We start from the raw sequence: 57,671 nt of genomic DNA, 5'->3' as shown, positions 1-57,671 counted from the left end.
CTGGGCGGCTTTGCCGATATACATAAAGATCCGTCTCGATGAACAAACAGGGCGTAGCACGACCAGGCCTCATGCCTGATCGGAGCGAATAATATAATGAATAACATTCTAAGGTTGCAGCGGCGTGTAAATGACGCGCACAACCGACGAACGACCGTTTGAAGGGAACGTGGGGAGGGGCTGACGGCGAGGGCGTACCGTCAGCAAACAGCGGGGCGTGTCAGCGGCTGGCGGTGACCCGGGCCTGTTCCAGCCAGGCGTCGCGCTGGCTCGACTTGGAACCCAGGATCGGCCCGAAAGTCAGGGTCTTCAACGGCTTGATGCCGCAGAACTCAAGGGTCGTCTTGCGCATCTGGTGCAGGCCGGGCATGCGATAGACCCATTTGTAATACCAGGGCGGCGTGTCCATGGTCACCAGCAAATGGGCGGTCCGGCCCTTGAGCAGTTTGTCGGGGAAGGCCTTGCCCTCACGGTATTTGAAGGCAAAGCCGGGCAGGAAAATGCGGTCGACAAAGCCCTTCATCAAGGCCGGTATCCCGCCCCACCAGATCGGATAAACGAACGTCAGGTGTTCGGCCCAGGTGATATCGGCCTGGGCTTGCAAAAGGTCCGGCTCCAGCGGCTGGATCGTGTGATAGCCCTCGTGCAGGACCGGGTCGAAGTCCAACGCATCCAGACGCAGCAGGCGCACGTCATGACCGGCATCCTTGGCGGCCTGGACGTAAGTTTCGCTCAGCGCCCCGCAGAAACTGTCGGTGGAGGGGTGACCCAGAATCACGAGCATTCGTTTGCTCATCGCGTGTACTCCTGAAATGAAGCTCGCAGCATAGAGTCTGCCCCTAACGGTAGAGTCAAGGCGTTCCCGGTGTCAGCGCCTCGAGCAAGGCCCGGGCGTAACCGGGCAGGCTGTCGACGTCGCGGGTACAGATTTTCAGTGTGCGGTTGGCCCAGTCTTCGGGCAGAGAACGGGACGTGACCGCGTGACCCTGCGGCCAGCGCTCGATGGCCACCCGCGGCACGATGGCCAGCCCCGCACCGCGAGCGACCATGCGAATGACCCCGTCGAAGCCGTCGGCGCGAATTCGGATCGGCATGCGCTGGCCAATGTGCAAGGCCTGTTCTTCCAGGTGGATGGCCAAGGCACTGCTGGCGCCCAGGGCCACGTAGTCGTGGCTCAAGGTGTCGGCGAAGGTCAGTGACGGTTGATCGGCGATGGGATGCTCCGGGGGCAGGATCAACACCAGCGGATCATCGCGAAACGGCCGGGTGTGCAGGTCATCGGTGTCCACCGCGTCGGACACGATGCCGAGCTCTGCCGCCCCTTGGCGCAGCGCATGGGTGATGCGGGCGCTGGGCAATTCTTGAAGGTCGATGTCGAGATTCGGATGCTCGCGCAGAAAGTCGGCGAGCAACTCCGGCAGGTATTCGGTGATCGCGGTGGTATTGCACAGCAACCGCACCTGACCTTTGACGCCNTTGGCGTATTCCGCCAGTTCCTGTTGCAGGTGCTCGGCTTGTTGCAGCAGCAAGCGCGCGTGTTTCGCCAGGGCTTTGCCGGCCGGGGTCGGTGTGACACCGCGACGACCACGGTCCAGGAAGTCGATGCCGATTGACGATTCCATCGAACGGATGCGCGCGCTCGCTGCTGCCAGGGATAAATGGCTGCGGCTGGCGCCTGCGGTGATGTTGCCGGTGTCGAGGGTGTGCAGGTAGAGGCGCAGGTCGGTCAGGTCGAAGTGCATCGGTGCAGCCTCGGGAGGTGTGTTGTCTGGACGGGCGCCTTCGCGGGCAAGCCCGCTCCCACAGGGTTTTTGTCGCAATACCTGTGGGAGCGGGCTTGCCCGCGAAGGCGTCAGTTGCATCGATATAGCGTTCAGCCTCTGCCAAAACAAGAGGCAGCCTCAGTATATGGCAGATTTTCAACCCGCCAGTCCAGGCTCACCATAGCCCCATGAATACTCTCTCCACGTTCTATCAAAACCTCGGCCTGACCCTTTCTCTGCTGGTGATCGCCACATTCCTGCTGGCCGGCATGATCAAAGGCGTGATCGGCCTCGGATTACCCACCATCGCCATGGGCCTGCTCGGCCTGGCTATGGCGCCGTCGCAGGCTGCGGCGTTGTTGATCATCCCGGCAACCCTCACGAATGTCTGGCAACTGGCATTCGGTGGGTATTTGCTCGGCTTGATCAAACGATTGTGGCCGATGCTCCTGGCGATCTTCATTGGCACCGGGGCGGGCACGGTGTGGATCGGCATGGCCGGTGGTCATTGGGTGGTGCGGGCGTTGGGCGGGGCGCTGATGCTCTACGCACTGAGCGGTCTATTCCTGCCAACCCTGCGCGTGGGTGGTCAGAGCGAACGCTGGCTCGGTCCGCTGTGCGGTGTGGTGACGGGCGTCATCACCTCGGCCACCGGCGTCTTCGTGATTCCGGCGGTGCCGTATCTGCAAGCACTGGGTTTGAGCAAGGATGAACTGGTGCAGGCCTTGGGCCTGTCGTTCACCGTCTCGACCCTCGCCCTGGCCGCCGGCCTGTTATGGCGCGGCGCCCTCGGCGGTGGCGAGTTAAGTGCGTCGTTGCTGGCGTTGATCCCGGCAGTGCTCGGCATGTTGCTTGGCCAATGGCTTCGTCAGCGGATCAGCGCCGTGCTGTTCAAGCGCGTGTTCTTCATCGGCCTCGGCCTGCTCGGCGGCCATTTGCTGATCAGCGGGTAGCGGAAGACGGGCTAAGCATCTCGATGGCGCGGATATCAAAATCCCGCTCCAGGTATTCCAAGCGCATGCTGCGGAATTGCTGCATGTGCGGCAGGTTCGAGTGCACGTCGAGGTGCGCCTGGGACTGCCAGATCTCGTAGAAGATGAACAGGGTCGGGTCCTGTTTGTCGCGCAGCATGTGGTACTCGATGCAGCCGGGCTCGGCGCGACTCGCTTGCACATGGCCGCTGAAAAACGCTTCGAAGGCATCTGATTTTTCCGGGCGGGTCTTGGCGTGCAGGATGAAGCCTTGCATTTCACTCATCAGAAATCTCCTCAAGTTCAGAATCGGCGCAAGTTTATGGCAACAATCACCCGCCTATTCGTGCTTATTGGTCAAATGTATTTTGTGAATTCAGCGCTTATTCCGCGCGAGGCAGCTCGTTACTCTGCTGCCATCGAATTCCTGACCTTCCGAGATTTCTCATGAAAAAAGTCCTGTTGCTCAATGGCGGCAAAAAGTTCGCCCACTCCGATGGCCGCTACAACACCACCCTGCATGAAGCCGCGTTGAGCGTGCTGGATCGCGGCGGCGTTGATGTGAAAGCCACCTTCATCGACGAGGGTTACGACGTCGCTGAAGAGGTCGCCAAATTCCTTTGGGCCGACGTGATCATCTACCAGATGCCCGGCTGGTGGATGGGCGCGCCGTGGATCGTCAAGAAGTACCTCGACGAAGTCTTCACCGAAGGCCACGGCAGCTTGTACGCCAGCGACGGCCGGACTCGTTCCGATGCCTCGCAGAAATACGGCAGCGGCGGCCTGATCCAGGGCAAACAGTACATGCTGTCGCTGACCTGGAACGCGCCGCAGCAAGCCTTCGACGACCCGACTGACTTCTTCGAAGCCAAGGGCGTGGACGCGGTGTACTTCCCGTTTCACAAGGCCAACGAATTCCTTGGCATGAGCGGTTTGCCGACCTTCCTGGCGGTCGATGTGATGAAACGCCCGAATATCGAGGCTGATGTGGCGCGCTATGAACAGCATTTGACTGAGGTGTTTGGCCTCAAAGCGTGAGGCTCGGCTACTATCGATACCCTTGAACCCGAACCTGTAGGAGCCGCCCGCAGCAATGAACCCGAACCTGTAGGAGCCGCCCGCAGCAAGCCGGCTCCTACAAAAAGCGATCGGCGCTGAATTATCGATAAGGGACACACGTGAAAGCCAGATCCGATGAGTTGCAGATTTTCGTCTGCGTGATTGAGTGCGGGTCGATTTCCGCGGCGGCCGAACAGGTCGGGCAGACGCCNTCGGCGGTCAGCCGCACCTTGTCGCGCCTGGAAGCCAAGCTCGACACCACGCTGATCAACCGCACCACGCGGCGCATGGACCTGACCGAGGAGGGCAAGTACTTCTTCGAGCACGCCAAGCTGATTCTCGATCAGATGGATGAGCTCGAAGAACGCCTGACCTCACGCCAGCAAACCCCGTCGGGGCGTCTGCGGATCAACGCCGCGTCGCCGTTCATGCTGCACGCCATCGTGCCGTACATCGACGAGTTCCGCCGTCTCTACCCCGACATCCAGCTCGAACTCAACAGCAATGACCTGATCATCGATTTGCTCGAACAAAGCACCGACATCGCCATCCGCATCGGCACGCTGGCCGACTCGACGTTGCACGCCCGCTCGCTGGGTTGCAGCCCGCTGCACATCGTCGCCAGCCCGGCCTACCTTGAGCAACACGGCACGCCAACGGCGGTTGCGGACCTGGCCGGGCATGCGTTGCTGGGTTTTACCCAGAACGAAGGCCTCAACCAGTGGCCGTTGCGCTATGTGCACGGTGATCGCTGGCCGATTCAGGCGTCGATCAGCGCCTCCAGCGGCGAGACGATCCGGCACCTGGCGCTGGAAGGCCAGGGCATTGCCTGTCTGTCGCACTTCATGACGATCGACGACATTCGCGCCGGGCGTTTGCAGGTGCTGCTGGCGGATTTCAACAGCGGCTATCGCCAGCCGATCAACGCGGTGTACTACCGCAACTCGCAACTGGCCCTGCGCATTCAATGCTTCCTGGACTTCATTCAGGGCAAATTGGCGGCTTATGCGAATTCGGACTTCACCGGCTGATTCGTGACTCCTGCGCAAGAGTGATTTGGGTCAGCGGGTCTGTTTCACCACAGGACGGTCCTCGATACTCAATGCATCACTTATTCACGCAGGGAGTTTCTCCATGAACGTATTCGTTACCGGCGCCGCTGGATTCATCGGCGGCTCCATCGCCACCGGTCTCGTCCGGGCGGGCCACCAGGTTACCGGCCTGGTTCGCAACGCCGAACAAGCCTCTGAACTGAGCGCACTGGGCATCACTCCGGTGGTCGGCACTCTTGACGACAGCGCACTACTGGCCGAACAGGCCCGTGCGGCCGATGCCGTGATCAACGCCGCCAGCAGCGACCATCGCGGCGCGGTGGAAGCCTTGCTCAATGCCTTGCGCGGCTCCCACAAAGTGTTCTTGCACACCAGCGGTTCGAGCATCGTCGGTGATGCGTCGGGCGGCAAAGCCAGCGATGTCATCTACGTTGAAGACAACCTGCCGGAGCCGACCGTCGACAAGGCCGCCCGTGTGGCCATCGACAACCTGATCCTCGCGGCGGCCAAAGACGGCGTGAATTCGGCNGTGATCTGTAACACCCTGATCTATGGCCACAGCCTGGGTGTGAAACGTGACAGCGTGCAATTGCCGCGACTGCTCAAGCAGGCGCGCAAGAGCGGCGTGGTGCGCCATGTGGGTACCGGGCAGAACATCTGGTCCAACGTCCACATCGAAGACGTGGTGTCCCTGTATCTGCTGGCACTGACCAAAAACGTACCGGGCACGTTCTACTTCGTCGAAAGCGGGGAGGCGTCCTTCATCGACATGACCACGGCCATGGCTGAAGCCCTGAAACTGGGCAAGGCGCAAGACTGGCCGTTGAAAGACGCCGAAGCCGAATGGGGTTATGAAATGGCCAACTATGGCCTGGGCTCCAACAGCCGGGTTCGCGGCAAGCATGCGCGTGAACTGCTGGGCTGGGTGCCGAAGCGCACGTCGGTGGTTGAATGGATTCGTGACGAGATGGTTTGAGTTCGCTTTAGACCGCGTCATCGTTCATCGCGGGCAAGCCCGCTCCCACAGATCTTTGTCGTTCGCCAATTTCGTGAGCGACATAATACCTGTGGGAGCGGGCTTGCCCGCGATTGCATTTCTGAAGCCCCGACAGCTGGCCGGGCCGTGCTCAATTCCGTAACATCCGCCCCCCTCTTTCCCTGTTGTGTTCGATCCTCCATGAAACCAAAACGTCTGCGCGCCGATGTCCTGGCCGGACTCACCACTTCTTTCGCTCTGCTCCCCGAATGCATTGCCTTCGCGCTGGTGGCCCACCTCAATCCGCTGATGGGGCTTTATGGTGCGTTCATCATTTGCACCCTGACCGCGCTCTTCGGCGGGCGACCGGGGATGGTGTCNGGCGCGGCAGGTTCGATGGCAGTGGTGATCGTCGCGCTGGTGGTGCAGCACGGTGTGGAGTATTTGCTNGCGACCGTGTTGCTCGGCGGCCTGATCATGCTGGCGTTCGGNCTGTTGAGNCTGGGCAANCTGGTGCGCATGGTGCCGCACTCGGTGATGCTTGGGTTCGTCAACGGCCTGGCAATCATCATTGCGCTGGCGCAACTCGAACACTTCAAGGAGGGCGAAACCTGGCTCAGTGGCACGTCGTTGTACCTGATGACCGGGTTGGTGGTGTTGACGATGGCGATCGTTTACCTGCTGCCGCGCCTGACGCGTGCCGTGCCGCCGGCGCTGGTGGCGATCCTGAGTGTGGGGCTGGCGGTGTATTTGCTTGGCCTGCCGACGCGCACCTTGGGCGACATGGCGCACATCGCCGGCGGCTTGCCGACGTTCGCGCTGCCAGACATTCCCTGGAGCCTGGAAACCCTCACGATCATCGCGCCCTACGCGTTCCTGATGGCCATGGTGGGCCTGCTGGAAACCCTGCTCACCTTGAACCTCACCGACGAGATCACCGAGACTCGTGGCTACCCCGACCGCGAAAGTGTGGCCCTGGGCGCGGCCAATATGGTCTCGGGGGTTTTTGGTGGCATGGGGGGCTGCGCGATGATTGGTCAGACCGTCATCAATCTCAGCTCCGGCGGGCGCGGGCGCTTCTCCGGGGTATTTGCCGGGGTGATGATCCTGTTGTTCATTCTGTTTCTGTCGCCGCTGATCGAGCGAATCCCGCTGGCNGCCCTGGTCGGCGTGATGTTTGTGGTGTCGCAGCAGACGTTCGCCTGGGCCTCGTTGCGGGTGGTGAACAAAGTGCCGCTGAACGATGTAGTGGTGATCGTCGCGGTCACGGTCATCACCGTGTTCACCGACCTGGCCACCGCCGTGCTGTGCGGGATCATCATCGCGGCGCTCAACTTTGCCTGGCAGCAGGCGCGCGAGTTGTATGCCGATGCTCATCTCGAAGCCGACGGCAGCAAGTTGTACCACCTGCATGGAACGCTGTTTTTTGCCTCGACCACGCCGTTTCTCAATCAATTCGATCCCGCCAACGATCCGCCTGTCGTGACGATCGATTGTCGCCATCTGAGCTTTGTCGACTATTCGGCCATCGCCGCGCTGAAGACGTTGCGTGAGCGCTACGCCAAGGCCGGCAAGCATGTGCGCGTGCTGCATTTGTCCGAGCGCTGCAAGAAACTGCTCAAGCGTGCGCGCGTGAATCACGACTGAGGCCCTAACCCCGNGGATGTAAATCCGCCTGCCTGATTTTCATATCCACCGACCTCGCATACCTCTGCGCGACATCCCTTACCTCTGCACGAAAATAACTTTCACCTCGTTTGAAAATCACGCCTCGAAATGATTTAAGAGTTTCACAATCCATTCGACGTGACCCTTTCGAGGAGTACCGCATGACCCTGTCCTTCGGCTATTGGCTGCTGGTGTATGCCGCCATCGCCATCATTGCCCTGATCGTTCTGATCGCCCGTTACCGACTCAATCCGTTCATTGTCATCACCCTGGTGTCCATCGGCCTCGCGCTGTTGGCGGGCATGCCGGCGTCCGGGGTGGTCGGGGCTTATGAGGCCGGGGTTGGCAAAACCCTGGGGCACATTGCGCTGGTGGTGGCGCTGGGTACGATGCTCGGCAAGATGATGGCCGAGTCCGGCGGCGCGGAGCAGGTGGCGCGGACCTTGATCGACCGGTTCGGCGAGAAGAACGCCCATTGGGCGATGGTCTGCATCGCCTTCCTGGTCGGGCTGCCGCTGTTCTTCGAGGTCGGTTTTGTGTTGCTGGTGCCGATTGCCTTTACCGTGGCCCGCCGCGTCGGCGTGTCGATTTTGATGGTCGGTTTGCCGATGGTCGCCGGGCTGTCGGTGGTGCATGCGCTGGTGCCGCCGCACCCGGCAGCGATGCTCGCAGTGCAGGTGTATGGGGCGTCGGTCGGGCAGACCTTGATGTACGCGATCCTGATCGGCATTCCGACCGCGATCATCGCAGGTCCGTTGTACGCCAAGTTCATCGTGCCGCGCATTCAACTGCCGGCGGAGAACCCGCTGGAACGCCAGTTCCTCGACCGCGAACCGCGCGACAGCCTGCCGGGGTTCGGCATCACCATGGCGACCATTCTGTTGCCGGTGGTGCTGATGCTGATCGGTGGCTGGGCCAACCTGATTTCCACGCCGGGCAGCGGTTTCAACCAGTTCCTGCTGTTCATCGGCAACTCGGTGATCGCCTTGCTGCTGGCGACCTTGCTGAGTTTCTGGACCCTGGGCATCGCCCAAGGCTTCAGCCGCGAATCGATCCTCAGGTTCACCAACGAATGCCTGGCGCCAACCGCCAGCATCACTTTGCTGGTCGGCGCCGGCGGCGGTTTGAACCGGATTCTGGTGGATGCTGGGGTCACCGATCAGATCGTCAGCCTGGCCCACGAATTTCACCTGTCGCCACTGGTGATGGGTTGGTTGTTCGCCGCGCTGATGCGGATCGCCACGGGCTCGGCCACCGTGGCCATGACGACGGCGTCCGGTGTGGTCGCGCCCGTTGCCATGGGCCTGGGTTATCCACACCCCGAATTGCTGGTGCTGGCCACTGGGGCGGGTTCGGTGATCTTTTCCCACGTCAACGACGGCGGCTTCTGGCTGATCAAGGAATACTTCAATATGACAGTGATCCAGACCTTCAAGACCTGGACCGTGCTCGAGACCATTATTTCGGTGGTGGCTTTCGCGCTGACGGTGGGTCTTTCTTACCTGATTTAACCGGAGCCGCCTGCCATGGACATCCTCTACCAGATCCGCGCCCGCCAGGATTCCTTCAGCGCCGGCGAAGGGCGCATCGCGCGGTTGATGCTCGACGACGTCGGCTTTGCTTCCGCCGCCAGCCTCGATGAGCTGGCGCAGAGGGCGGAGGTCAGCACCGCCACGTTGTCGCGGTTTGCCCGCACGGTGGGCTGTCGTGACTTGCGCGATCTGCGCCTGCAACTGGCCCAGGCCAGCGGCGTCGGCAGCCGTTTCCTCGACCCGGCGGGCACGCCCGACCAGTCGGCGTTTTACGGGCAGATCGTCGGCGATATCGAGTCGACCTTGCGTCAGCATCTGTCGGCGTTCGACGAATCGCGGTTCGCCGATGCGGTGAAACTGCTGGGCAAGGCGCGGATGATTCATGCGTTCGGCATGGGCGGTTGCTCGACCTTGTGCAGCGATGAACTGCAAGTGCGCCTGGTGCGCTTCGGCTACCCGATTGCGGCGTGCCACGACCCGGTGATGATGCGCGTCACCGCGGCCAGCCTCGATGCCGAACGCGCCGTCATCGCCTGCTCGCTGACCGGCATCACCCCCGAACTGATCGAAGCCGTCGAACTGGCGCGAAACTATGGCGCACGGATTATCGCCATCACCCGCGCCGATTCACCGCTGGCGCAATTGGCCGATGTGCTGCTGCCGTTGCAAGGCGTCGAGACCTCGTTCATCTACAAACCCACGGCGGCGCGCTACGGCATGCTGTTGGCCATCGACTTGCTTGCCACCGAGCTCGCGCTGGCCAATCCTGAAAACAATCAAGAACGTCTGCGGCGGATCAAACTCGCCCTCGACGATTACCGCGGCGGCGACGATCACTTGCCGCTGGGAGACTGACATGATGTACGACACGCTGATCCGTAACGCCCTGATCATCGACGGCAGCAACAGCCCCGGTTACCCCGCCGATGTGGCGATTCTGAACGGCCGCATCGCGCGCATCGGTGACTTGCACGAGGCCAGCGCCCACGAAGAAATCGACGCCGCCGGCCGCGTGCTGGCGCCCGGTTTTATCGACGTACACACCCACGACGACACGGTGGTGATCCGCCAACCGCAGATGTTGCCCAAGCTCAGCCAGGGTGTGACCACGGTGATTGTCGGCAACTGCGGGATCAGCGCGTCACCGGTGAGCCTGCGCGGCGATCCGCCGGACCCGATGAACCTGCTCGGCACCTCGGCAGCTTTTGTGTATCCGACGTTCAGCGATTACCGCGCAGCGGTCGAAGCGGCGAACACCACGCTGAACGTCGCCGCATTGGTGGGCCACACCGCGCTGCGCAGCAACCATCTCGACGACCTGTTTCGCACCGCTACGGCGGATGAAATCAGCGCGATGCGCAAGCAGTTGCGTGAAAGTCTTGAGGCCGGCGCCTTGGGGTTATCCACTGGCCTGGCCTATGCCAGTGCGTTCTCGGCGTCCACCGACGAAGTGATGCAATTCAGTGAAGAACTGACGGCCTTCGGTGCGGTGTACACCACCCATTTGCGCAGCGAATTCGAACCGGTGCTGGAGGCGATGGACGAGGCGTTTCTCATCGGCCGACATGCCAAGGTGCCGGTGATTATTTCCCACCTCAAATGTGCGGGGGCGGGTAACTGGGGGCGTAGTCCGCAGTTGTTGGCGTCGCTNGAGGAAGCGGCGAAAACTCATCCGGTGGGCTGCGATTGTTATCCCTACGCGGCGAGTTCTTCGACCCTGGACCTCAAGCAAGTCACCGACGCCCATCGCATCACCATCACCTGGTCCACGCCGCACCCTGAAGTGGGTGGGCGCGACTTGCAGGCTATCGCCGCCGAATGGGACGTTTCGCTGATGGACGCAGCACGCCGTCTGCAACCGGCGGGGGCGGTGTACTACGGCATGGACGAGGCCGATGTGCGAAGAATCCTCGCCCATCCCTTGTCGATGGTCGGGTCTGACGGATTGCCGGAAGACCCATTCCCGCATCCGCGCTTGTGGGGCGCTTTCCCACGGGTGCTAGGACATTTCAGTCGCGACGTTGGCTTGTTTCCGCTGCACACCGCCGTACACAAAATGACCGGGCTGTCGGCGGCGCGTTTTGGCTTGAAGGAAAGGGGGGAGATTCGTGAAGGGCATTGGGCGGACCTGGTGTTGTTCAATCCAGTGACCATTCGCGACGTGGCGGACTTCAACGATCCGCAACGGGCGGCCGAGGGGATTGAAGGTGTATGGGTCAACGGCGTATTGAGTTACAGCGACGGCCAGGCGAACGGGAAACGGGAAGGGCGGTTTCTGGCGCGGGAAGGGGATTTGCGTGACGGGTTTCAGTAAAGATTCCGAGGAGTCCGTCACAGTGGTGGCATATTGCAATTAAAGAAAGCCATCACCAAGCCGAAGCGCTGACATCCAGCCCAACTTCAATGGGTGTCTTTTCAGTCAGGGAGCAACCCAATGAGCTTCGGCAAAACCACCCCGATCCTGCGGATTTTCGACGAGGCCAAGGCGTTGGAATTCTACGTCGAGTTCCTCGGGTTCAAGGTCGACTGGCAGCATCGTTTTGAGGCGAATTTCCCGCTGTACCTGCAAGTCTCCCGTGGCGAATGCGTGCTGCACCTGTCCGAACACCATGGCGATAGCACGCCGGGCTCGGCCCTGCGGATCGAGACCGACGAACTCGAGGTGTTCCAGCAGCAACTGCTGGCCAAGCAATACCCGTTTTCGCACCCACAGATCCAGGCCATGCCCTGGGGAAGCCAGGACATGACCATCAGTGATCCGTTCGGCAACCGGTTGGTGTTTACCAACGCGATCTGCCTGTAAAACAGCACGGCTTACGGGTTGGCGGCGCGTTGGTAGGGAAATGCAGCAATTGTCCTCGTAAAAAATGACGAAGCCCTTTATTTAAAGGGCTTCTGAGGGGGGATGGATAGCTGCGGTGCTTTAGACCCTGAAATGACTCACCATCATCTGCAACTGATTCCCCAACCGCGCCAGTTCAACACTGGATGCCGCGGTTTCGTCGCTGGCGGNGGCGGTCTGTTCNGACACGTCGCGCACGTTGANGATGCTGCGGCTGATCTCTTCGGCCACGGCGCTTTGTTGCTCGGCNGCGGCNGCAATCTGCTGGTTCATCGACTGGATGTTCGACACCGTACGGGTGATGTTTTCCAGCGATACGCCGGCCTTACGGGTCAGCTCGACGCTGCTGTCGGTGAGGCTGCGGCTGTTGTTCATCACAGTGGCCACTTGCTGGGTGCCGTTCTGCAAGCCGGCGACCAGGCCTTCGATTTCTTCGGTGGATTTTTGGGTACGCTGGGCCAGGCCGCGTACTTCGTCGGCAACCACGGCAAACCCACGACCGGCTTCACCGGCACGCGCCGCTTCAATCGCTGCGTTGAGCGCCAGCAGGTTGGTCTGCTCGGCTACGGCCTTGATCACGTCCATCACGCTGCCGATCTTGTTGCTCTCTTGTTGCAGGTGCGTCATGGCGTCGGTAGAGCGCGCCACTTCGGCGGCCAGGCGCTCGATCTGGGCGATGGCCTCGTTGACCACTTTATCGCCTTCGCGAGCCTCGCCGTCAGCGGCGGCTGCGGCCTGGGAGGCTTCCTCGGCGTTGCGCGCAACTTCTTGCACGGTAGCAGTCATTTCATGCATCGCTGTGGCGACTTGATCCGTCTCGATCTTCTGGCTGTTGACGCCGGCACTGGTCTGCTCGGTNACGGCGGACAGTTCTTCGGCGGCGCTGGCGATCTGGGTGACGCCGTCGCGGATGCCGCTGATCAATTCACGCAGGGTCACTCCCATGCGCGCGATGCCTTGCTGCAACACGCCGAGTTCGTCGCGGCGCGTCACTTTGACGTCCTGGGACAGGTCGCCGCTGGCGATGCGTTCGACCACGGCCAGGGTGTCGCGCAACGGGCGGGTGATCTGACGGGTGATGATGACCGCAGCAATGATGCCCACCAGCAANGCGAGCAACGTGCTGATCAACTGCAGACTGCGGGCCTGGGCGCTTTCGGCGTCGCGGCGATCAAGCTGAATGTCATACAGCTTGTCGCTCAGGGTCACGATCGCGGCGCCCTGGTCAGTCATTTCCTTGCGAGCCTGCACGGCATCGGTGTTGGCGGCTTTATAGGCGATCAACGCGTTGCGGTAGTTGCCAAGTGCGGTTTCCAGCTGACGCAGGGCGTCTTGCTGGGTCTCGGCGAAATGCACGTTCAGCGGTTTCAGGCTGGCAATCGCCGCATCCAGTTGGACGACGGCTTTTTGCTCGGTCTCGGCATTGGTGGTGGCGGTGTAGCCGCGCACTTCGTAGCGCGCCAGGATGAACGCTTCCTTGGCGGCGGTGACGGCCTGGAACTGTTCGAAACGCTGATCGCTCAAAGGCATTTGTTGTACGCGGGTGCTGATGACATCGATCAGCGTGCTGGCTGTTTCAGCATTGGCGCCCATGGTGTCGCGAGCGCTGTTGCCGGTGCGGTAGGCGCTGCGCATTTTGTTCAGCGACGTCTTGTAGGCGTCGATGTAAGTGCCTTGCTCTTTGAGCAGCTTGAGGTTTTCCGGGCTCTTGAACTTCGACAGCAGCGATTGTTGCTGAGCGGAAAAGGCGTCAAGGGTGGTCTGGACGTTCTGAGCGGCGGCTTCATCGCCGTTTGCCAGCATGTATTGCAGGCGCACGATACGCAGCTTGGTCAGGGAGGCGTTGAGCTGGGTGATGTCGCTCATCCAGTTGCTACGGTCGATCAGGCTGCCCAGGCTGGTCCAGCCGGTCAGNGCCAGTACCGAGGTCAGTGCCAGGACCAGGCCGAACCCCAGGCCCAGTTTCATGTTCACGCTGATGTTGCCGAACCAGCTATTCATCAAATTCCTCCAGGAACGTTGCGCTTTCGATCGTCGGTTGGCTGGAAGATTGTTGTTTTTTTAGGTGCCAGCAAGGGTGTGTAGCAGGTCTGTATCGGCAGCAATCGCGAGAGCTGAAAGGATTTTGTCGGACAGATCTGTAACAAGATTTCTGGGGCGCCTTAAGCTTTTTTTCACATGGGTTTCACCCGCTGCTGACGCGCGCGACTCTACCCTCGCGGCACCTAATGACAGTGATGCATGCCGGCGAGGCGGCTTGATGTGGAATTGAGACTGAGTCTGTTCGGGATAAAACGCTCAATTAAACTGGGCCGGTTGACCCGCTACCGAAACACGGCCGTGGTGCTGGCATCGGCGCTGCTGGTGATTCCATTGACAATCTGGCTGTTGCAGCCAGCCGCCATACCGGACTTGGCGCATGGCAATGTGGCGGGCGCACGAGCGTTGGCCGCCGACTGGGCCAAAGGCGATGTGATTGTGCTGGTGCGCCATGTCGAGCGCTGTGATCACTCGAAAGCCGCGTGCCTGAGCGGCAACGATGGCATTACCGATCGTTCGCGCAGCGTCGCGGTGAGCGTCGGTGCACGGTTTGAACAGATGGGGCTGGACAAGGCCGATATCTACAACAGTCCGATGATTCGTACGTCGCAGACGGCCAGTTACATGTTCAACAAAGTCGCGCTTGGCGAGGATTGGTTGGTCAGTTGCAAAGGCACGATGCTGCGTGATGCCTTGGCGCATAAAGTGGCGGGTCGCAACCTGATCTTGGTAACCCACAGCGAATGCATGGCGCAACTCGAGAAGGATCTCAATTTGTCCACTTCTACACTCGGCTACGGCGCTTCTCTGTTCATCTCCACCCAAACACCTCAAGCACCGCGTATGCTCGGTTTCATTGAAGCTTCCGACTGGCGCTCGGTGACCACCGAATGAGTTTTCCCTCTGGATCAGGACACACGATGCTGACTTCTTCCCGCAACCGCTTTTACTGGGCGAACTTCGGTATCCCGTTGGCCTGCGCGGCCGTGGTTTTCCTGATGTTCGACATGACCCGGATCGACATCGCCTTCAGTAATCTTCTGTTTGATCCGGTCGCCCAGATCTTCCCGCTCGACAAGGTTCACTTTTTTGAAAAGCTCACCCACAAGTGGGCGCGCATCATTCCGAACTGGACCGCCGAGATTGCCCTGATCGGCGCGGTGCTGTCGTTTGTCTGGCCGCTGATCGACATTTCAAAGCATCCGCGTCTCGGTGGTTTTCTGGAGCGGAGCAAAGCGGCGCCGGTGCTGCGATTTGCCTACGGACATCGTCGGGATTTCCTGTTCGTCGTCTTCGCGTTTGCCATTTGCACCGGTGTGATCCATTTCCTCAAGTCGCACACCAGCGTGTACTGCCCGATTGAAACGACCCTCTACGGTGGGAAGTTGCCTCATGTGGAGTGGTACAACAACTTCCAGTTGTTCAGGGAAGCCGGTGATGGCCGTTGCTGGCCGGGTGGCCATGCTTCCGGCGGCTTCACCATGCTCGCGCTGTACTTCGTGGCTCGCCGCTACCGCTGGCGCTACTCCAAAGCGCTGATGTACGGCGCGTTGCTGCTCGGTTTCGTCTATGGCACGACGCGGGTCCTGCAAGGCTGGCACTACATGTCCCACACCTTCTGGGCCGGGATCTTCGTGTGGCTGGCCTGTTTGCTGACAGCGTTGCCGTTTTACGGCCGAGCGCGACTGGAGATGCCGGTGCTGCAAAAGGCTGAAACGCCAGCCGCTGAGCCGCTTACTGATTTACAAAGTAATAAGCCTGACGCCCCACCTTCATGGTCTTGAGCACTTTCAATGGCGCGGCCGGTTCGGTTTCGCCGGACATGACCGCCACGTTGGCGGGTGAGTCCGCCAGAAACTCATGCAGTTGCGCCTCGGTGTCCAGGCCCTTGAGCACTTGCCGGGTGTAGAACACGCTGGCACCGCCCACCCGTTCGTTGGCCTGGAACAGAGCGATGTGTTGCCCGTTGGCCTGCATCGTCTGGATCTGTGCGGTCAACGGCAGGAACGACAGTTTGCGGTCCGCATGGGGCAGCGCCCATTGAGCGGCGGCCAGGTAGCTGCCAATCATCAACGCGATCACGCCAATGGCTGCGCCGCGCCGATGCCGTGCGATGTGCCCCAACAGGTTCGAGGCACCTTCGCGCATCTTCAGCCGCTCGAACAGAACGCCCGCATACTCCGCCGCAATCACCGCCGCCGCGGGCGTCATCGACATGAGATACACCGTGCGCTTGCTCGACGCCAACGTCAGCATCACAAACTGCGCCACGATCCACAGGGTGAAAAACAGCAAATAACGATTGGCCATCAGGCTTTTTCGAAAATGCCACAACCCCAGGTACACCAGAATATTCCACGGAAGAAACGCTTGGGGTAGCTTGGCCAGGTAGTAGTAGAACGGTTCGTAATGCCCGGCCTCGACGAAGGATCCACTGAAGCGCCCGACACTGTTGGTCAGCAGCACTTCCCCTACGGCCGGCGCGCCACCACGCTGATACAGCACCGCGAGCCAGATCATCAGCGGGATCAATCCAGCAAGCGTCAGTAAACCGGGGCGCAACCAGTCGGAGATTTTCAGACGCCTGTCCATCAAGGTCTCGGCCAGCAGATAGACGAAAATCACCACGCCCGGCATCGCCAGGCCCAGGACGCCTTTGCTCAATGTGGCGATAGCGATTCCCGAGGCGAACAGCAGCGCGTTGCCGGGCGCCGATTGTCGCTGCCCCTGAAAGAACGCCAGCAACGCCATGCTCACGCCGAGGGCGAGCAACGCGTCTTCACCGACGCCGCGGACATTGCTCCAATAACTGGCCATGGTTGCCAGAAAGATTCCCGCCGTCCAGGCAATCGCCCTGGGCCGGCCGAACCGCCGCAGCATCGTGTACAACAGCATCACGCTGAACAACCCGGCGAACGCCGAGGCCAGTCGCACCGCCCACGGCGTGCCGCCAAATGCACGGATGGCGCCGGCATCCAGCCACAAGCTCAAAGGTGGTTTTTCCAGAAACGGTTCGCCGAACAAACGGGGCGTCACCCAGTCGTTGTCCAGGTGCATCTGCATGGCGATCCCGGCAACCCGGGCCTCGGTGGACCCTTGAAGTTGATGATTGCCCAAGGCAAAGAAAAACAGCAGGGCAGCCAGTAGAAACAGTGAAATGGCGGGACGCGACATAGGCTTCTGGCTACCAAGCAGGTGGACCGGGAAGCCCGAGCATACGGGGCGAATGCTTAATGAAGTGTGAACGGCCGCGAAGTATTACGCGAGGCGCCTGGACCAGCGCTGTTCCGGGGTTTCAAAGCGATCGTTGATCAATGCGGTCAACACGTGATCCTGCCAGCGCCCGGCGATACTCAGGTAGGCCTTGGCGTAGCCTTCACGTTCAAATCCCAGGCGCTCCAGCAGCCGCGCGCTGCGTTCATTACCGGGGATGTAATTGGCCATGATCCGGTGCAGTTTCTGCTCATCGAACATGTAGCCGATGCCGGCTTCCAGTGCTTCCTGCATCAAGCCCTGGCCCTGACGGGATTCGTCGATGTGGTAACCGAGATAACACGCCTGAAACGCTCCGCGAGTGATGCCGCTGAAATTGCAGGCGCCGATCATCTGGCCGTTGTCCGGGTCCAGCAGCGCGAAATGCACCGCCAGGCCGGCCTCGAACGCGCTGGCTTGTACCTCAAGGCGCGGACGAATGTTTTCAGGGCTGTGGTAATCGGAGGGACGAATCGGCGACCACCGGGCAAGATGCCTTTGGTTGCGTCGGTAGAAATCGCTTTCCAGTGCCGCCTGTTCGGGGGCGAGCACCGCCAGCGTCAAGCGTTTGCAGGGCAGGGACAACAACGGCATAGGGCGCTCCGGTTCGGGGGGATCGTCGCGCAAGCATCACGTGGGCAACATTTCGCCGATCTGCAGGCCGTTATCATCGATGCTGTACAGGCGCAATTCGTCGGAGTGGGCGCTGGCCCGAACCTTGACCACCGCCATGATCCGCAACAAACGGCTCTCGACTTCGATATACCGCTGCACGATGATCGCGTCAGTCAGGAACGCCGTGCCGTAAGGGCTGAAACGCAGGTCGGTGTAGCGGTCTTCCANTTCNGAGGTCAGCAACACACTGACACCGATGCTGGTCAGTGCCGTGACCATGCGCGATAGCGATTCGCGAAAGTCTNCGGACATGGCTAACTGATATCTGATGGACAGAGATCGATGGTACACCCAATAAGCTTGCTGGACGTGATTTGCGACAGTTTAAGGGCGGGTATTGGATTACGGGCCGCAGCTAATCAATCAAAAGGCAAAAAAAAGCCCGCGGGAGGGCGGGCAAACCGTAGTTTCTTGAATGAGCGGGAGCACTGTACCGGTTGAGGGGAAGTGGTGGGGTGAAGAAAAGTTCATGTGTGGATGGACTGCGTTACCCGCTTAGGGCAAATGATCTGCCGCAAAGTCTGCCTCGGAGCGAGCTCGTAACTGGCCCTTGCGGCAGGCCTGCTGGAATCGCTCAAAGTCTTGCTCATTGTGCGTTGCATAACTTTTCGCATACTTGAACAGCGCGTCGGCCAGCGCATCGCTCTTGCCGATGTAACCGCTGATCTGCGCGGCCTGCCCGGACGATTTGGCATGTGCGCGGGCGAGGGCGCGACCACAGACGCGGCCATACGCGGCGAAGGTGTCCGCATCGAAAGTCTCGAGTTCGGCCGAGATTTTCATGTCGCGCAATTGCCGCACGTAGAAGTGTCGACCGCTGGGGCCGGTGGTCCAGCCGAGAAACAGGTCACTGGCTGCCTGCATCAATCGTTGACCCTCGACCACCCGCTGACCGTTATGCCGTATTTTTGATTTCGTCTTCACGTAATCGGCCAGCACCGAGCGCCGTGCTTCCTTGAATTGCAGGAACAGCGGGAATTCCTGATCGTCGGTCAGCAAGACCACCAGACAACGGGTGCCAACACTGCCGACGCCCACCACTTTGAACGCCATGTCCTGGACGTGAAAACGTGAATACAACGCCCGTCGGTCAGCCAGCAGCGTGCCGGGATACTCGCGCATGAAGGCGTCGTAGATAGGCCGCCAATCCGAGTGGCGTAGCCAGTCATCATCGGCATCCAGCAATGTGGTGTTTTTGTGCAGGTGGAAAATTTCCGGCAGGTCATCGCGAATGATCAGTCGACCATGGGCGTCACGTTCGCTGATTTTCGGCAACAGTTCGGCGTGGGAACGACCCTCGGCCTTTGCGATGGCGCGTTCGATATGCTCGAGCGTTTTTTTATTCGCCTGCTTACGCAAGTCGTCGTAATGGATGGACTCGTACCAGGTTTCCAGCGAGCTTTGTTCGGCGCACTCGAGCATGGTTTCCTGATACGCGCTGACCACTTCGCGGCAAACCGTTTCTTCGACGGTTTCGCCATGACGCAAATCGCGGGCGGCCACCACGATGCTCGCCACCAGCCGTTTAACATCCCACTCCCAAGGGCCGGGATGGACCTCGTCGAAGTCGTGGACGCCGAACAACAGATTGCGTTCGGGCGTGGCGAACCCGCCGAAATTCATCAGGTGGCAATCGCCGCAGATGGGCGAGGTCAGGCCCATGTTCGGCGTGGAAGACAGGTCGTGGGCCTGCAAAAGCGCGGTGCCGCGATAGAAGCTGAAGGGGGAGACGAGCATTCGGCCGTAGCGGAGTTCGACCAGGGACTTGATTCGGCCTTCGCTTGAGGCTTTGATCAGTGGGAGCGGGTCGCGGTTGGTTTTGCCCGTGGACGCTTGGGAATTACGGGGGCAATTCTTGCGGGCGTCCTTGCCTTGCTTCAAGCGGTCTTTGAGGGTGGTCATGGGGGCTCTTTTGGTGAGAGTGGGTCTTGTGGGGATTGAGTGTAGAAGGGCTGCGAGCATCCATCCCATGCTTTCAGTGTGCTTGACTCATGGAGGCAGAAATGATTTGCCATTCCATCGGACTCAACACAAGGAGGCCTGTGCTTTCCCTGCTGATTTCACTGCTGTTGGCCTTCCTTATCGGTTGGGTATCCCAGCGCATGGGCATGTGCCTGGTCAATGCCACCGGGTTGTTGCTCAGACGCCGGCCGACACTGTTTGTGTCGCTCATCTCTTGCGGTCTGTTCGGCCTGTTACTGGCACCGTTTTACCGGCTGTTTGGCATCAGTCAGCCGTTGTTCGTTCCTGACGTCGGCTACGTGTCGCTGGTCGGGGGCGGGTTGCTGTTCGGCATCGCCTCGGTGCTCAACGACGGTTGCAGCGTAGGCACCCTCACCAAACTCGCCAGCGGCAACCTCAGCAAAGCCTTCACGATTGTTGGCTGGGTGGTGGGGATCGTCCTCTGGTATCACCTGAACATGCTGACCGAACACAAAACCCTGCAAATGCCGACGATCTCCAGCCACCAATACTGGCTGACCATCGGCATCGTGCTGATGGCATTACTCTTCCTTATCCGCGTTCACGGCGACAAACACCTGGTGCTGTCCAGCATGCTCCTGGGCGCTTTGACCAGCGCCCTCTACACCTTCGAACCGCTGTGGACCCCGAGCGTGTTCTTTTACGACCTCTCGCAAATGTTCTGGGCCTCGGGCGACGGCTCACTGACCAGCCAGCGCGTCGCGGTGTTCGTCATGCTCATGGTGGGGATGCTCAGCTACACGTTGCATCGACGGACGTTCAGCTATCAGCGGTTTGAATGGCGGGCCGCGGGGAAGCATTTACTGGCGGGGGTGCTGATGGGGATTGGTGCGTCGATGATGCTGGGTGGAAATGATTCGCAGATTTTGCTGGTGTTTCCGACGATGACTTGGGTGGGCGCGGTGCCGTTGGGGGCGATTGTGGTGGGGATATTGGTGGGGATTGGGGTGAGGCGGGTGAGGGGGCGGATTCGTGAGACTAGAAGTTGAGTTGGCTTTAATGTGCCGTATACAATACATTTGTCTTTCAATGTTGCGGTAACGACACATGGATTACGCTCTGCTAATTTCCCGTCTCGGCAACCAAATACGCGAAAAGCGTATGAATCGTGGCCTGACGCAAGCTCAGCTTGCCGAGCTCGCAGGACTGACACGATACAAAATCATTGCCGTAGAGAAGGGGACCCTTTCTGTAGGAATGATCGCCTATGCGCGGATGCTGGCAGCGCTGGATTGCGAATTAGCGGTCATTCCGGCAGCTATGCCGACGCTTGAAGAGCTTGGGGGGCTGTTCGAATGAAAATGACTTCTCTTAAAGTCAGCACGCCAGAGGGGAGCAGCGGCAGCATCCTCACCAGTGCTGAGGATTTCCTGTTTCGCTATGACGAAGATGCATTGCCCCCCATGGCAATCAGTTTGTCGATGCCTGTACGCCCCGACGAGTTTCGCCGCCGAGACCTGCACCCGATTTTCCAGATGAACCTGCCGGAAGGTTATGTCCTGGAACAACTACGTAATCGCCTGGCTAAAACCGTCAACGTCGATCCGATGCTGTTGTTGGCACTGTCTGGTAGCAGTTCGCCAATCGGTCGGGTTCAGGTGCATTCCGAAACGGTCGATTCTTTGCTTGCCGGACAGCAGTTTCCCGGGGAAAGGCTCGATGAGATTCTGACGTGGGACGGTGCCGAAGATATCTTCGCTGACCTGCTCGATCGTTACATCCTGCGGGCGGGCATTTCGGGTGTTCAACCTAAAGTGTTAGTGCCTGAACAGCAGGAAACGGCCTTGCCGCGAGTCACCTCGAAAACCTCGGACTTGATCATCAAAAGTGGTCGAGAGGAGTTTCCAGGCCTGGCGATCAACGAGTTCCTTTGCATGTCCATTGCCAAGGAAGCAGGTATTCCCGTTCCGGAGTTTTTCCTGTCCGATAATGCACAGCTGTTTGTCATGCGGCGCTTTGACCGAGACGATCAGCAAAACCCGATCGGTTTCGAAGACATGGCTGCGTTGATGGGGCTTTCGGCCGATCAGAAATACAGCAAAAGTTACGCGGCAATCGCCAAGGCGGTACGGCTGTTCTGCCCCGCTAAACATCAGCGAACTTCCCTTGATCAACTGTTCGATAGCGTCGCATTGAGCTGCATCGTCGGAAACGGTGATGCTCACTTGAAGAATTTTGGCTTGCTCTACTCGGAACCTACGCAACGCGATGCGTGCCTGGCACCGGCTTACGACATCGTCAACACCACGGCCTATATCCCCGAGGATGTATTGGCGCTGGATCTGGCGGGTAACAAGTCTTTGTTCGCCTCCCGGCAAGGGTTGCTGGAGTTTGCACATACGTGTGAGATCGAACGGCCAAAGGAGCGTATTCAGAACTTGCTTACTGCACTCGAAGTGGTGCTTGAACGTTACCCGCAGCATCGGGAGCGAGCACCTCATGTTGTCAGTGCCATTCATTGAGTGTAGAAGGGCTGCGAGCATCCATCCCATGCTTTCAGTGTGCTTGACTCATGGAGGCAGAAATGATTTGCCATTCCATCGGACTCAACAGTAAGTTACATAAAGTGAAACCTTCTGTAGAGTCTTTGGCTATGCATCCACACTCAAAATCCACCCAGCCAATGGGACGGCTTCTTCAAAAACTGACCAGTTTGGCCAGCGAAGAACGCTATCTGTTCACTCCGGACGATCTCAGATCATTGGTGCCCGATATTTCCGAAGGTGCTTACAAAACCTTGTTGAGCCGCGCAGCTTCGGAAGGTCATCTGGCTCGGGTGTGCAGAGGGCTTTACCTGTTTGAAGCTGCCAAACCGTCCAGCGGATTGGTGCTGTTTCATGCCGCTGCAAGGCTACGAGCCAAGGAGTTCAACTACATCAGCCTTGAAACGGCATTGAGCGATAGCGGCGTTATTTCTCAGATCCCCATCAACTGGATCACGCTGATGTCTTCCGGTCGCAGCAGCACCATTTCATGCGGGCGCTGGGGCACCATCGAGTTCGTGCACACTCGCCAGAAACCTCAGGACCTGGTTGGCCTGGTTCACTATGACGCGCGTTGCCGCCTATGGCGGGCAACACCGCAACAAGCATTGCGGGACATGAAGGCCGCGAAACGAAATATGGATTTGATCGATTGGAGCGTCGCCAATGAGTTTGTTTGATGAACTGGTAGATGAAGCACTTAAAAACAAACAGGATCTGGCGCCATTGCGGGTCGTGGTGGAAAAGGAATTGCTGCACCACGACATCATGCTTGCACTGAGCTCTGCCGGCATGCTCGCCAAACTCACCTTCATCGGTGGAACCTGCTTGCGTGCCTGCTACGGCTCAAACCGCTTGAGCGAGGATCTGGATTTCACTGGTGGCGCTGACTTCAATCGGGAGAGTCTGACTGAGCTTGCTCACGTTCTTGTCTCAACGCTGAAAACCAAATATGGCCTTGAAGTTGAAGTCGGTGAGCCCGTTCGTGAGGAGGGGAATGTTGATACCTGGAAGCTGAAGGTTCAGACCCGACCCGGGCGCAAAGACCTTCCGGCGCAACGCATCAACATCGATGTGTGCTCCATTCCGAGTTATCAGCCACAACCCATGTTGCTGCTGAATCCGTATGGCGTCGACATGGGCACGAGTGGCCTTATTTTGCAGGCAGAAACGCGCGAAGAAATCTATGCCGACAAAATTGTGGCTTTTGCTCTGCGCCCTAACCGAATCAAGAACCGGGATCTCTGGGACATGGTCTGGCTACGTCAGCAAGGTGTAACGCCGCAGCTGGATTTGATTGGGAAGAAACTCAGCGATCATCGCTGCGGGGAGGATGAATTCTTGAAATTGTTCAAGGAGCGTTCAGAGCAGCTCGATGCAGATCCGAAAGTGGTGCTCGAATTCCGCAAGGAAATGAATCGGTTCCTGCCAGCAGACTTGGTCGCGCAAACCGTTAATGAGCCGGCGTTCTGGACGTTTTTGGTCGGGCATATACGTGAGTTGTATGTGACGACGGAGAAAGCGTTGGCCGGAATTGATAGCGCTCAGGGGTTTGGTTTCAAGATGTAAAGTCCAGTAGTCATAAAAAATGGGCGATCTCAGGGAGATCGCCCATTTTTTTTATGCCGAAACTTGAGCCTGCAATCGACGGCCGACCACATCCATCAAATCGCAGCCATCGCGCAGCGAAGTCACCAACACTCGCGCCAATTCACTGTGAACACCTTCGCTCACAGCAAAACTCTCCAGCAATTGAGTCGCCGTGCGGATGCGGTAAGCCGCAGTTTCGTGCAATACGTCCAGCGGTGCTTCAGTGTCGATCAGCAGCGACGCGATGGTGCAGTCGATGCCGGTGACAGGCATGTATCGATCCATGACAAAACCTCCATTTGATAAAAGAGCGCGACCACTCAGTGGTGGCTGACGGACGAAACTTCCGACACGCCATCGGGCGGGTCGAGATTGTCCAGCGCTCGGTTTACCAACAGTTCGCCCAGCACCGCCAACTGCTGAATCGCCAGTGCCACGTTACGGCGCGAGCCTTCGAGGTCGCAGGCCAGGTCGGTGGTCATGACGTTGAGTGAGGCGAGGGTTTCGCAGGCGTGAGCGAGCAGGGTTGGCGTGTCGACGTCGGGGAGGAGGGTGAAAACGTGGCTGATGGGATCGGGGTGGTTCGGGTTGCGCAGGCGGGCGCTGATGATGCGTTCGGTGGTTTCGGAGAGTTGGCTTAAATCGGGTGCGTCTGCTTCTGAAAGTGCCGCAGATTCGGGCGGATTTGGGGTGATCTTTTTCATGATGGAGCTCCTTGCGTTGGTGGGAGCTGCCAGTCCCCTGCTGTCAAACAGGATTGGGTGGCGGCTGTACGCGGGTTGACAGACCGGAAACGCAAGCATCCAGTGCACCCGAAAGTGCCCCACGCACAGCCACCAGAACGGAACTGCACACGTGAAAGGATGCCGTTTTATCCGGAGGAGTGAAAGCTTGCGGTTCTTCAGCCTGTCAAAGCCGATCGCTGATTTGCAGCGACACCTGAAGGCTATCGACGCAGAACCGCTTCCGCCAGTTCATGAAAGCCGATACGAGTTGCGGGAAGTTTCCTAGGACGAGTACTACGTTCTTACAAAATAAGTAACTGTTCAGGGCTGTAACGATTTTGGTGTTATGCCTGAGCTGGTTTCCTCAATACTCCACCTCGTTTGGCTTCAGCTTCCATCATCACGAGGTTTTGCTGCTTGGTAGCCTCCGTCAGCACTTCACTGTAGACACGCTTTTTCTGCTCCGACTTGGCGTTACGAATAAAGTCGGCAAAGGGGCTCTTGGTGCCCTTAGTAAAACCTAGCTTGATCGATATCATGAATGTGCTCCTGATCCTAACCCGAGCTGAGCCATTAAATCGGCTCGCGTGTGTCGCTCAGGGATATGGTAGTCAATTTTATCGACCCCAGCTTTGTAGAGACGTCCCGAATTGTCGATGTGCTTGAGCAGCAAATCCACGTGAACGTTTCCGCCGTACTCTAGCTTAAGAGCATTTACCACGTCACGTGCGGCGAAATATTGATCGACGAAATGCTCTGGCCGAATTCTTCTGCCTTCGGCTTCTTCACGGGCTTTGATGAACTCCCATGCCAAGAGCGGATTTTGGTAGACGTAAAGGATTTGCACGAATCTACCCCTTCCAAGGGATCGCTCCACATTCCTTCTCGCCACATCAATATTAGAAAGTGTTCCATCCAGTACAAAAGACTGTCTCTGATCGAAAGCACAATCTAGAATTTTTTCGACCAAAATCGACACTCCGCTTTGGAAAACCCAGGCGTTTCCTCCCGCATAGTCAGTAAATTCGCTACGTAGCTCATCAGGGTCAATTCTAAGGATTGCTGTATCAGCAAATAGATTCACTAAGGCAATTGATGCCTCTGTCTTCCCTGCTCCTGGTGAGCCAGCCATAAATACTGACACGGGATCTTGCTCCGGAGGGTACAACAATTTGTCGGTCCGGCGCCTAGCTATGGCTTTCTTATTCGATCGCGCAAAATAGATAGCTTCGTCTCGCATGAGCTGTTCAGCAGGAGTCATTTGTTCATTCCTGTGCTAAGCAAAATGTCAGGGGGAACAGAAAACGACGACGAATCTGTTTGGACGAAAGAATAACGATTTGCTTGCAAAGCTCCAGACGAGTACTACGTTCTTACAAAATAAGTAACTGTTCAGGGCTGTAACGATTTTGGTGTTATGCCTGAGCTGGTTTCCTCAATACTCCGTAACCCCATCCCCCCGCAAAACCCACCCAGCCTCCCCAGCCATCAACCGATACCGAACCTCGCGCATCTTCCCCGTCCTCCCGGCCCCGGCGTCCGCACTCTCATAAACCGGAAAGCGCCGCACCAGCACATTTTCCACCACCGCAAACTCATCCTCGCCCTGATAGCCCTCGGCTGCTTTTACGTCCTCACTCACCGGCGGAAGATAAATCTCGCTGAGCGATTTTTTGCGATTCGCTGAATACGCCACGAGCTCACCCGGCAACCCGCGTCCCGGTGATCGGGCAAAGACGTAAAGCTCTGGCGAGCCATCCCGATCAAGGTCCGCCACCTCGGCCCGGACGACGTTTCCCGTCAATGGCCGTGTGATGTCTGAATTATCAGTCTCCAGCCCTTGAGGCGAAATGCGCAGCACGCGGTGGTCATCGATCCCCTCCGTCGTTACATGAAACCGGATGCCCTGCAATTCCAGGGTTTGGTCAAACGGACGAGTGCTGTCCGAGGTATCAGCGGGGCTGAGGTTCAATGAAAGGCTGTAGTTCGCCACTTCATTGCGCCGGGCGGCGTTGCGCATGAGGTACACCTGAACCGTGTATTCGCCGTCGGTGGGTAACGGCCCCATGAAATGGTTGCCCATGATCGAGCCGTTGAACAGCGCGTAGTCTGCGCCTTTGGCGGTGATGTTGAAGTAAGCCGATGCATTGGAGGGCTTGAGGTCGACTGTCAGTATTTGACCTGCCTTTGCACTCACTCGGTATTGAGCGGTGAGCGGGCCCTGGATGGACTGTTTGATCTCGACGGCATTGGTGCCTTTATCGAAAACGACTCGTTCGGCCTGGGGCGCAACTTCGGTGGCGGCCTGTACAGACATAGAAAACATCGCCGTCAAGATGGCTACGATACTGACGTTCATTTCATCCTCCCGAAAGATAGGAGCGAATTACTTTGGTGTGATACTGACCCAATGACTGCCAGGCAGCATGTATTGGTCTCCAACGATGATTTTCCGGATCCTGTCGATGAGCCATTGCGGCGGGGCAAAGCTCGGCTGGACGTCGACGAAAAGGAGGGGTTAATGCATGGCCGCGAGTTCCGGTCTAGACGTAGTTTGAGGGCCTGCAGTGGCAATTGTATGACAGCCTGTAACTAATAAATGCCGTCAAATAAGTGGCGTTTTTAGTGGCAAATTACCGCTCAGCGATAAGTCAGACAAAGTATTGACAGTGCCAATCCGATCTCCCATTATCAGCCGCGTTTTGATGGCCTTGCGCCATTGAATCGGCGGACTTAACCACTCGTATCCGCTCTAATGTTCAGGGAGAGATTTCATGTTTGTTGAGCGAATACTGGTGACTGGCGGTGCAGGGTTTATCGGCTCGCACCTCGTAGAAGCGTTGCTTGGCAAAGGCTACAAGGTTCGCGTGCTGGATAATTTGTCGACCGGCAAGGTCAGCAATCTGCCGATGGACAATGCGAATCTGAACCTCGTCATCGGTGATGTCGCGGACGGCGCCGTAGTGGCACAAGCCATGCGCGATTGCGGTGCTGTCGTTCACCTGGCCGCGGTGGCCTCGGTGCAAGCGTCGGTGGATGACCCGGTCAGCACCCATCAAAGCAACTTCGTCGGCACCCTCAATGTGTGCGAAAGCATGGTGAAGGCCGGGATCAAGCGCGTGGTATTCGCTTCCAGCGCGGCCATCTACGGCAACAACGGCGAAGGCACAGCGATTCACGAAGACACGCCAAAATCCCCGCTCACGCCGTACGCCAGCGACAAACTGGCCAGCGAGCAATACCTCGATTTCTATCGCCGCGAACATGGCCTGGAACCGATGATCTTTCGGTTCTTCAACATCTTCGGCCCGCGTCAGGATCCGTCATCGCCGTACTCCGGCGTGATCAGCATCTTTACCAAGCTGGCCTTGGCCGAGCAGTCGGTGGCGATTTTCGGTGACGGTTCGCAGACCCGCGACTTCGTCTATGTCCAGGACCTGGTGAGCATTCTGGTGCAGTCCCTGGAAGTCAGTGAGCCGAGCCCCGGCGCGGTGAACGTTGGCTTGAGTCGTTCCACCAGCCTCAACGATCTGATCGCCGAATTGGGCACCGTCACCGGCAGCCCGTTGAAGGTGATTCATCACGCGCCACGTCAAGGCGACATTCGCCATTCGCGCGCCAACAACAGTCGCCTGCTGGAGCGTTTCAAGCTCCCGGAACCGACCGCCATCGGCAAGGGGCTGTCGCAGCTTATTCGCAGCCTGTAACCCGGCCGGTTCTACTGTCCGACATCCAAGCAGTATCGGTTCAGTCCATTCAAGAGTGAGTTATGGAAATCGTTTTTCGCAGGACGCGTGTCCGCGCGGCCGCTAATCGGCTGCTCGCCGCTTTAGCGTTGTTCGTGAGCGGGCCCACCGTCCAGGCCGCAGCATTACCGCAACCCGCCAGCGTGGTTTTCTGGTATGCCGATCAACCGCCCATTTCCGAGTTGGCTCAGTTCGACTGGTCGGTGGTCGAGCCAGGGCATATGACCGCGGGCGACGTCAAAACCCTGCGTAAATTGGGCAGCCAGCCGTTCGCCTACCTGTCGGTGGGCGAGTTCAATGGCGGCAAGGCGGAGCTCGACAAAGCCTCCCTCACCGGGGCGGTCAGCCCGGTGCGTAATGGCGCGTGGGACAGCCAGGTCATGGACCTCGCGGCGCCCGCCTGGCGTGAACATTTGTTCGGCCGAGCCAAGGCATTGCAGGCCGACGGCTACGCCGGGTTGTTCCTCGATACCCTCGATAGCTTCCAGTTGCTGCCGGAGTCGGCGCGAGAAAAACAGCGTCTGGCCCTCGCCGGTTTCCTGCGGGAATTGCATCAGCGTCAGCCGAACCTGAAGCTGTTTTTCAACCGTGGCTTCGAAGTGTTGCCCGACCTCGATGGCGTGGCCGCCGCGGTGGCGATCGAATCGATTCATGCCGGTTGGGACGCTTCCGCCAAGCGTTATCGCCCGGTGCCTGAAGCCGACCGCGAATGGCTGGAAACCCAGATCCAACCGTTGCGTGCCAAAGGCATTCCGCTGGTAGCCATCGACTACTTGCCGCCGGAGCGTCGCGATGAAGCGCGCAAACTGGCCAAGCGTCTGCGCGAAGAGGGCTTCATTCCTTACATCGGCACGCCTGAGCTGGACTCGATGGGCATCAGCAGCATCGAAATCCAGCCGCGCCGAATCGCGCTGCTTTACGACCCGCGCGAAGGTGATCTGGTGCGCAACGCCGGGCACACCTTGCTCGGCGGTTTGCTTGAATACCTCGGCTACCGGGTCGATTACCTGCCGGTCGACGGCTCGCTGCCGGAGCACCGTTTCAGCGGTTTGTACGCCGGGATCGTGACCTGGATGACCAGCGGCCCGCCGCAGGACGCATCGGCTTTCAATAGCTGGATCGGCAAACGTCTGGACGAACAGGTGCCGGTGGTGTTCTTTTCCGGCCTGCCGATTCAAGACCCGCTGCTGCTCAAGCGCCTGGGCCTGAATCGTTCGGCGCCGATTGGCACGCAGGCCTTGACCATCACCTATCAGGACAAGGCGCTGATCGGCGCTTTCGAAGCGCCGGTGCAGCCCCGATCCCGTGACCTGACCGCGATCTCCCTGCTGCCCAAAGGTCCCAAAGCCGCATTGCTGCTGACCGCTGCCGACGGCCAGACATTCGCTCCGGTGGCGACGGCCGAGTGGGGCGGCGTCGCCCTTGCGCCGTACATTCTCGAAACGAACAACGAGCGCAGCCGCTGGATTCTCGACCCGTTCGCTTTCCTCCAGGCCAGTTTGCGCCTGCCGGTTCAGCCACGCCCCGACACCACCACCGAGAACGGCCGTCGCATCGCCACCGTGCACATCGACGGCGATGGTTTCCCGTCGCGCGCCGAAGTGCGCGGCACGCCGTATGCCGGCAAGCAGGTGCTCGACGATTTCATTCGGCCCAATCCATTCCTGACTTCGGTATCGATTGTCGAAGGCGAGATTTCACCGCGCGGCATGTTCCCGTTCCTGGCCCGCGAACTGGAACCCATTGCCCGTGAGTTGTTTGCCAACCCGAAAGTCGAAGTCGCCACCCATACCTTTAGCCATCCGTTTTTCATGCAGCCGGAACTGGCGCAGAAACGTGAGAATTTCAACCCGGAATACGGCTTGAAAATGGCCATCCCGGGCTACGACAAAATAGATTTCCGTCGCGAAATTTTTGGCTCGCGCGACTACATCAACCAGCATCTCACCACCCCGGAAAAACCGGTGAAGCTGATCTTCTGGCCAGGCGATGCCTTGCCCTCGGCAGAGACCCTGAAGCTGGCCTACGACGCGGGTCTGAAAAACGTCAACGGCGCCGAGACCATGCTGACCAAGGCCAATCCGTCACTGACCGGCCTCAATCCATTACTGCGCCCCACCGAAGGCGGCTTGCAGTACTACGCGCCAATCATCAACGAGAACCTCTACACCAACCTGTGGAAGGGGCCGTATTACGGCTTCCGCGATGTGATCGACACCTTCGAACTCACCGACAGCCCACGGCGCTTGCGCGGTCTGCACCTGTATTACCACTTCTATTCGAGCACCAAGCAGGCCTCGATCAAGGCGATGAACGAGATCTACGGCTACATGAAGGACCAGCAACCGATGTCGCTGTGGATGAGCGACTACCTCGATCGCGTGCACGGTTTGTATCAAGCCAGTCTGGCGCGCACCGCCGAGGGCGACTGGCAGGTTCGCGGCATGGACGCGCTGCGCACCCTTCGACTCGACCCGCAAATGGGCTGGCCGGATCTGCTGCGCTCGCAAGGTGTCGCCGGCGTTCGCGACTTGCCGCAAGGCCGGTATGTGGCGCTGAGCAGCGACCAGGCGTTGCTGGTGTTGCGTCCCGATCGGGATGAACGGCCGGCGCTGGAGGAGGCCAACCTGCCGTTGCTGGACTGGAAATATGTGGATGAAAAACACGTGAGTTTTTCGTTTGCCGGACAGGTCGACCTGACCTTCTCCGTGCGCTCGGCGAGCAGTTGCCGGGTGGAAGTGGATGGGCAAACTTTTGCAGGCAAGGCATCCGCCGGCCTGTGGACTTTTCAATTACCAATGAAGCAGGTGAGTCATGGTCAGCTCTACTGCATCTAACTCCTCGGCAACTAAAAGCAGCCGCCTGCTCAATCCCTGGGCATTGGCGGTGGTGGCGGTGGCCGTGGGCGGCCTGTTGTGGCTGACGTTCCAGCGCGAAGAAGTGTTCCAGCCGGACGGCCGTGAGCCGGATGCGGTCTCGGCCAATTACGCCGAATTGCTGCTGGCCGCGCACCCGGATGACGATCACCTGCGCTTGCAACTGGTCGATCTGTTGATTCGTCTCGGCGACTACCCGAAGGCGCGTCAGCACCTTGAGAACTGGCCGAAACCGGTCGTCGAGTTGCAGGCCTATTACCGGCTGGAACTCGACGCATTGGAGGCGGCGAAAGCCGATGATCCGATCGCGCAGAAAGCCTTGATCGAACGCCTGCAAAGCTTCGACCACCGTTTGTTGCCGCTGCCGCAATTGCACAACCTGGCCAAGCTGGCGTTGACGCTACAAGCGCCGGCCTTCGCTGCCAGCGTCTACGAAGAAATCGCCGATCGCGACCCGGCACAGCGCATCGCTTCGCTCAAGTCCGCCGCGCAGTGGTACCTGGCCGGCGAGCAACCTGGCCGCGCCGCCGACATTTATCTGCTGCTCAAACAAGACAGCCAACAAGCGTCCGAGCGTCGCGAATACGCGCAACTGGCGTTCAACAGTCTGTTGGCCGCCGGTCGCGGTGAACAGGCTGCGCGCGTACTGGCCGATGAACTGGATTTACTCAAGGATCCGCAAACCGATTCGGCGTGGCTGGAACAGGGCGTTGACGTTGCCGTTGGCAGCAAGCGCTTTGATCTGGCCCAGCGCTTTCTGGATCAGTGGCGCGTGTTGCAGCCGGACAACCCACAAATCCTGCGCAAGGAATTCAGCATGCGCCTGGCCCTCGGCGATTTGGCCGGTGCGTGGGACAGTGGTCAGCAGCTGGTGGCTGAACACCCGGATGACTTGGCGTTGCTCGAACAAATGGGGCATCTGGGCGAATGGCGTGGTGACAGTCAGGCTGCACTCGGCTACTGGATTCGCCTGCTGAAACTGCGCGAAGACCCGCAAACCCGTGAACACGCCTGGCGTCTGGCGAGCCAGCAGTACGACTTTGACCATGCGATTCCCTTGCTCGCCGAGATCATGGAACAGCGTGCGCTGACCGACGTTGAACTCGATGCGTTGATCTACGCTCACGAATCACGTGGCACTCCGACCCAAGCCGAAGCCTGGTTGCACGCTTACTTGCGCAAGTACCCGGCGCATCGTTTGGCCTGGACACGTCTGGTGCAAAACCTCGAAAACACCGGGCAGTTCGCGCAGAAAACCGAGGTCTACCAGCGCTACTCGAAACGCTTCACGCTGACCACGACCGAGCGCATCGACTGGGCTAACACCGACCTGAAGCTGTTTGATAATCAGGCGGCGTGGGACGTATTGCAGGTTGATAACCGCAAGATCACCGATGCGGGTTACTGGCGCTTGCGCGCTGCGCTGGCCTGGGATCTGGAGCTCGATGACGAGCTACAGGTTTCCCTGGAACGACTGCTCGCGCTCAAAGGTTCGCTCAACAGCGGCGACGAGAGTCAGCTGATCACGATGTACCGCACCAGCGACCCGAAGCGCGCCCTGACCATGATGATCGGCAGCTGGAAGCGCACCCGGGATCCGCAGCGTCTGGTTGAATCGTTGCAGCAAGCCCAGGAATTGCAGGACTGGCCGCAAGTGGTCGCGCTGCTCAAAGACGCCGAGCAATACCCGGACGCCAACGAGCAAGCACAAGTGCTGGCGATTCGCGGTGCCTTGGCGGTGCAGCAGGGCAATATCGACGAGGCGCAGCGTTTGTACCTGTTGGGCCTGTCGCGTTTCCCGGACGACAACCTGTTCCGCGAGCGCCTGATGTGGCTGTACGTCGATCAAGGCAACACCGCCGCGCTCAAGCCCTTGCTGACTGAATGGAAACCCCAGGCGCGTCAGGACCGAATCCTCTGGCTGCCGTTCGCCAGTGCCAGCCAGATGCTCGGGCGTGATGCCGAAGCGTTGGCCTGGTATCGGATGTACCTCAAGACCAGTCCGCAGGATTGGCTGGTGCGTGCGGCCTACGCCGATGCCCTCGAAAGCGCTGGTTATCAGGACGCGGCGCAACGCTTGCGCTTGAAGCTGCTACGCAGCCCAGAAGGCGAAAACATTCAGCCATCGTCCCAGCGTTATGCGATCTGGTTGCGCTTGATGGCCAGCAGTTATTCGCCGGCCAAGGCACAGCAGGAAGTGGCGAAGTGGAAAGACGGCTCGCCGGCGATGCTGCAATTGTGGTTCGAGCGGTTGATGGCGCGTCTCGACGCGACGAATCAGGAGTCGCAGAAAGACCAGTGGCTGGAGTGGGCGCGGAGCCAGGGCTTGAAAGTCCAGCGTTACGAAGAAATCCAGCAAGCCTTGCGCAGCCGTAACAAGGCGCAAGTCGAAACGCTGTTGGCCAGTAGCGACCTCAACCCGGCGCAACGCGCTCAGGCCTTGAGTCGTCTCGGCCGCTTCGACGAAGCCCTCGACCTCAGCCAGTCCGCACTGGGTGACGATCAGCCAGCCGCCGTGCGCGAACAGTTGCGCCGTCAGGCTGTCGAGTTGCAGGAAATGACGCCGCAGGGCGCGCAGCTGTCCTGGCATCAACAGGATTTCGGTGGCCTGGAATTCAACGCTCCGCGCCTGCAAATCGCGCACAACCTTGGCGCTCAGTGGTACGCCAATCTTGAGCTGGAAAATGGCACCTACAACAGCGATCAGCTGATCGAATCGCGCATGGGCGATGAGCGCAACGCTGCGCTGACCCTGCAACGTTCGGTGGAGGACGGCGGCTACAAACTGTTCGCCGACACCAGCCAGCGCAAGGACGACGACCGGAATGGCCTGGGCCTGTCCCGGACCTGGCAGTTGAGCGCCAGTGACCAGATCGAGACCGGTCTGGACTGGCATCGCAAAAGCGAAGACAGCGGCCTGATGCGCGCTTTCGGCCAGCACGACAGTGTGTGGGCCGGCGGTCGTCACGGGCTCTCGGCGCGGGATCAGATCAGCTGGGAAGTGGCGCAGAAATCGTTCTCGACGCGTGCGGGCGATTCCCTGGGCAACGGCCAGGCGTTGAAGATGGAATACAACCACACGCTGGAATTCGCCGGACCTAACTGGACCGTGCGCAGCGGTGTCGATTATCAGCACAACAACGTCAAGGACCGCACGCTGGACTACCTGTCCAGCGCCAACGGCGGTCCGGTGAAAAGCGTTGACGACTCGGACGACCCTGCGGTCGTGACGGCCAACGATCTGCTGCAAAGCCGTTACGGCCAACTGTATGTCGGCAGCTCATGGCGTCGCGGTGTGCCGGGCGCCCTGGTGCGCACTCGCCCGCAATACACCTGGCTGGTGGACGTGACGGCGGGCTGGCAATGGCTGGATCAAACCTTCAACTACGGCATCAACACCGGGATCGGCGTCGAAGTGCTGGGCGGTGACGAATTGGCCCTCACCGTCGGCTACCAATCCGCGCCACAAGGCGGGGACGGTCAGGCGGGCGGAACACTGGGTGTGAGCTACGGCGTGCGATTCGGACGCTGATCATGAAATGTTTACGGGAGAAAAACTGATGCAAGCAATTCGTAATCTGAGCCTGGCTCTGGCAGTCCTGTTCGTCGCCGGTTGCGCCAGCTTCACCGGCGACACCAGCCCTAATTTTTCGCGTACTGCGAAGTGGGGCACCGTGCCGATGATCAACTACTCGCAAACCCCGCAAGCCGGCGAACGCGCCGAGCAGATCCTGCTCAGCGTGCTCAGCAGCCACGGTCTGCAACCACGGGTTTACCCGGTCAGTACTCAGGGCGAACAAGCACTGATGGACGACAACGAACGCCTGGCCGGAGCCCTAGATTGGGCACGGGATCAGAAGCTCGATTACGTGGTCGCCGGCAGCGTTGAAGAGTGGCAGTACAAGAACGGTCTGGACGGTGAGCCGGCAGTGGGCATCAGCCTGCGCGTGCTCGAAGCCAGCAGCGGTCGTGTGCTCTGGAGCAAAAGCGGCGCGCGTGCGGGCTGGTCCCGTGAAAGCCTCGCCGGCACCGCGCAAACGGTGCTCGACACACTTGTTGGCGCCCTTCGGTTCGAGTGAATGCAATGAATTCTCCTCACATGGATTACACCCTAGCGCCGCGTGCCAGCGGCCCGGTGTCTTGGCTGGAAACGCTGTTGGTCACCGGCGCGGCGATTGGCCTGGGCTTGTGGCTGACCCCGCAAGACCCGTTGCAAATGCACGCCGGATTTCCCTGGCCGGTGCTGGCGCCGCTGCTGTTGGGCGTGCGTTATGGTTTCGTGCGCGGCTTGCTCAGCGCCAGCCTGTTGGTGGCGGCACTGTTTGCGCTTCGGTATATCGGGCATGAAGCCTACGCGCAGCTTGATCCGTCGTTCATTGTCGGCGTGCTGGTCAGCGGCATGCTGGTGGGCGAGGTTCGCGATCTGTGGGAGCGGCGCTTGCAGCGTCTGCAGATGGCCAACGATTACCGCCAGTATCGACTCGACGAATTCACCCGCGCGCACCAGATTCTGCGGGTCTCCCACGACCTGCTGGAGCAGCGCGTCGCGGGCAGCGATCAAAGCCTGCGCAGTTCGTTGCTGGGCTTGCGCGACAAATTGCGGGTGATGCCGGACGAAGGCGATGCATTGGCCGCGCTGGCCGACCCGATCGTGGCCATGCTCGGTCAGTACGGTGCGTTGCGCGTGGCCGGGTTGTATCGCGTCGATGAGCGCGAAGAGAACGTGTTGCCAGAAGCCTTGGCGACCATCGGCGTCATGGGGCCTTTGGGCACCGAAGACGGACTGGTCAAGCTGTGCCTGGAACGTGGTGAACTGGTCAGCGTACGTCAGGAACTGATCGATGCCGGCAGCTCGGCGCAGTTCTCGTCGTTACAGGCGTGTATTCCGCTGATCGATGCCGAAGGTCGTTTGCTGGCCATTCTGGCGGTGCGGCAGATGCCGTTCTTCGCGTTCCAGGATCGCACCCTGAGCCTGTTGGCGTTGCTCGCTGGGCACATCGCCGACTTGCTGCGCCGCGACCCGCAAGTGCTGCAACTGGCCGACGCCGATGCGCAGCAGTTCACGCTGCAACTCAAGCGTTCGCTGGTGGATGTCGAGCAGCACAAGTTGGCGGCCGGTCTTTTTGCCTTCGAAATGACCCGTCCCAACGATGAGCTTTCGCGTCTGTTCGAACGCAGTCAGCGAGGCCTCGACCTGCAATTGCCGCTGCGTAACAACCGCGATCACCAGCTGTTGCTGGTGTTGTTGCCGTTGACCAGTCCGCAAGGCACCGAAGGCTATCTGGCGCGGATGAACCTGATGCTGCACGAGCACTTTGGCATTGAAAGCAGCCTCGACAGCCTCGGCGTGCGTGTGTTGCCGTTCAACCTGGAGCCTGGCTGTGAACGCAACGGGCTGCGTAATTTCCTGTTCAACGAGTGTGGCCTGAATGATCAGCAAGTGGCTGTTTAGCGGAGCCTTGTTGTTAGAGGCAGGCAGTTGGGCCAGTTTGTGGCTCGCGGCGCCCGAGTTACAACAATTGCTGGTGTTCACCCTCAGCCACGGCCTGGCGTGCGTGATGTTGTGCGCGGCGGTGTGGCTGTTGCTGCCGGCGCGCTACCGTTCGCCGCTGCCGTGGAGCCCGCTGTTTATCTTCAGCCTGGCGTTCTTTGTGCCGGTGCTCGGTGCGGTTGGCGTGGTGGCGGCGATCTTCCCGGCGCTGTACCTGCCGCGCAAACGCGACAAGCAAGCGTGGCAAGCGGTGGGCATCCCGAAACTGCCATTCCGGGCGCAGTTGCAACTGCACTCGCCGATCTTTGCCGATGGCGGTTTGCAGGACGTGTTGCGTCATGCGCCGGACCCGGATCAGCGTCTGGCCGCCCTGTTGGCCACGCGGCGCATGCCCGGCAAAGAAGCGGTGCCGATTCTCAAACTGGCCCTCGGTGACCCGAGTGACGATGTGCGGCTGTTGGCGTATTCGATGCTCGACAAGCAGGAAAGCGACATCAACCTGCACATCCAGAATGCGCTCGGCGAACTGGCCGGCGCCAATGCCAAAGCGGCGGGTGCGCTGCACGGCCGGCTGGCGCGCTGGTATTGGGAACTGGCCTACCTGGGCCTGGCGCAAGGCAGTGTGCTCGATCACGTGCTGACCCAGGCCAGCGAACATGCCGAGCTTGGCCTGGAAGCGGGCGAGGGCGGTGAGCTGTTTCTGCTGGCCGGGCGCATTGCGCTGGAGCGTGGCGACGTTGAGCGTGCCGAAGTGCTGCTGAGTCAGGCTCAAGAGAACGGCATGGGCGCCGCGCAGGTGCTGCCGTTTCGTGCCGAGCTGGCGTTCGAGGCCGGTCGTTACCACGAAATTCCCGGTTTGCTCGCACGCCTTCCCGAGGAAACCCGTCAGCGGCCGCCGTTCGCCGCATTGGTCAGGAGCTGGACATGAGTCACAAGGAACAGGCACCGGTTGCCGACATCTGTCTGCTGCTCGAAGGCACCTGGCCTTACGTGCGTGGCGGCGTTTCCAGCTGGATTCACCAGATGATCCTCGGCCTGCCGGAACTGACCTTTTCGGTGATGTTCATCGGCGGCCAGCGTCAGGCTTATCCAACCCGGCGCTACGAAGTCCCGGCCAACGTGCTGCACATCGAAGAAGTGTTCCTCGAAGATGCGACCCATCCAACCGACAGGCTGGTGGTGCCTCGCGAGGCCGACGAACAGCAATTGCAGGATTTGTATCGCTTCCTGCATCACCCGGATGCGCCAGACCCGGCCCTGGGCGAACGCTTGCTCGACTGCATCGCCCAGGGCCGCATGACCCTCGACGACGTGCTGCGCAGCCGCGCCAGTTGGGAGTCGTTGAGCGAAGGCTATCGCCAGCATTGCGCCGACCCGTCCTTCGTCAATTATTTCTGGACCCTGCGCGCGATGCAGTCGCCGTTGCTGATGCTCGCCGAAGCCGCGCAACGGATGCCGAAGGCGCGAGTGCTGCATTCGATTTCCACCGGGTACGCGGGCTTTTTGGGTTGCATCCTCAAGCAGCGCTGGAACTGCACCTACTTGCTCAGCGAGCATGGGATCTACACCAAGGAACGCAAGATCGACCTGGCCCAGGCCAGCTGGATCGCCGAGAGTTCCGGCCAGGCGCTGAACCGCAGCCTGGATGCCGGCTCGGGTTACATCCGAACCTTGTGGGTGCGTTTCTTCGAGCGCATCGGGCAGCTGACGTACAACAGCGCCGACAACATCATCGCGCTCTACGACGGTAACCGTCAGCGCCAGATCAAGGACGGCGCCCTGGCGGCCCGCACCCAGGTCATTCCGAACGGCATCGACCTGCCGGTATGGACCGCAGCCCTGGAATCGCGCGCCCACGGCATCGCGCCGGTGGTCGGTTTGATCGGCCGTGTAGTGCCGATCAAGGACGTGAAAACCTTTCTGCGGGCGATGCGCGGCGTGATCAGCGCCATGCCGCAAGCCGAAGGCTGGATCGTCGGCCCGGAAGAGGAAGACCCGGAATACGTCAGCGAATGCCGCAGCCTGATGGCCAGTCTGGGCCTGGAGGGCAAGGTGCATTTCCTAGGCTTCCAGCGCATTCAGGACATCCTGCCGAAACTCGGCCTGATGGTGCTGACCTCGATCAGTGAAGCGCAGCCGCTGGTGATCCTCGAAGCCTGGGCCGCCGGTACGCCGGTGGTCAGCAGTGACGTGGGGTCGTGTCGCGAGTTGATCGAAGGCGGCAGCGCCGAAGACCGTGACCTCGGGCACGCCGGCAAAGTGGTGGCGATTGCCGACCCACAAGCCACGTGCGCCGCGATCCTTGAACTGTTGCGCAGCCCGCGACGCTGGCAGGCCGCCCAGGCCAGCGGCTTGTTGCGGGTCAATCGTTATTACACCGAAGCCTTGATGCTGCAGCGTTACCGCGACCTGTATCAAGCCGCCATGGAGAACAGCTAAATGGCCGGTATTGGCTTTGAACTGCGAAAAATCCTTTCGCGCGATTCCTACACGGCGACCTTGCACGCCTACGTCTACGCCGGGCTGATCAGCTCCGGGCCGTGGGTGTTGTCGATCATCAGCGTGATGCTGGTGGGCATCATCAGCATCGGCCTGTTGCTGCCGAACATGCTGGTCGGGCAGTTCCTGGTGACGGTGACGTACCTGATGGCCACCTCGTTGATCCTGACGGGCGGTTTGCAGCTGTTCTTCACGCGCTTCGTCTCCGACCGTTTGTTCGAGCACAAGTACGATCAGATTCTGCCCAACCTCTTGGGCGTGTTGTTGCTGGTGACCCTCGGCGCCGGGTTGTTGGGGATTGTCGTGTTGGGCCTCTTATTCGATGAGCCGCTGATTTACCGCGTGCTGGTCCTGGCGAACTTCGTAGTGCTGTGCAACTTGTGGCTGGTGATCATCTTCCTCTCGGGGATGAAGGCCTATAACCGCATTCTGCTGGTGATGCTGGTGGGTTACACGCTGATGGTCGCGAGTGCCTACGTACTGAGCTTTTTGCAGATGCCGGGCCTGCTGCTGGCGCTGTTGATCGGGCACAGCACACTGCTGTTTCTGTTCCTCTACGACATCCTGCGCGAGTACCGCGCCGAGAAACTGATCGCCTTCGATTTCCTAGATCGTCGCAACGTGTTCCTCAGCCTGCTGGCCACCGGATTCTTCTACAACCTGGGGATCTGGATCGATAAGTTCATGTTCTGGTTCAACCCCGGCACCTCCAACGAAATCGTCGGCCCGCTGCGCGCCTCGATCCTGTACGACTTGCCGATCTTCCTCGCGTACCTGGCGATCATCCCCGGCATGGCGGTGTTTCTGGTGCGCATCGAGACTGACTTTGCCGAGTGGTACGACCGCCTGTTCCGGGCGATCCGCGAAGGCGAAACCCTGCAGCATATCGGGCAGCTGAAAACCGAAATGACCTTGTCGATCCGCCAGGGTCTGCTGGAAATCTGCAAGGTTCAGGGCCTCACGGCGGTGCTGTTGTTCCTGTTCGCGCCGCGCTTGCTGGACTGGTTGGGCATCTCCAGTTATTACCTGCCGCTGTTCTACATCGACCTGATCGGCGTGAGCATTCAAGTGGTGTTCATGGCGTTGCTCAACGTGTTCTTCTACCTCGACAAACGCACCGTGGTGCTGGAACTGTGCGTGTTGTTTGCGGTGTTGAACGCCATGCTGACGCTGTTCAGCATGTACCTGGGGCCAAGCTTCTTCGGGTACGGGTTTACGCTGTCGTTGCTGATCTGTGTATTGCTGGGTTTACACAGGCTTTCAACGGCGCTGGAAGATCTGGAGTACGACACGTTTATGTTGTCTCGCTGACGTTACGGTTCAGGCAAAAAAGGCACTGGCGATCATCGCCAGTGCCTTTTTTTTGTCCGACTGACGTCACTTGTCAGCCGAGGTTGCGCTGCTAGGCTTGTTCAGCCGGACCCGTCCGGCATGCCCATAATCTGTTTCAAACTGTAGAACGTTGTTCGCGGGAACCACATGTTTTCCAACTGGAGGTTTTCCCATGAGACTGCAGCTATTAAACGCTGCGATCATCGTCGCCTGCATGGCGGCCACCGGCTCGTCTCTCGCCGGTGAAGCATCGGCAGCATCGACTTCACAAACCGACAAGACCCCGTCCACCACTGCGGTAAAACAGGAGATCAAGCTCACCCGCATCACCCCCGAGTACTGGCGTGTCACGTTTCACAATCCGCCGTACAACATCTACGGCCCCGAGACCATGCCGCAACTGAACGAGGTCGTCACGGCCATAGAGACCGATCCGAAAGTGGTGGTCGTGGTTTTTGACAGTGACGTCCCGGACTTCTTCCTCACGCACTACGACTTCGTCCCGCCGCTGACCGACACTACCAGCCTGCCCAACGGCCCCACCGGCCTGCCGCCGCTGCCCGATATGCTGGTTCGGCTAAGCAAGGCGCCAGTGGTCTCGATTGTGTCGATTCGCGGTCGCGCCACCGGCGTCGGCAGCGAACTGGCCCTGGCCAGCGACATGCGCTTTGCCAGCCGCGAAAAAGCCATCCTCTCGCAATGGGAAATCGGCGCCGCCCTGGTGCCCGGCGGCGGCCCGATGGCACGCCTGCCACGGCTGATGGGGCGTGGGCGCGCGCTGGAAGTGCTGCTCACCGGCAACGACATCAATGGCGAACTCGCCGAACGCTACGGCTACGTCAATCGGGCGCTGCCCGATGCCGAACTCGATACATTCGTCGACACCATGGCCCGGCGCATCGCCCGGTTCGATAAACAGTCGATCACCGACATCAAACGCCTGGTCGACGCCGCCAGCCTGCCACCCAACGAAGCCATCGCCGCCGAATGGGACGGTTTCATCGGCTCGGTCAAACGCCCGGCGGCGCAGCAACGCATCACCCAACTGATGGAGCTTGGCCTGCAGAAAAAAGCCGACGTCGAAAAACGCCTGGCGCACTACACCGGCACCCTGGGCGAGGCCTCGAAATAACCTCGCGGTTGTTCAATCCTGATCAGGAGTCACTGTCATGAGTGCAGCACTGGAAACCGTTCTCTACACCGCAAAAACCCACACCGTCGGTGGCCGCACCGGCACCGGCAAGTCGAGTGATGGCGAGCTGGACGTCAAATTCAGCTCACCCGGTTCGGGTAAACCGGGCACCAATCCGGAGCAACTGTTTGCGCTGGGGTATTCTGCGTGTTTCATCGGCGCGATACAGGTGGCGGCGGGCAAGATGAAAATCAAATTGCCAGAAGACACGTCGGTGGATGCCGAGGTGGATCTGGGCAAAACCGCCAGCGGGGACTTTCAATTGGCGGTCAGATTGAACGTCAACTTTCCTGGATTGGAGGAGGGCGTGAAACGGGAACTGGCCGACGCGGCGCATCAGCTCTGCCCGTATTCGCGGATGACGCGGGGGCATGTGTCGGTGGATTTGAAAGTGCTTTGAATCCCAGCCACCTATTGGGTTGCTTTTTTGGGAGTGAGCTTGCTCGCGATAGCAATTGTTCATTCAACATGGATGTCGACTGATNCACCGCCATCGCGGGCAAGCCCACTCCCACAATGAATCAACTGCGTGGCGCAGATTTTGGCACGACAACGTTGTCCAGCATCCGATTCACCGCCAGCTCCGCCAACATCACAATCTGCTGAATCGCCATCGCGGTGTGTCGATGCGGACCTTCCAGATACCCCGCAAAATCACCCGCCATCACACTGGCCTGGGCCAACGATTCACAGGTATGGGCGAGCAGGTCTTCGTCCTTGATATCCGGGGCAACGAGAAACATCGTGCTTGGCTTGCGGGAAATGGGGGATTTGAGGGCGGAGGGATTGAGGTAGTGATCGAGCGCACGGTCGGCGGCGTCATTGAGTTTTTTTGGATCGAGGGGATCGTAGGGGGAAACGTCGTCCGGGGCGGGCGGGTTTGGGGTTCTTTGATCATGGCAATCGTCCTTTTAAGTCATTGGAGCTGCCACTCTTCCGATTCCACTCGAATAGGTGGCAACTGTGCGCGGGGTGGAAAAACCGAGATAAACGGACAAAACCCGGCAGACCCGAAGGTCTCCCACGCACAGCCGCCATAACTTGAACCTGCGGCCGAAAAAAAGCGCCACAGTATGCCATGGGGGCATGTTTGTTTATCTTCGGGTTTCCACACCCGATCGCTGATGTGCAGCGACGGACAAAGCCTATCCACTCCGCTTCCTACCCGACAACCGCCGCGACCTGTCGGAAAGCTCCCCGAAAATCACAGCATCTGTAGGATCAGGTCGAGATTCAATGTTTAAAAAAACGCCTTCAATACCGGCGGTTTCCTACAAGACCAGCACCTAGTTCGAAGCCCCAACCCCAAACTTCAACCCACCCCAATTCCAGCCCTTCGACTGCTTCGTATAGCAGCCAGCCTGATTCTTGGGCTCGGCATCACAGGCAATCCGCCCGTTCTTGTTGGTGTCGGTGGTACGGTCGTTGTAGTGCGCACAACCGGACGTCAGGGAAAGGGTTAACGCGGCAATCAGTACTTTGAATTTCATAGCGGCATCCTTGCGGGTAGGACGCCAGCATAGGCCCGGTTGTGTTTAACCACAAATCACCACCCCCCAGATGCAACAAAACCCGCACTTGGCGGGTTTTGTCTTGCTTCGTATTTGGTGGAGCCGGGGGGATTTGAACCCCCGTCCGCCAGTACTCCGCTGTCGGTACTACATGCGTAGCCGTTTCTATTAAGTTAACCCTCAGGAATACCGCTCGTAAGGACATTGATAACCTAGGGCGGCTGTGAAAGGTGACTGAGGCGCGGCCCCACCGACAAGCTCCTCTCAGCTAACAGCTGTTTCTTTTCCACAGGGCTCGAACACCGGCGAGGTCCGTTGAACAAATTTTAACCTGAGCCTTGGGGAAGGTTGTCAGCGCCACCTCCAGTCCAGAGGTCGGCTCCCCAGGTCAGTACTCGGTGTCTGCGAATCAGTTGTTCAGAATCGCTGTGCGCAGTAGTGCGATTTTAAGTATGCCTTTATTGATAGTGCTGAGGCACTTAGGCTTGTGAATTACATATCGAAGTGGATCTTCATCTAACAGTAATTATGAGTCGTTCACGCTCTAGAAAACAGCGCTCAAACTGCCAGATACAGATGATCTAGAAACTTTGAAGTATTGCGAAGCATTGGTTTTTCAAGGACGCTCCTCATGCGGTAGGTACGATCTTACTTAGCACACCTACGAATAGCTTTACGCAGTTGCCGGGCTGGTGACTTCGATACTCAAAAATACTCTTCAAGCCTGCAGAGTCCAAGAAGGATTTAGTCCTCATTTACCGTTGTCTGGAATTGTTCCTGCCGGTACAAACGACCAAGGGTGGGTTCCCCACTAGACCTAACCAGCCTGTATGAAAAGCAGGTTCGGAAATTATGATCGAAACTCAGTTGTACATGATGCTTATGGTAAATAATATAAAATTGCCCTAGAGTTCATGGAGCTCATCCGCAAGTGGATCGCATAAGTAGCCCCGTACTGAAGGAGTTTCCTGCAGCAACATCTGAAGTTGGCGCAAATCGACGCACCGATGAACTTGACTACCTATTTCAGGGTAGTAGGGTTAAGGCAGAAATGCTGCCCCTTCACGGGTATCAAATTGTAATCAATGGTCAGCCTTAGGAGTGGCGTCTGGAGGTGCTGGGTGACGTAATAAATCTTGGCCTTAGTGTATCCCAGTTCTCCGAGTCCTATTGTCAGGAGTGGGGTGCTGGCTAGCACGATAGACTGTTGAAAATGGCCAACATGATTTGATATTTTTCCGAAAAACTAAACTCTCACCGGTGTACTACAGGCGGAAGTTCGAGAGCGGGAGTTGAACTGTTCTTATCCTCACGATCAGCACTATGTCACCTGTCTGAACGACCAGCCTTTCACTTTTTCTCGTGCCTTAGATCAAATACCAAATCTCGCCATGATCCTGGTATTTTGAAGGTTGCTATGATCTAAATTTCCGCAGTACTTCGTTTAACTATCGCGCCATGGACTACTTCGTTTTGAGTGAAAAATGGTTAGCTCGGCTAGTTGTCCGGTTGCTGTTTAATGCTTTTCAGGTTCGCTTCTAGTATGTAGTCATGCATCTGCATCTGCATCTGCATCTATAGTTCTATCTCTTGCAGCTTTATATAGCCATTCCTGGAGTTGGATTCATAATGATCGCGAAGTTATTCAGGTTGCTATGGAGGTTGCGGTATTTCTCTGAAAGGGGATTTTATATTTTTTCTGAATGATCTTCTGGTTTGGTGTGGGGCGGCTGGTGAGATGTCGTCGCGGATTCTTGTTGGCGTTTTTTTGTTAATTCAGGTATTGAGGAGATGATGTCTATGATCTCTTCATCGCTCTTGTCCTTGTCCTTGTCCTTGTCCTTGTCCTTGTCCTGTACCTGGCTCTGGATTTTTGGTTTTATTAGTTTTCTATATTTTCTTATGTCCTCGGCTTCAAAAATGGAGTTTGTGCTTAGTAATGTTATTTTTATTATATTAAAAAGTTCTTCGATTTTTTCTTTTGGTGGGGTTGGAAGTGTTTGATGGTCAGGCGCCAGGGTTTCAATCTGAAGTTTTAGTTTGCAAATTTCGGTTAGGGTTTCGCTTAGTTTTGAAGCGAGTATGGATGCTGCGTTCCGCTCGTTTCGTAGGCTTTTAAGGTTGTCCTCATTCGGAGTCCTTGCTTGAGTCTTGTATTGCTCTTTTAGTTCGAATCCGCTCTGGATTAACCATTCCAGGGTTTCAGTAATAGTGGCTTTTCTTGATGATGCCAAGCTTTTCAGCTTTCGCTTTGCTAGAAGTGAAATTATGAAGTTGTTCGCTTGTCGCCCGTCTTTGCTTTCTCGGAGTTTTTTCTGGCGCCAAGCACCTTTCATGTTCTTCAGAAGCTCTCTTTTTTCGCTATTCTCAGGCCAATTCTCAGACCATCTTACAAGTTCGTCGTAGGTGGTTTGTTTGGAGATGTCTGCCCCCTTACCATTCAAGTATCGAATGGCCCATTGCTGCATGTCTGGGTTGTTCCTTTCTATCCATTCAAGTCTTTTTTTTGGCTTTTCCAAGGCATTCCCCCGCTAATGCGTTTATTGCAGTAAAAGTTATTTTTATGTTGATCGTTACGGAGTGACGTTACGGAGTAGCATACGCTTCTCGGATTGTGCTTGAAATAGGGTGTTTTTCTGCGATTTAATGGCTGCTTTTCTGGAGGGGTGGAGGGTAGTGGTGCACTGCGTTCTGTTGGGTCTTGGATTGACTGGGATAAGCCCAGAAGCGAAGTTTGTCCTCGTAAGGCTCGTGCAGCTGTACGGGGTGGGCGAGTCGATCACGATCGGGGTTAAGAAGTTAGCAAAGGTTTCAGGTGCCACGGATCGTGTGGTATCTAGCGCTCTGTCTGAATTGGTGGCGGAAGATCTTTTGATCTGTACCCCTATCGTCATCGGGCGGGGACGCCCTAAGAGCGAGTATCGAGCTTCGAGTAAGCTAGCCCGATTGCTGGAAAACTGGAACGAAACGTCTAATGTGATAAATCGATCGAGAATCGATCATTTGCTGCATGCTGCGGAAGAGCGTAAGGGCAGTCTTAGTGTCTGTAATCGATTGCTACTATCCATCCTGCTTCTTTACGCCGATCAATTTGGGATTGTACGAGAAGTCGGAGTATCCAAGCTATCCAAGGTAACCGGCCTAAACCGAGAGAGAATAAAGGCGCAGGTTCACAAGCTTATCGCTTTGAGGGTAATGAGAGGGGTGATTCCTGGGGTTACAATGTCTGTTGTATTGGGTGTTTCAAAGTCGGTTTATTTTATTAATTTTAATCATGATGTTTTCCCAGAAGGCAGTTCGGGAGCGATCGTGCTGACTGCCATTTCGAACGCCAGTGGGGGTGTCGGGGAGTGTAATGAGGTCGGAGCTCTCATTGAGTCGGCTAAAATAGGTAAGTGGCTTAGGTTTGAGAGGTATAAGAAATTTTTTGGAATGCTGCCGGATAGCGATCGATTTAATGCTTTGGCAAGATTGTTTTCTTCTTTCGCCAAGAATGGCGAATCCCCAAGAGTGCTCCAAGTTAGATTGGAGGAATACGCGTCGATGCTGCTGTCCAAGCATTGGAAAGCTTTTGAGGTAGGTGAGTTTAGGTCTGATGATGAATTGCTGATGCGTATTAAGAAGGGTTTCAGTAAGGGGGTGGGGTTAGGGCAAGATCTGGAAATTGACAACCTGCAAGGTGAGCTGTTTTTTGAGTTCATTTATGAAATTGTTGTTCTGATGGCTCGTCGCGTCCAAGGTGTGATATTAAGTGCTAAGGGGTTTCCGTACGAAATTGCTGGGCTGCAGATTCTGCCGAGTTTTGACCTCGGTGGATATTTTGGTCTGTTCTCTTTTGGTCGGTCGTTGTTAATTGTTCCCCATCAAGAGTTTCGAGCGGGGGAGTGTTATGTCATGAATAGGAACATAGATGGCGAGCCTGTGTGTGAGAGGTTTTCTGACGAGGTGGAACTCTCCGAAGAGGATCGTTATCGTTTTGGTCTGCTTACTAAGGTTCATACTCCTACACGCTATCGATTTCGAGGGTAAGACATTCGGCAGATTGGTGGTGGGCAGTAAAACTTTATGGGCTTCCCAGATCCTGTGTACGGATTTGAGGAGTTGGTCATGCGCATACTACGAATGAAAATGGTTGTTGAGATAACAGGTCTGGCCCGGTCGACGGTATATAAGTACATTGCAGAAGGGATATTCCCTAAGCCCATTCCGCTGGGCGGTCGAAGTGTCGGGTGGGTAGAGTCTGAAGTTTTTGCGTGGATTCAGGCTAGGGTAGCAGAACGCAATTAGTTAGGGTTGATTAGCATGCTTGCGATATCTGGTCTTGCTTTTTAGATTTCATTTGCTTTCAATGAAAACATCATGCCCGGTTGATTTCCGGGCATGATGTTTTTTTTGCCGGACCTTTTGGTTGTGTTGGTTTCCTTGGTCCTGAACAGGAATGTTTAACTTCCCCTTGTGTTTCAAGTGATGAGTTTTTCGGTGCGGGTAATATGCTTTAGTGTTTGAATTGTTATCTTCTAATAACTCAAGTCTATCATTTATGTAGAGATGCATGTTGAGCAATTAGGTTAAGGGCATAGATATCCCTTCAAAGGGTATCTGTGATGGTTGTCTGATCAATGCCTAGCAAATGGCAGTATGGCATAGGTAGACGTCATTGGTGTTGTTAGTGTGAGCGACTCATTGAAGTCTGGCTCAATGGGCTATGTTGAGCGTGTAAATAACTACCGAGCTGACTGAAGATATGATCTTCAGTAAAGTAGGCAGTAACCATGCTTCGTTTCTCCGAAAATCGTAATCTTCGTTTGTACTCAGCAGCTACGTTTCAAGGCCTGCCGATAATGGTTGAAAAAGGACCTTTTATACTTGGGTACCTTGAAGCGCTGAATCGCACCATTAACCTTGCCCTTGATCAGTATCCTAGGGTGATTGCATTCAGGGTGGATTTACGTCTTTCGCGTCTGATGGGGTTTCCAGATGACGCTTTGTCAAATCGTGTGATCAGTAGGTTCATCGAGTCGTTCAAAGCGAAAATTGAGCATAACCGTGATAAGGCGCGTGAGCAGAACAAGTACGCCCATGACTGCAGGGTGCGTTACGTATGGGCGAGGGAGGTGGGCTGTGGAGGGCGACCGCATTACCACCTGTTGATTCTGCTGAACAGAGACGCTTACTACACAGTAGGGCGATTGCAGCCACAGAGGCCCAACATGATCAGCCGTATGCAAGAAGCTTGGGCCAGTGCACTGAAGTGCGAGGTTGAGCAAGTGCGGGGCTTGGTACATATCCCGCCTAACGCAGAATTCCGAGTAGATCGGAATGTCCGGCCAGGGAATGTGGATCAGTTGCCTGAACTGTTTCGACGCGCGAGCTACCTCTGCAAAGCTGCGACAAAGCGTTATGGCGATGGATCCCATGGCTTCGGATGCAGCCGGGGGTAAGCTAATGGTTTAGCTGATCATCACCATGGTGGCGTTCGATCCAGTGTTGTTTGTTTTCCTCACGGCCCCGGCGTCAGTGAAAGCAGGCGCGCGTTGTTAGTGTGTCCAGAATGGCGACATATCCTGAAGATATATCCACTTGATGTGGTCAGGCGCGGAGCCAGCCGGTCACGGATGACCAACCTGACGGGCCTCGGATCGACGTCGGACAAAGGAGCATCGAAATGGAACTCACCGGCACACGCAGTGCAGCGTCGCATCCGTATGCAGCAGATCGAATGGCTGATCGCCTATGGGGGCCACACCTATAGCCAAGGCGCGGGGGAGTACTTCTTCGACTGGGGGCATTTCCAGCAGATGCTGCTCGACCTGACGGCCATGGAGCAGCAATTGGTCGACTAGGAACGGAATAGCTACGTGGTGGTGAAGGATAATCAAAATCTTCACCGTAAGGTATCGCTAGGGGGCGATACCACCATTTCAGTTAGGGAACCATCCTAATTGGTGATGTGGTTGAAACCCTCAGCCAACATTACATCAAATCTGTGGCCAGGCAATTAATCGCCAGCGTATACACTCGCTGCGCGACGAAGAGTATCGCGCACGTGCGCTCGGATTAACGGGGGCTCGAGCACTTCAATATCCCCAGCATTGCTGAGCAGGAACAGGCGTAGGCCTTGGGTGTCGTGGAGAGTGCAACTCAAGTCCCACTTGTCATCGGCGTATTGCACTACGACCTGGTCTTCAGCCAACGGGTTCTCGGTAAGCCGATTTTGCAGGTTGGGGCCAAGACGTAGTTTGAGTTGTACGGGGTCATCGCCGTGTATTGTCATGAGGTGCTTTTGGGCTTCAAGCGAATTGACGTCGTAGTTTTCCGGGTCAGCTATTTTTAGCCAACTCGCTTTGACCTCTACCATTCGATGCAGCATGAGGGCGCACATCGTCTTGGGACCGTTGCTGCTGTACTTGCCGCGGCGGGTGTTTGGTGAAGGCGTATGCCCCTCCGGCCATTGCTCCTCGAGCACGTATGCCGACAGATAGACGTTTGAATCCTGATATGAGAGGGCCAAGGGTTTGAGTAAGTAGATGCATTCGACGCCGCTGGCGTCTCTTGGCAGGTAGGTCACCTCAAGCGAAGCATCGTCCAGAATGGCCTGTTGGATTCTGGTTAGGTGTGCAGGATCATATTTACCTGGCCTGAGCAGCGTAAATCGGGTCCCAGTAGTGATTCGCTTTGTCCACACATGTGTTCGCGTGGAGCGCTTCGTCATTTCCGTGGTTGCGTATTCGCGTAAATCGACAAGTTGTTCTGTGTGGGCCTTGAAGCCGAAGCGCTCTGCGTGGTCGAAAATAGCTGCCAACGTCATTGCCTCTGTGGGGGAAAGCGTCAAGTCGAAGCTGCCACGACCGGATTTCCAGTATTTTGATTTTTTATCCGAGCCAGCGTCACCTTTGGCTACAAACTCGGCTGCGGTCAGAGCCTGGAGGTCACGCAGTGTGGTTTTTATATGGAGACTGGAATCATCGAACCACCGACATAGTTCACTGTGGATATCCGCCGTCGACATAGACTTGCCATAGCGTTGGAGGATTTTGCGCAAAGTGGTGCGGCGTCGGTGATGATTGATCATGGCAGAAGCTCAGGGACAAAAAGTGGGTTTATCTGCTGGGACTATGTTCTGGCTGGCAAGCAATCCTGCGACTACAAGCGCCAGCCCACAGGAGCATTTCATGAACAGCCAAACCTATCTAGCCCTTCCCCACGTTTCTGGATTCATCCGCTGGCTGGCCTCTGAGCTCAATTCTGAGTCGTGTTTCAAGCACCAGTACGTCAATCGTCGTAGCGGTGAGAAATGGACATGCAGCAGCCTGTATAACGCCTTCGAAAACTACCGTTGGAATCACCCGGGTAATGCCCGCTTGGGATTCAATCCAGGCGTATGTTCCAGCAGCAACGGGATCGCTTTGTCCGCCTTGCGTCAGGATCTGGTAAGCGCTACTGGGAGCGACTCACACACTCTTGAGGCAGCCGTCGACGTCATGCGCTGGGGCGGCGTTATGGCCCGCAATGCGGACTGGCTGAAGGTGAATAATGTGGGGCTTGGCCGAATGCTGCAAGGCGTACAAGCTGCGATAGTTGCCGGCGACGATCAGGCACCTGTCTTGCGTTCGAAAAGCCTTCGCTTCAATTCTGGGATGACCAAAGTCTACTCCTTGCTTTGTAAGGACTTCATCATCTACGACAGCCGTGTTGCGGCAGGTCTGGGCTGGTTGGTCGTGAAGCATTGCCAAGCGCATGGGCTGTCCAAGGTACCTGAAGCGCTGTGCTTCCCTTGGGCAGCTGCCAAGGAAGGAGAAAATACGCTCGCTCCCAAGCGCCGCGACCCTGGTACCGGCGGGCTTAAGTTCAAGGGCTTGCGCTCAGGTCACCATCACGCAATGTGGAATATGCGCGCCAGTTGGGTATTGAGTGCGGTCCTGGCGCATCCAGACGCCGCCGGCAGCCGTTTCCATGTGGTTCCCTCTCCGAATGACCCGCTGCGCGCACTGGAGGCTGCACTCTTCATGATTGGCTACGACTTGGGCGATTAGCGTCCAGCTTTTGCGGCTTAAAACCTGGTCGACAACTTCCTCCCCTTTGCTTGGCGGGGAGGTCATTCTGAATGAGTGAGGTACAGGATGCGTGACATGAATCCGTTGCAGGCTTTGATTATGCAGCTCGCCGCTGACGGAATCAGCGCTGGTGACTTGAGAAAGGCCGTGATGCAGGCATACCCAAATCTTTGTGATGCGAAGTATCAATCCACGCTATTTGGCCTGCAAGAGGCCGATAGCCTTATGGGCCAGGAAGTGGGCGGCGAGTGGTGCTTCACAGCAATCGATAAAACTGACCCGGACTACCCTCACCCGGAGTACAGCGCTGAATTCGCCGAGAAGATCTTGGCCGCATCATGCGGGGAGTTTGTAGAGATCAGCGCAGATGATTTGCTGGCTCAACTGGACGAGATGCTGGCAGAGGCACGCGCCAAGAAACCGGACACAGGACCGTAAAACACCCAGCAGCCCAGTATTCAATACGGATGCGGTGTTTAACGAGCTTCAACTGTGTATCAGTCTGCAAGGGGTGTCTTGATGGACATCAAGTCCGATTTTGTGTCCGTCGAACGTGATGAGTTCGATGGTCTCACCACGATTCAGCACCTGCGTCACTGCCGGTATCGTTCTGGAAAGAATGAAATCACCTTCTCGTGGCGCCGCAATATTCGTCCTGCTTCAGACCGCATGATTCTTGATGTTGAGATAAAGACCTCGCGCCCGGGCGGCTGGCTGCCCTCTCAATTGACCTTGTTGGTCGATGGTCGGCGGATCGAGTTGAAGTACCTGACAGGCAAAAGCAGCGAATTTCGAGGGGGGAGTTTCTTCGAAGTCGGTATGTTTTTCATCGAGCCATCTGAAAAGGTTCTTCGCTGTCTGTGTGATGCCAAAGTACTGAAGCTCAAGCTTCAATCTGACGAGAAAAATGAGCACACGGTTCTTCCGGACGAGTTTTGTGCCCAACTACAGTTGCAGGCTCAGCAGTTCTATAACAACGCTTTCGATGGTGACGAGTATTTGTCAGCCGTCAGTGGCGTAGCCGTACGGACAGAAGACACAACGTTCGCTGAACAGAATGCCAGCCGCGAGTCGCGCTATCGGCAATTGTGCAAATATCGACTGCTCTGGGCTGTACTCTGGGGCAGTTTTTTTGGTGGGCTGTGCGTGCTTGGCGCGTTCGAGATCATCACGTTCTCGGTCAAGTCGACGGACCAGTTGATCATCGCTGGAGTGCTCAGCGCCTCAAGCTGGCTAATTCCCCATCTTCAGATCCTTTGGATCGAACACCAGAAAAACAAAGAGTGTCCCAGTTGTCACCGTAGAGCGATAAAGATGGTTCGCTATCATGAGGCGGTTTATCAAGTCCGATCCGTGGAGCGTCTTGTCATCGACAGATTGACAGGGCAGCGCAAGTCACGGCAGGTGACCGTGACGGACCATGAGGTGACGCAGGATTTCGAGTGCAAGGACTGTCGGCATCTATGGACGCGAAGCCATATTGCTCGAGGTTTCTAAGACATTCTGTCAATGAACGGCATCGCTAGGCTCGGATCTGATTTCGGCTAACGACTCATCTTGTCGCTCCCTGCTGTAGTCTGGAGTAAGTGCCCACAGATTGAGGAGTTTCTATGGTCAGGCCAGTGCGTCCTTTCACCATGCGTTGCAAAGATTGTGGTTGGAGCCAAACGGTTGTCCCGCTCAGTGATGTCTTGCGATTCGAAGACTGTCCTGAGGTTTGCCCGCGTTGTAAAAGTCGGGATGTAAAGATGGAACAAGCCACGGCCCTGGAAGTGGCCGTGGCAAAAGTAAAGCGATTATTTGGTTAGTCCTGAGCCTGAAACTTTGCCTAGCAGCTATAGCGCACCATTCAGTTCTTTTACTTTGTATACGCCAGGCTTGACTCGCAGGTACTTTGCTTCGGCACCCTGTTCGACATTGTAGCCGCCGACCCCCGTCTGCTCGTCCTGCGCGTAGTTGGCGATGGTCGTCCCGATCGTCGATTCCATAAAGAACTCGAATCCGATCCGATATTTTTCAACCAGCTTCTGCTCTACAGAGCACATGACCCGACGACGTTCGCTAGTCAGTTCCTGCACTTCAAAGGGTTCGCTCAGCGCACCGTTGTGCACTTCCAGCAGGATTGATTCATACAGCGTCATGGTTTTTTTCCTAGTGATGTCAGCGGCCGAGATCAACCCGACCGCCGTGATTGGTCGTTTACGCGAATGTGGAATCACGCCGGCGGCTAAAAAACCTGAATCGCTCCCGCGGCCACCGGCAGAAAGAGCCATGCGGCGATGACAGGCCGCCCCGATGCCGCCTCAATCGCTTGGGCGTAAGCATCAAGCTGACCCGCATGTTCCTCGGCCAATCGCCTCCACTGGGCTTCGGGCGCCGGGTTGGATTTGTGGTCAATGAGCACCCAGCCATCTTTTGTGTCCAGCAGAAGATCGATCCGACCATTGAGTACCTGACCCGAGCGCAGCAACTGTTGCACCGGGTATTCAGCCATGGCTTTGGCCGCTGGCCAGTGGGATTCGATCCAGGCGTGCAAGGCCAATTGCTGTGCGATGACCTGACTGGCATTTACGTGCTCGTGCACTGCGTGGCTCTGCAACAGGTCCTGCACTTCGTCTAAGGTGAGGGGGCAGTTGGGGTCGGTGAATGAAAGGCACAAACTGGCATGAATGGCCGTTCCCAATGCACTCATTTCCGGGCTGCCTTGGAATGCGATCCGAGTGCCGATCCGGCATGTATTGCGGCCTGCGGTGCTGGCGCGAGCGCCACCGTTTGACGGTTGAAAGCCCAGTGGCAAACGAGACTGGATCACTTGTACCGGGGCAAACCAGTGCAGATTCTGTTCAATTACCGCCACTGGCACAGGTGAATCACTGGCAGTGAGCGTTTGGCAATCGGCGCGCAGTTCTTTTCCATTCGGCAGTTTCAAAGTCGACAGCCCGGGAGGTGTCATCAACCAGGGTGCCTGGACAGTGTCGAGCCACTCTCCTGTGATTTTTCTACTCGAACGGGCAATGACCAGCAGGTCTCGGGCGCGGGTCATGCTCACATAGAGCAGGCGTTTTGCTTCTTCAACGGCTTCAGCCCGGCACGCCAGGCCTATGGCGGTTTGTTCGAACGTTTCGCTCAACGGAACCGTTTTCTGTTTGCCCAGCGGCCATGGCCAGTAGCGGATAAAGCGGTCATGCAACGGTTTATGTGGATCGAATGCGCTATTGGACTGAGCCGAGACTGACCATAACCGGTCGCTGATATCGCGTGCCAGATCCATCAAAATCACGACCGGCCATTCCAGACCTTTACTGGCGTGATGAGTCATCACTTGAACGGCATCCAGCGCAGGAGTGGCCAGTGCATCGTTTTTGGCGTTGGCGATTTCGTCCAGCCACAACAACAGCCCGGAGATGGATGCCGCCCCTAATCCATTTCGGCAGAGATCCTCATATTGCTGCGCGAGATCGATCAATGCATCCAGGTTGGCCAAGCGCTTTTGCGCCAGCGCTGTCGAGGTTGACCAGACGCTGACACGTGTTGGTAAATCGCACTCGGCGATCAGCCGTTGTAATGCCTCTACCGGTGTTAGCACTGGCAGATCTGTGCGCAGTTGTGCAACGGCCGCCACAAGTGGGTGTTGCGAATACTCGCCGAGGCTCAGTTCACGCCACTGCGCTTTGGGGTGTCCGGCATTGAGGTAGCGCAGGCGCTCGGCAACCCAGCTTTCCGGTCCTTCGGTTTCGGTTAACGAGATGATCTGTGCTGTTGCCAGGGTATCGGCCGGGTCGTTCAATCGGCGCAAACACGCCAGTGCCAGAGTTGCCTCTGCGGTTGCCAGCAGTCCTGGTTGTGCTGTGGAACAGGGGATGCCCAGAGTAGCGAGGGCTGCTGTTACTTTCGCGACGTTACTGTGGGAGTAGCAAAGCACAGTGATATCGCCCAAACGCACCGCTCGGGCTTCCTGGCAGGTTTTATCGAATACCTGATAACGGCTAGCCAGCAGTTGGCCAATCCCCTCGGCCAATGCGTTGACTTGCAATTCGGCATTTTTGCCGTCCAGTACCCAATTGGCGAAGGCAGGGCCGGGTAGTTGATCCGTACGGGTTGGTATCAGCTCAACGTCCTTTGTTTCCAGGCTATTGGCGAAGGCCTTGTTGAATACATCATTCGCCAGTTCGACCAGTTCGGTACGTGAGCGCCAAGAGTGAGGCAATACCTCTTTTTTGCCACCCATATCGGGCAATGCCTTGAGGATGGCTTGCATCAGCGCACAGTCGCTGCCCCGAAAACCATAAATCGCCTGCTTGATATCCCCGACCCAGTAAACCTTTTTGGCAAAGCGTGAAAGCTTGAGAAAAATCGCCAGCTGCATCGGGCTGGTGTCCTGGAATTCGTCGACCATGATTAAATCGAGCTCATCCTCGAGCACCTGCGCAACGGCTGGGTTGTCCAGTAACTTGAGCAAGGCGTGTTCCTGGTCGGCAAAGTCCAGTACGCCAAACTCACGTTTGCTGTGTTCGTACACTTTCAATACATCAATGGCCAGGCCGAAAACCTGTTCGAGGTAGGCGCGGATATCGCGATGCAGATCCGGGTGTTCGGCATAGCGGCCAATGGTTTCAGAGAGGGTTGTTACCAATGGTTTGAGCTTGGCCTCAGGGGCTTCCTTCGCCAGTTTCGCCCAATCACTCCAGCGGGCGTTGTCATGCTGCAGTTCATACTGGAAGCGGGTGAGCAACGCTATGTAGCCTTCAGTGTTCTTTTTGTCGCTGTTAGCTGCCTGTAACAGAGCCAGCACCTCGGGAATGCTGTGCAGCAACTCTCCACTCAAGTCGGTTTTGGTCGGTTTGGGGAAATGCTTCAGCATGTCGTCGGCATTTTGGGTAGCAAAACCACGAGACAGTTCGAGATCAATGTCATTGGTACGCAACTGATTCAGAAGCTTGCGCAGCTCATCGCGCCAATTGGTATTGGCAAAGTCGCCCTGTTGATAAGTGTCTTCAAGGCCCAGGCGTCGGGCGACAGCGAGTAGATTATCCAGGCGCTCACCATCAAGGACCCGGTCAACCGCCTTGTTCAGCAGCAGGGCTGCCTGGTTTTCTTCCAGCACACGTTGCTCGGGCGGCATGCCGGCTTCGAATGCAAAGCGTTCAAGCAATTGCCCGCATATACTGTTGACGGTACCGATACGGGCCTGGCCCATGGCGGTGGCCAGGTTGATTTGACCCTGCTTTAGAAGGTGACTACGGACCCGCTCGCGCAGCTCGGCAGCTGCTTTTCGGGTAAAGGTCGTGGCGATCACCCCCGAAGGCTGGACCTGCTGATCGAGCAACTCCTGGTGCAGTATTTCAGTAAGCCGGTGGGTTTTGCCGCTGCCGGCGCCAGCACTGATAAAAGTGATGTGTGCGGTGGTCTGCATTGTCATTGCTCCCAACCGGCCAAGGCCAGGTAGTCGTTGTAGGCTTCATTAAGGTATTCCATCGGCATCGCCTGATCGGGAGGGATCGAGTCCTCATCCTCTTCAATACTTTGCAGGGCAACCTCAAACAGCCCCTCTGCCTGTTGCGCCTGCCGCCACTTCCAGGCCTCGGTAAAGCTGAGCCACAGTTTTGGCGTTGAGCTTGGCGGATTGGCAGGCACCTGCTCCGAATCTCTGAAGGTTTGGTCATCCGGGGTTAGCAGGCGCGCGGACTCAAGGATGAAATAGGCTACGGAAGGCCATGAACCGCTGTCCTGACGAAGCAACTCGGCATAAATCGCCAACTGCAGATGGCGGTTTGCCTTGAGCTGCTCCGGGTATTTCTTGCCCCCCGACCACTTCATGTCGACGATGGCTCGATGTCCTAGCGCAGTGGTCAATACCAGGTCAGCAGAGCCGCCCAATGCGCCACCCTCGAAACGACCGGCCAGCGCCTGCTCAGACGTTACGACGGTGATGCCAGCATTGAGAAAGTGCGTTCGCAGTCGATTCAAAGCACGCAGCGCACGATGGCGCAGTGTTGCCAGGTCGGCACCGCGTCCCTCCATCAACAACACCGCCCCTTCTTCACGTACCACACGGGGGAAATGGGTCGAGAACCAGCTGTTGAAATCTGTGGTGCTCATGCTCAGCGCGTCCGGCCGAGTGAAAAAGTGTTCAGCCAGGCGATGGGTCAACGAACCATTGAGCAAAAAGCCGTCGCTCAGGCTCTGACTTTTGGACGCCTGAATCTTGGCTCCGTATTGCAGCAACCATTGATAAGGGTTGAACAGCAACAGGTTGAGGCTCGAGAAAGAAGCCTTCTCAGGCTGCTCGAACGGGGTGTCGGATGGAAGGCGCCACCAGCGTTTGCGCAGTGGCAGTGGCGCCGATGCTTGGGCTTGGC

At 57.6% G+C, this 57,671-nt stretch carries 51 protein-coding genes and 4 pseudogenes (2 of these 55 cut by a window edge); 33 read left to right on the top strand and 22 right to left on the bottom strand.

The annotated features are described in order from the left end of the window. The 3 genes from B7L09_RS13630 to B7L09_RS13620 all read right to left on the bottom strand — a co-directional run. Nucleotides 1-24, bottom strand: partial view of a MerR family transcriptional regulator gene (locus B7L09_RS13630; RefSeq protein WP_094469239.1) — the 5' portion only. Its footprint begins 387 nt before the window's first position; the window shows 24 of its 411 coding nt (coding positions 1-24); the start codon lies at nt 22-24; its stop codon lies beyond the left edge, outside the window. Between the two features lie 196 nt (nt 25-220). Continuing rightward, nucleotides 221-796 carry an NAD(P)H-dependent oxidoreductase gene (locus B7L09_RS13625; RefSeq protein ID WP_094469238.1) on the bottom strand — a complete coding sequence of 192 codons (576 nt, stop codon included), beginning with the start codon at nt 794-796 and terminating at the stop codon, nt 221-223. Between the two features lie 55 nt (nt 797-851). Continuing rightward, complete coding sequence (locus tag B7L09_RS13620) at nt 852-1,742, bottom strand: LysR family transcriptional regulator (RefSeq protein ID WP_094469237.1); 891 nt, start codon at nt 1,740-1,742, stop codon at nt 852-854. 209 nt (nt 1,743-1,951) lie between these two features. Here B7L09_RS13620 and B7L09_RS13615 point away from each other — a divergent pair, with 209 nt between their 5' ends. Further along, nucleotides 1,952-2,716: a sulfite exporter TauE/SafE family protein gene (locus B7L09_RS13615; RefSeq protein ID WP_094469236.1), complete on the top strand. Its 765-nt coding sequence runs from the start codon at nt 1,952-1,954 to the stop codon at nt 2,714-2,716. On the opposite strand, the gene B7L09_RS13610 is transcribed toward B7L09_RS13615, so the two are convergent. Beyond that, a complete protein-coding gene (locus B7L09_RS13610) occupies nt 2,706-3,020 on the bottom strand; it encodes a putative quinol monooxygenase (RefSeq protein WP_094469235.1) in 315 nt (104 codons plus the stop codon). The two genes, B7L09_RS13615 and B7L09_RS13610, sit on opposite strands and share 11 nt — an antisense overlap. 161 nt (nt 3,021-3,181) lie before the next feature. Here B7L09_RS13610 and mdaB point away from each other — a divergent pair, with 161 nt between their 5' ends. The 8 genes from mdaB (at nt 3,182) to B7L09_RS13570 (ending at nt 11,824) form a co-directional block, all read left to right on the top strand. Continuing rightward, the gene (mdaB, locus tag B7L09_RS13605) at nt 3,182-3,772 is read left to right on the top strand and encodes an NADPH:quinone oxidoreductase MdaB (RefSeq protein WP_094469234.1); all 591 of its coding nucleotides are present in this window, start codon (nt 3,182-3,184) and stop codon (nt 3,770-3,772) included. Between the two features lie 140 nt (nt 3,773-3,912). Further along, nucleotides 3,913-4,824, top strand: a complete 912-nt coding sequence (locus B7L09_RS13600) for a LysR family transcriptional regulator (RefSeq protein WP_094469233.1) — start codon at nt 3,913-3,915, stop codon at nt 4,822-4,824. 103 nt (nt 4,825-4,927) lie between these two features. Then, nucleotides 4,928-5,821, top strand: a complete 894-nt coding sequence (locus tag B7L09_RS13595) for an NAD-dependent epimerase/dehydratase family protein (RefSeq protein ID WP_094469232.1) — start codon at nt 4,928-4,930, stop codon at nt 5,819-5,821. Between the two features lie 201 nt (nt 5,822-6,022). Continuing rightward, the gene (locus B7L09_RS13590) at nt 6,023-7,468 is read left to right on the top strand and encodes a SulP family inorganic anion transporter (protein WP_094469231.1); all 1,446 of its coding nucleotides are present in this window, start codon (nt 6,023-6,025) and stop codon (nt 7,466-7,468) included. Nucleotides 7,469-7,650: 182 nt separating this feature from the next. After that, the gene (locus B7L09_RS13585; protein ID WP_094469230.1) at nt 7,651-9,000 is read left to right on the top strand and encodes a GntT/GntP/DsdX family permease; all 1,350 of its coding nucleotides are present in this window, start codon (nt 7,651-7,653) and stop codon (nt 8,998-9,000) included. Between the two features lie 15 nt (nt 9,001-9,015). Then, the gene (locus B7L09_RS13580; RefSeq protein WP_094469229.1) at nt 9,016-9,876 is read left to right on the top strand and encodes a MurR/RpiR family transcriptional regulator; all 861 of its coding nucleotides are present in this window, start codon (nt 9,016-9,018) and stop codon (nt 9,874-9,876) included. Nucleotide 9,877: 1 nt separating this feature from the next. Next, a complete protein-coding gene (locus B7L09_RS13575; RefSeq protein WP_094469228.1) occupies nt 9,878-11,335 on the top strand; it encodes an N-acyl-D-amino-acid deacylase family protein in 1,458 nt (485 codons plus the stop codon). A 120-nt stretch (nt 11,336-11,455) separates the two neighbouring features. Continuing rightward, nucleotides 11,456-11,824 (top strand): glyoxalase superfamily protein, encoded by a 369-nt coding sequence (locus tag B7L09_RS13570; RefSeq protein WP_094469227.1) that lies wholly within the window; start codon nt 11,456-11,458, stop codon nt 11,822-11,824. Nucleotides 11,825-11,944: 120 nt separating this feature from the next. On the opposite strand, the pseudogene B7L09_RS32810 reads toward B7L09_RS13570, so the two are convergent. Beyond that, nucleotides 11,945-12,541, bottom strand: a pseudogene (locus B7L09_RS32810) (methyl-accepting chemotaxis protein); the annotation flags it as partial. Nucleotides 12,542-12,850: 309 nt separating this feature from the next. Beyond that, nucleotides 12,851-13,831: pseudogene (locus tag B7L09_RS32805) on the bottom strand (methyl-accepting chemotaxis protein); the annotation flags it as partial. Between the two features lie 294 nt (nt 13,832-14,125). Here B7L09_RS32805 and pmrG point away from each other — a divergent pair. Together pmrG and B7L09_RS13555 are read left to right on the top strand one after the other, a co-directional pair. Further along, nucleotides 14,126-14,797: a lipopolysaccharide core heptose(II)-phosphate phosphatase PmrG gene (gene pmrG / locus B7L09_RS13560; RefSeq protein ID WP_094469261.1), complete on the top strand. Its 672-nt coding sequence runs from the start codon at nt 14,126-14,128 to the stop codon at nt 14,795-14,797. 26 nt (nt 14,798-14,823) lie between these two features. Then, complete coding sequence (locus B7L09_RS13555; RefSeq protein ID WP_094469225.1) at nt 14,824-15,687, top strand: phosphatase PAP2 family protein; 864 nt, start codon at nt 14,824-14,826, stop codon at nt 15,685-15,687. Here B7L09_RS13555 and B7L09_RS13550 read toward each other — a convergent pair. The 4 genes and pseudogenes from B7L09_RS13550 to B7L09_RS13535 form a co-directional block, all read right to left on the bottom strand. Then, nucleotides 15,638-17,077, bottom strand: coding sequence for an ArnT family glycosyltransferase (locus B7L09_RS13550; protein WP_094469224.1), 1,440 nt, complete (start codon nt 17,075-17,077; stop codon nt 15,638-15,640). The two genes, B7L09_RS13555 and B7L09_RS13550, sit on opposite strands and share 50 nt — an antisense overlap. Before the next feature lie 84 nt (nt 17,078-17,161). Next, nucleotides 17,162-17,749: a ribosomal protein S5-alanine N-acetyltransferase gene (gene rimJ / locus B7L09_RS13545; protein ID WP_094469223.1), complete on the bottom strand. Its 588-nt coding sequence runs from the start codon at nt 17,747-17,749 to the stop codon at nt 17,162-17,164. 36 nt (nt 17,750-17,785) lie between these two features. After that, nucleotides 17,786-18,073, bottom strand: a pseudogene (locus tag B7L09_RS13540) (RAD55 family ATPase); the annotation flags it as partial. Nucleotides 18,074-18,325: 252 nt separating this feature from the next. Continuing rightward, nucleotides 18,326-19,732, bottom strand: a complete 1,407-nt coding sequence (locus B7L09_RS13535) for a DUF2252 domain-containing protein (protein ID WP_094469222.1) — start codon at nt 19,730-19,732, stop codon at nt 18,326-18,328. A gap of 140 nt (nt 19,733-19,872) precedes the next feature. On the opposite strand from B7L09_RS13535, the gene B7L09_RS13530 reads away from it, so the two are divergent. The 5 genes from B7L09_RS13530 to B7L09_RS13510 all read left to right on the top strand — a co-directional run bounded on the left by B7L09_RS13530 (nt 19,873) and on the right by B7L09_RS13510 (nt 23,865). Further along, a complete protein-coding gene (locus B7L09_RS13530) occupies nt 19,873-20,802 on the top strand; it encodes a YeeE/YedE thiosulfate transporter family protein (RefSeq protein ID WP_010463686.1) in 930 nt (309 codons plus the stop codon). A 58-nt stretch (nt 20,803-20,860) separates the two neighbouring features. Next, entirely contained in the window at nt 20,861-21,112 is a 252-nt protein-coding gene (locus B7L09_RS13525) for a helix-turn-helix domain-containing protein (RefSeq protein WP_010463684.1), read from the top strand. Further along, a complete protein-coding gene (locus tag B7L09_RS13520; RefSeq protein WP_094469221.1) occupies nt 21,109-22,275 on the top strand; it encodes a type II toxin-antitoxin system HipA family toxin in 1,167 nt (388 codons plus the stop codon). Before B7L09_RS13525 ends, B7L09_RS13520 begins: the two co-directional genes overlap by 4 nt. Nucleotides 22,276-22,337: 62 nt before the next feature. Beyond that, nucleotides 22,338-22,976 (top strand): type IV toxin-antitoxin system AbiEi family antitoxin, encoded by a 639-nt coding sequence (abiEi, locus tag B7L09_RS13515; protein WP_255141981.1) that lies wholly within the window; start codon nt 22,338-22,340, stop codon nt 22,974-22,976. Next, nucleotides 22,963-23,865, top strand: a complete 903-nt coding sequence (locus tag B7L09_RS13510; RefSeq protein ID WP_094469219.1) for a nucleotidyl transferase AbiEii/AbiGii toxin family protein — start codon at nt 22,963-22,965, stop codon at nt 23,863-23,865. The genes abiEi and B7L09_RS13510 overlap by 14 nt, the downstream gene beginning before the upstream one ends. A 51-nt stretch (nt 23,866-23,916) precedes the next feature. Here B7L09_RS13510 and B7L09_RS13505 read toward each other — a convergent pair whose 3' ends face one another. The 5 genes from B7L09_RS13505 to B7L09_RS13485 all read right to left on the bottom strand — a co-directional run bounded on the left by B7L09_RS13505 (nt 23,917) and on the right by B7L09_RS13485 (nt 26,970). Beyond that, on the bottom strand, nt 23,917-24,171 hold the full coding sequence (locus B7L09_RS13505) for a hypothetical protein (RefSeq protein WP_090175784.1): 255 nt from the start codon (nt 24,169-24,171) through the stop codon (nt 23,917-23,919). Between the two features lie 35 nt (nt 24,172-24,206). Beyond that, entirely contained in the window at nt 24,207-24,590 is a 384-nt protein-coding gene (locus B7L09_RS13500) for a DUF6124 family protein (protein WP_094469218.1), read from the bottom strand. Between the two features lie 365 nt (nt 24,591-24,955). Then, the gene (locus B7L09_RS13495; RefSeq protein ID WP_094469217.1) at nt 24,956-25,150 is read right to left on the bottom strand and encodes a hypothetical protein; all 195 of its coding nucleotides are present in this window, start codon (nt 25,148-25,150) and stop codon (nt 24,956-24,958) included. After that, on the bottom strand, nt 25,147-25,872 hold the full coding sequence (locus tag B7L09_RS13490) for a zeta toxin family protein (protein WP_010463672.1): 726 nt from the start codon (nt 25,870-25,872) through the stop codon (nt 25,147-25,149). The genes B7L09_RS13495 and B7L09_RS13490 overlap by 4 nt, the downstream gene beginning before the upstream one ends. A 174-nt stretch (nt 25,873-26,046) precedes the next feature. Continuing rightward, nucleotides 26,047-26,970, bottom strand: a complete 924-nt coding sequence (locus B7L09_RS13485) for a hypothetical protein (protein WP_094469216.1) — start codon at nt 26,968-26,970, stop codon at nt 26,047-26,049. A 415-nt stretch (nt 26,971-27,385) separates the two neighbouring features. On the opposite strand from B7L09_RS13485, the gene B7L09_RS13480 reads away from it, so the two are divergent. From B7L09_RS13480 to B7L09_RS13435, 10 genes are all read left to right on the top strand, one after another. Beyond that, the gene (locus B7L09_RS13480; RefSeq protein ID WP_010463668.1) at nt 27,386-28,318 is read left to right on the top strand and encodes an NAD-dependent epimerase/dehydratase family protein; all 933 of its coding nucleotides are present in this window, start codon (nt 27,386-27,388) and stop codon (nt 28,316-28,318) included. Nucleotides 28,319-28,380: 62 nt separating this feature from the next. Beyond that, nucleotides 28,381-31,194, top strand: coding sequence for a bifunctional glycoside hydrolase/polysaccharide deacetylase family protein (locus B7L09_RS13475; RefSeq protein ID WP_094469215.1), 2,814 nt, complete (start codon nt 28,381-28,383; stop codon nt 31,192-31,194). Further along, a complete protein-coding gene (locus tag B7L09_RS13470) occupies nt 31,172-34,765 on the top strand; it encodes a tetratricopeptide repeat protein (protein ID WP_094469214.1) in 3,594 nt (1,197 codons plus the stop codon). The genes B7L09_RS13475 and B7L09_RS13470 overlap by 23 nt, the downstream gene beginning before the upstream one ends. A gap of 28 nt (nt 34,766-34,793) precedes the next feature. Then, nucleotides 34,794-35,312 (top strand): penicillin-binding protein activator LpoB, encoded by a 519-nt coding sequence (locus B7L09_RS13465; protein WP_094469213.1) that lies wholly within the window; start codon nt 34,794-34,796, stop codon nt 35,310-35,312. 20 nt (nt 35,313-35,332) lie between these two features. After that, on the top strand, nt 35,333-36,685 hold the full coding sequence (locus B7L09_RS13460; RefSeq protein ID WP_176457702.1) for a PelD GGDEF domain-containing protein: 1,353 nt from the start codon (nt 35,333-35,335) through the stop codon (nt 36,683-36,685). Beyond that, nucleotides 36,663-37,652: a HEAT repeat domain-containing protein gene (locus B7L09_RS13455; RefSeq protein WP_094469211.1), complete on the top strand. Its 990-nt coding sequence runs from the start codon at nt 36,663-36,665 to the stop codon at nt 37,650-37,652. The genes B7L09_RS13460 and B7L09_RS13455 overlap by 23 nt, the downstream gene beginning before the upstream one ends. Beyond that, a complete protein-coding gene (gene pelF, locus B7L09_RS13450) occupies nt 37,649-39,163 on the top strand; it encodes a GT4 family glycosyltransferase PelF (protein WP_094469210.1) in 1,515 nt (504 codons plus the stop codon). Before B7L09_RS13455 ends, pelF begins: the two co-directional genes overlap by 4 nt. After that, nucleotides 39,164-40,534, top strand: coding sequence for an exopolysaccharide Pel transporter PelG (pelG, locus tag B7L09_RS13445; RefSeq protein WP_094469209.1), 1,371 nt, complete (start codon nt 39,164-39,166; stop codon nt 40,532-40,534). A gap of 193 nt (nt 40,535-40,727) precedes the next feature. Then, entirely contained in the window at nt 40,728-41,687 is a 960-nt protein-coding gene (locus B7L09_RS13440; protein ID WP_176457701.1) for an enoyl-CoA hydratase/isomerase family protein, read from the top strand. Nucleotides 41,688-41,724: 37 nt separating this feature from the next. Continuing rightward, nucleotides 41,725-42,147, top strand: a complete 423-nt coding sequence (locus B7L09_RS13435) for an organic hydroperoxide resistance protein (protein WP_094469208.1) — start codon at nt 41,725-41,727, stop codon at nt 42,145-42,147. A 121-nt stretch (nt 42,148-42,268) separates the two neighbouring features. Here B7L09_RS13435 and B7L09_RS13430 read toward each other — a convergent pair. The 3 genes and pseudogenes from B7L09_RS13430 to B7L09_RS13420 form a co-directional block, all read right to left on the bottom strand. Beyond that, nucleotides 42,269-42,634, bottom strand: a pseudogene (locus B7L09_RS13430) (DUF6124 family protein); the annotation flags it as partial. Nucleotides 42,635-43,033: 399 nt separating this feature from the next. Continuing rightward, nucleotides 43,034-43,237, bottom strand: a complete 204-nt coding sequence (locus tag B7L09_RS13425; protein WP_094469207.1) for a hypothetical protein — start codon at nt 43,235-43,237, stop codon at nt 43,034-43,036. A gap of 1,709 nt (nt 43,238-44,946) precedes the next feature. Then, a complete protein-coding gene (locus tag B7L09_RS13420; protein ID WP_141213461.1) occupies nt 44,947-45,777 on the bottom strand; it encodes a hypothetical protein in 831 nt (276 codons plus the stop codon). Between the two features lie 160 nt (nt 45,778-45,937). Between B7L09_RS13420 and B7L09_RS13415 the strand changes: the two genes are divergently transcribed. The 4 genes from B7L09_RS13415 to B7L09_RS31985 all read left to right on the top strand — a co-directional run bounded on the left by B7L09_RS13415 (nt 45,938) and on the right by B7L09_RS31985 (nt 49,101). Continuing rightward, nucleotides 45,938-47,287, top strand: coding sequence for a hypothetical protein (locus tag B7L09_RS13415; protein ID WP_141213460.1), 1,350 nt, complete (start codon nt 45,938-45,940; stop codon nt 47,285-47,287). A 36-nt stretch (nt 47,288-47,323) separates the two neighbouring features. Next, complete coding sequence (locus tag B7L09_RS13410) at nt 47,324-47,545, top strand: helix-turn-helix transcriptional regulator (RefSeq protein ID WP_338012262.1); 222 nt, start codon at nt 47,324-47,326, stop codon at nt 47,543-47,545. Nucleotides 47,546-48,030: 485 nt separating this feature from the next. Beyond that, the gene (locus B7L09_RS13405; RefSeq protein WP_010463639.1) at nt 48,031-48,699 is read left to right on the top strand and encodes an inovirus Gp2 family protein; all 669 of its coding nucleotides are present in this window, start codon (nt 48,031-48,033) and stop codon (nt 48,697-48,699) included. 246 nt (nt 48,700-48,945) lie between these two features. Further along, complete coding sequence (locus B7L09_RS31985; protein WP_158491243.1) at nt 48,946-49,101, top strand: hypothetical protein; 156 nt, start codon at nt 48,946-48,948, stop codon at nt 49,099-49,101. 155 nt (nt 49,102-49,256) lie between these two features. Here B7L09_RS31985 and B7L09_RS13400 read toward each other — a convergent pair whose 3' ends face one another. Continuing rightward, entirely contained in the window at nt 49,257-50,330 is a 1,074-nt protein-coding gene (locus B7L09_RS13400) for a helix-turn-helix transcriptional regulator (RefSeq protein ID WP_010463635.1), read from the bottom strand. Nucleotides 50,331-50,430: 100 nt separating this feature from the next. Here B7L09_RS13400 and B7L09_RS13395 point away from each other — a divergent pair, with 100 nt between their 5' ends. The 3 genes from B7L09_RS13395 (at nt 50,431) to B7L09_RS13385 (ending at nt 52,809) form a co-directional block, all read left to right on the top strand. After that, nucleotides 50,431-51,291: a hypothetical protein gene (locus B7L09_RS13395; protein WP_010463633.1), complete on the top strand. Its 861-nt coding sequence runs from the start codon at nt 50,431-50,433 to the stop codon at nt 51,289-51,291. A 96-nt stretch (nt 51,292-51,387) separates the two neighbouring features. Continuing rightward, entirely contained in the window at nt 51,388-51,750 is a 363-nt protein-coding gene (locus tag B7L09_RS13390; protein ID WP_238547530.1) for a hypothetical protein, read from the top strand. A gap of 81 nt (nt 51,751-51,831) precedes the next feature. Beyond that, entirely contained in the window at nt 51,832-52,809 is a 978-nt protein-coding gene (locus B7L09_RS13385; RefSeq protein WP_010463629.1) for a hypothetical protein, read from the top strand. A gap of 338 nt (nt 52,810-53,147) precedes the next feature. Here B7L09_RS13385 and B7L09_RS13375 read toward each other — a convergent pair whose 3' ends face one another. From B7L09_RS13375 to B7L09_RS13365, 3 genes are all read right to left on the bottom strand, one after another. Then, a complete protein-coding gene (locus B7L09_RS13375; RefSeq protein WP_010463627.1) occupies nt 53,148-53,453 on the bottom strand; it encodes a hypothetical protein in 306 nt (101 codons plus the stop codon). An 86-nt stretch (nt 53,454-53,539) separates the two neighbouring features. Next, on the bottom strand, nt 53,540-56,725 hold the full coding sequence (locus B7L09_RS13370) for a UvrD-helicase domain-containing protein (RefSeq protein ID WP_010463625.1): 3,186 nt from the start codon (nt 56,723-56,725) through the stop codon (nt 53,540-53,542). Nucleotides 56,726-56,727: 2 nt separating this feature from the next. Beyond that, nucleotides 56,728-57,671 carry the 3' portion of a PD-(D/E)XK nuclease family protein gene (locus tag B7L09_RS13365; RefSeq protein WP_010463624.1) on the bottom strand. Its footprint extends 1,672 nt past the window's final position, so the window shows 944 of its 2,616 coding nt (coding positions 1,673-2,616); its start codon lies off the right edge, out of view — the gene reads right to left on this strand; the stop codon is at nt 56,728-56,730.

Source organism: Pseudomonas mandelii, from assembly GCF_002251635.1.
Classification (GTDB): Bacteria; Pseudomonadota; Gammaproteobacteria; order Pseudomonadales; family Pseudomonadaceae; genus Aquipseudomonas; species Aquipseudomonas mandelii_B.
This window is presented reverse-complemented; position numbering and strand designations above follow the sequence as displayed.

Excerpts from the sequence above, each read along its gene's own strand:
- B7L09_RS13625 (WP_094469238.1), bottom strand. The coding sequence starts at position 796 with ATGAGCAAACGAATGCTCGTGATTCTGGGTCACCCCTCCACCGACAGT.
- B7L09_RS13615 (WP_094469236.1), top strand. The coding sequence starts at position 1,952 with ATGAATACTCTCTCCACGTTCTATCAAAACCTCGGCCTGACCCTTTCT.
- B7L09_RS13610 (WP_094469235.1), bottom strand. The coding sequence starts at position 3,020 with ATGAGTGAAATGCAAGGCTTCATCCTGCACGCCAAGACCCGCCCGGAA.
- mdaB (WP_094469234.1), top strand. The coding sequence starts at position 3,182 with ATGAAAAAAGTCCTGTTGCTCAATGGCGGCAAAAAGTTCGCCCACTCC.
- B7L09_RS13585 (WP_094469230.1), top strand. The coding sequence starts at position 7,651 with ATGACCCTGTCCTTCGGCTATTGGCTGCTGGTGTATGCCGCCATCGCC.
- B7L09_RS13580 (WP_094469229.1), top strand. The coding sequence starts at position 9,016 with ATGGACATCCTCTACCAGATCCGCGCCCGCCAGGATTCCTTCAGCGCC.
- B7L09_RS13570 (WP_094469227.1), top strand. The coding sequence starts at position 11,456 with ATGAGCTTCGGCAAAACCACCCCGATCCTGCGGATTTTCGACGAGGCC.
- B7L09_RS13555 (WP_094469225.1), top strand. The coding sequence starts at position 14,824 with ATGCTGACTTCTTCCCGCAACCGCTTTTACTGGGCGAACTTCGGTATC.
- B7L09_RS13550 (WP_094469224.1), bottom strand. The coding sequence starts at position 17,077 with ATGTCGCGTCCCGCCATTTCACTGTTTCTACTGGCTGCCCTGCTGTTT.
- rimJ (WP_094469223.1), bottom strand. The coding sequence starts at position 17,749 with ATGCCGTTGTTGTCCCTGCCCTGCAAACGCTTGACGCTGGCGGTGCTC.
- B7L09_RS13535 (WP_094469222.1), bottom strand. The coding sequence starts at position 19,732 with ATGACCACCCTCAAAGACCGCTTGAAGCAAGGCAAGGACGCCCGCAAG.
- B7L09_RS13525 (WP_010463684.1), top strand. The coding sequence starts at position 20,861 with ATGGATTACGCTCTGCTAATTTCCCGTCTCGGCAACCAAATACGCGAA.
- B7L09_RS13520 (WP_094469221.1), top strand. The coding sequence starts at position 21,109 with ATGAAAATGACTTCTCTTAAAGTCAGCACGCCAGAGGGGAGCAGCGGC.
- abiEi (WP_255141981.1), top strand. The coding sequence starts at position 22,338 with ATGATTTGCCATTCCATCGGACTCAACAGTAAGTTACATAAAGTGAAA.
- B7L09_RS13510 (WP_094469219.1), top strand. The coding sequence starts at position 22,963 with ATGAGTTTGTTTGATGAACTGGTAGATGAAGCACTTAAAAACAAACAG.
- B7L09_RS13505 (WP_090175784.1), bottom strand. The coding sequence starts at position 24,171 with ATGGATCGATACATGCCTGTCACCGGCATCGACTGCACCATCGCGTCG.
- B7L09_RS13500 (WP_094469218.1), bottom strand. The coding sequence starts at position 24,590 with ATGAAAAAGATCACCCCAAATCCGCCCGAATCTGCGGCACTTTCAGAA.
- B7L09_RS13495 (WP_094469217.1), bottom strand. The coding sequence starts at position 25,150 with ATGATATCGATCAAGCTAGGTTTTACTAAGGGCACCAAGAGCCCCTTT.
- B7L09_RS13490 (WP_010463672.1), bottom strand. The coding sequence starts at position 25,872 with ATGACTCCTGCTGAACAGCTCATGCGAGACGAAGCTATCTATTTTGCG.
- B7L09_RS13485 (WP_094469216.1), bottom strand. The coding sequence starts at position 26,970 with ATGAACGTCAGTATCGTAGCCATCTTGACGGCGATGTTTTCTATGTCT.
- B7L09_RS13480 (WP_010463668.1), top strand. The coding sequence starts at position 27,386 with ATGTTTGTTGAGCGAATACTGGTGACTGGCGGTGCAGGGTTTATCGGC.
- B7L09_RS13475 (WP_094469215.1), top strand. The coding sequence starts at position 28,381 with ATGGAAATCGTTTTTCGCAGGACGCGTGTCCGCGCGGCCGCTAATCGG.
- B7L09_RS13470 (WP_094469214.1), top strand. The coding sequence starts at position 31,172 with ATGGTCAGCTCTACTGCATCTAACTCCTCGGCAACTAAAAGCAGCCGC.
- B7L09_RS13465 (WP_094469213.1), top strand. The coding sequence starts at position 34,794 with ATGCAAGCAATTCGTAATCTGAGCCTGGCTCTGGCAGTCCTGTTCGTC.
- B7L09_RS13460 (WP_176457702.1), top strand. The coding sequence starts at position 35,333 with ATGGATTACACCCTAGCGCCGCGTGCCAGCGGCCCGGTGTCTTGGCTG.
- B7L09_RS13455 (WP_094469211.1), top strand. The coding sequence starts at position 36,663 with ATGATCAGCAAGTGGCTGTTTAGCGGAGCCTTGTTGTTAGAGGCAGGC.
- pelF (WP_094469210.1), top strand. The coding sequence starts at position 37,649 with ATGAGTCACAAGGAACAGGCACCGGTTGCCGACATCTGTCTGCTGCTC.
- pelG (WP_094469209.1), top strand. The coding sequence starts at position 39,164 with ATGGCCGGTATTGGCTTTGAACTGCGAAAAATCCTTTCGCGCGATTCC.
- B7L09_RS13440 (WP_176457701.1), top strand. The coding sequence starts at position 40,728 with ATGAGACTGCAGCTATTAAACGCTGCGATCATCGTCGCCTGCATGGCG.
- B7L09_RS13435 (WP_094469208.1), top strand. The coding sequence starts at position 41,725 with ATGAGTGCAGCACTGGAAACCGTTCTCTACACCGCAAAAACCCACACC.
- B7L09_RS13425 (WP_094469207.1), bottom strand. The coding sequence starts at position 43,237 with ATGAAATTCAAAGTACTGATTGCCGCGTTAACCCTTTCCCTGACGTCC.
- B7L09_RS13410 (WP_338012262.1), top strand. The coding sequence starts at position 47,324 with ATGGGCTTCCCAGATCCTGTGTACGGATTTGAGGAGTTGGTCATGCGC.
- B7L09_RS13405 (WP_010463639.1), top strand. The coding sequence starts at position 48,031 with ATGCTTCGTTTCTCCGAAAATCGTAATCTTCGTTTGTACTCAGCAGCT.
- B7L09_RS13400 (WP_010463635.1), bottom strand. The coding sequence starts at position 50,330 with ATGATCAATCATCACCGACGCCGCACCACTTTGCGCAAAATCCTCCAA.
- B7L09_RS13395 (WP_010463633.1), top strand. The coding sequence starts at position 50,431 with ATGAACAGCCAAACCTATCTAGCCCTTCCCCACGTTTCTGGATTCATC.
- B7L09_RS13390 (WP_238547530.1), top strand. The coding sequence starts at position 51,388 with ATGAATCCGTTGCAGGCTTTGATTATGCAGCTCGCCGCTGACGGAATC.
- B7L09_RS13385 (WP_010463629.1), top strand. The coding sequence starts at position 51,832 with ATGGACATCAAGTCCGATTTTGTGTCCGTCGAACGTGATGAGTTCGAT.
- B7L09_RS13375 (WP_010463627.1), bottom strand. The coding sequence starts at position 53,453 with ATGACGCTGTATGAATCAATCCTGCTGGAAGTGCACAACGGTGCGCTG.
- B7L09_RS13370 (WP_010463625.1), bottom strand. The coding sequence starts at position 56,725 with ATGCAGACCACCGCACACATCACTTTTATCAGTGCTGGCGCCGGCAGC.